Consider the following 54589-nt stretch of genomic DNA (forward strand, 5'->3'; position numbering starts at 1 on the left):
GCTACGAGCGCAAGCCGGAACACTTCCTCGCCTTCACCGCCATCGCCGCGACCCTCATATGTCACCGCCGACTCACCAAATGAAATGGCGTCTTATGGCGGGTCCGAGGGCGGCCTGACGATCGGTCCGGTGGAGCCCCGCCGTGTCCCGGGCCACGGTGAGCTGACGCTCGGTCCGTGGCCTCGGGGACCGGAAGGTGTCAGCTTGTCGTGACGGTCGGCTCGGCGGCCGGCTTGGGCTCCGGCTGGGCGGGGGCCGCGGCCGGCTCCGCCGCCATCTGCACCGACGTCGGCTCCACGGGCGCCGCCGCGGCCGACTCGTCGGTCTTCATGGCCTTCGCCTCGCTCTTGAGGATGCGCATCGACTTGCCCAGGGCCCGGGCGGTGTCGGGCAGCTTCCGGGAACCGAAGAGCACGATGAAGACGATCGCGACGACCAGCAGGTGCCAGGGTTCGAGTCCGTTGCGGAGCATGACCGCCCCCTCCCTTTCTCACATATGTCCGTACCGACGGAGGGTGCTGCATGCGCCCCGGCCGGGCAGCGACGATTGCTACATTGCGCAACTGTACAACCCGGAGTGCGAAACGCACCCGGGACCCGGCCCGCAATCGCTACCGCCGGTCGTGGCGGGCCCGCACCGCCCGCAGCGCCAGGGCGTACAGCCCGAGGACGGCGGCGAGCAGCAGGTGGTAGGCGGGCGGCAGCCCGGTCATGCCCAGGGCCGCGCCGAGCGGTCCTGGCGGCAGCAGCAGGCCGACGGCGGCGAGCGCGGCGGCGGCGCGGCCGACGGGCCCGGTGCGGGTGCCGCCGCGCAGCACGAACATCACGAGGGCCTGGGTGAGCAGGTTCTCGGTGAACCAGGCGGAGTGGAAGACGGCCTGGTCGTCGAGGGCGTCGGGGCCGCGCAGGGCGAGCGCGAGGACACCGAAGGTGGCGAGGTCGGCGACCGCGTTGAGCACGCCGAAGCCGGTGATGAACCGCAGGAAGGCACGCGGTCGCAGCACGGTCGGGCGGCGCAGTGCCGCGCCCCCGGGACGGTCGTGGGCGAAGGCGAGCTGGGCGGCGTCGAAGCAGAGGTTCTGGGCGAGCACCTGGACCGGGAGCATCGGCAGGAAGGGGAGAAGCAGGCCGGCGGCGAGCATCGCGATGACGTTGCCGAGGTTGGAGGAGAGCGTGACCCGCAGATAGGAGGCGATGTTGGCGCTGCTGTGCCGGCCCGTGGTGACGGCGTGCCCGATCGCGCCGAGGTCCTTGTCGGCGAGCACCACGTCGGCCGTCTCGCGGGCGAGGTCCACGGCGCTGCGGGGCGCGACGCCGACGTCGGCGGCGCGCAGGGCGGGGACGTCGTTGACGCCGTCGCCGAGGAACCCGACGGTGTGCCCGGCGGCGCGCAGCCCGGCGACGATCCGGGCCTTGTCCTCGGGGGTGCAGCGGGCGACGACGTCGGCGTCGAGGTCGAGGGGGTCGCCGGCCACGGTGACCCGGTCCGCGGCCAGGCCGAGGTCCCGGCAGGCGCGGACCGCGGTCGACGGGTGGTCGCCGGTGAGGACGCGGACGCTGACACCGAGGCCGGCGAGGGTGCGCAGGGCCTCGGCGGCGCCGGGGGCGAGGGCGTCGCGGAAGGTGACAAGACCGCGGAAGGCGAGGCCGTGCTCGTCGGTGGCCGCGTAGGGGCGGGTGCGGGACGGGCGGGGCGCGGTGGCGACGCCGAGGACGCGCAGCCCGGCTCCGGCCTCGCGGGCGGCGAGGGCGAGGAGGCGCTCGCGTTCGGCGGGTTCCAGGTCGCAGCGGTCCAGTACGTCCTCGGCGGCGCCCCTGGTGACGAGGACATGGGTGCCCAGGGTGCCGGCGACGACGGCGGTGGCGGTGCGCCGCCCGGGGTCGAAGGGGACGGCGCCGACGCCGTCGTACTCCTCCCCGACCGGCCCGGCGGCGGTGAGCAGGGCCTCGTCGAGGGCGTCGGGGGCGGGCAGTTCGGCGAGCTGCAGGGTCCACCAGGCGCCGACGGCAGCCCAGCGCAGCACCTCCGGGTCGTCCTCGCCTTCGGGTCCGAGGGCGCGGGCCACGACGGGCCGGTCCTGGGTGAGGGTGCCGGTCTTGTCGAGGCAGAGCACGTCGACCGCGCCCAGGTCGTGCAGCGCGGGCAGCCGCCGTACGACGACCTGGTGGGCGCGGGCGAGGAGCGCGGCGCCGCGGGCCAGGCAGGTGGTGACGATCACCGGGAGCATCTCGGGGGTGAGCCCGACGGCGACCGCGACCGCGAAGGGCAGCGTCTCCAGCCCACGGCCGCGCAGGGCGGCGTTGGCCATGAGGACCAGCGGCGGGGTCAGCAGCATGAACCGGATGAGCACCCAGGAGATCCCGTGCACGGACCGGTCGAAGGCGCTCGCCTCCCGCCGCCCGCCCGCCACGCCCTGTGCGGCGGCGAACCGGGTCCGCTCCCCCGTCTCCACCACGACCGCCGTGGCGCTGCCCGAGGCGACCCCGCTGCCCTGGAAACAGAGGTACGGCTCCTGGAAGGGTCCCGCGTCGGCGGCACCGGCCGCACCGTCCGCGTCGGCGACGGCGACGGCGGGTGCGTCGACGGCCGCCTTGGCGACGGGCGCCGACTCCCCGGTGAGCACGGCCTGGTGGACGGTGAGCCCGCGGGCGCGCAGCAGTCGTACGTCGGCGGGAACCAGGTCTCCCGGGCCGAGCCGGACGACGTCGCCCGGCACCAGTTCGGTGACCGGCACCTCCCGCGCCCGGGGCTCCGCGTCGGGCCCGGCGCGGCGCAGCACGGTGGCGGTGCCGGCGACGAGTTCGCGCAGGGCGGCCAGGGAGCGGTCGGCGCGGTGTTCACCCGCGGCGCGCAGTCCGCAGCTGACCGCGACCAGCGCGAGGATCACGACGGCGGTGCCCCAGGAGGCGACGAGGGCGGAGACCAGGCCGAGGGTGAGGAGGACGGCGGTGAAGGGGTCGCGCAGGGCCCGGGCGCAGCGCAGCGGCCAGGAGGCGGTGTGCGGCAGGGGCGGGGCGTTCTCGCCGAGGTCGGCGAGCCGGGCCGCGGCCTCGGCCTCGGTCAGCCCGCGCGGCCCGGAGTCCAGTCGGCGCAGCACCTGCAGCGAGGTGGCGGCCTCGCCGTCAGAGACCATGGAGCCGTCGGGGGGCCGGGAGCTCGGCGCCGGTGGTACGGGCGGTGAGGCGGCCGACGAGCAGGCGGACCACGTCCACGACGTCGGGGTCGTCGACCAGGTACACCTGGCGGCGGCCCTCCCGGCGGGAGCGGACCAGGCCCGCGAGCTTCAGCTTGGTGAGGTGCTGGCTGACGGCGGGCAGCGCGCCGCCGACCCGTTCGGCGAGGCCGGTGACGTCGCTCTCGCCCTGGGCCAGCGCCCAGACGATGTGCAGCCGGGCGGGCGAGGCGAGCAGCCCGAAGGCCGCGGCGGCCTCCGTGAGCACGTCCGCGGTGGGGTCCTCGTAGCCGCTGCCGGGCACCGTCGCCACCGTCGTGGTCCTCCTGTCCACCGCGTCCTGTTCACCGGGTCCTGTCCGCCGGGTCCTGTCCGCCGGGTCGAAGCGGCCCTTCGTGGGCCGGAGGGACAGTTTAGGACGCGGGAACTTATCGGCCGCCACGCAAGTTTCTACGGTGTTGTAGAAGTAATTTTTTGGCAAGCAGGCTCTTACCGACCGAGGAGTGAGTGCGCATGGCCCTGTGGGACCGCATCAAGGATTCCGCGACGCAGATGCAGACCCAGCTGGTGGCGAAGAAGAACGACCTGAAGAGCGGTGCGTTCCGCGACGCGAGCATGGCGATGTGCGCGCTCGTCGCCGCCGCCGACGGCACCATCGACCCGGCCGAGCGCCAGCGGGTCGCCCAGCTCATCGCCACCAACGAGGTGTTGCAGAACTTCCCGGCGGACGACCTGCGCCGCCGCTTCGAGGAGAACCTGAACAAGCTGACCACCGACTTCGCCTTCGGCAAGGTGAGCGTGCTCCAGGAGGTCGCCAAGGCGAAGAAGAAGCCGGCCGAGGCGCGTGCGGTCATCCAGATCGGCATCGTGATCGGCGGCGCGGACGGCGACTTCGACAAGACCGAGCAGGCCGTGGTCCGCGAGGCGTGCTACACCCTGGACCTGCCGCCGCACGAGTTCGACCTCTGACCGGCACGGTCGGGACGAGAACGAGGACGAGAACGGAGACGGCAGGACGGAGACGGCAGGACGGGGGCGGCCTCACATCCGCCGACTCGTGGCCCAGCACAGTGCGGTGAGGACCATGGCCGCGGCGCAGGCCGCCGCGGCCGAGCCCTCCAGGTAGGTGCTGCCCAGGACCGCCACGCCCAGGGTCGCCCCCAGTTGCTGTACGGCGTTCAGCGCACCCGCCGCCGAGCCGACCTCCTGGGGGCGCAGGGGCCGCAGGGCCAGCGTGAAGAAGGCGGGGGTGAACAGGCCCGCGCCCACGCCGACCAGGGCCAGTGCGGGCAGGAGCAGCCGGGGGTAGTGGGTGCCGGCGGCCGTGGTGGCGTACCCCGCCGCGGCGACCGCCAGGCCCGTGGCCACGAGGGCCAGGCCGTAGGGCATCATGCGGCGCCGGGCACCGCGGCGGCCGGACAGCCAGGACGACACCGCGAGCCCGGCCGACCACGGCGTGAGGCTCAGGCCGGCCGCCAGTACGCCCTGGCCCGCCTCCAGTTGGAGCTGGAGGACGACCACGGTCAGCAGCCCGTTGGTCACCGCGAAGAACGCCGTGGAGGCGGCGAGGGCGGGCGGGAAGCCGCGGTGGGTGAAGAGGGTCGGCTCCAGGAGGGGCGCGGTCGTGCGGCGCTGGTGCCGTGCGAAGGCGGCCAGGGCCGGCAGGCCGAGCGCGAGCAACGCCCAGTCGAGCGGCGGGAGTTCGGTGAGGTCGGTGCCGATCAGAGGGTAGACCAGCAGGCCCGTGCCGGCCGCCGCGAGTGCGGTGCCGGGCCAGTCGAGGGCGGGGCGGTGCGGGGCGCGGTTCTCCGGGAGCCTCGGGGACAGGGCGAGGACGGCCAGGCCCACGGGCACGTTCACCAGGAAAGCGGCCCGCCACGAGAGGCCGAACAGGTCGGCGTGGGTGAGGACACCGCCGAGGACCGGACCGCAGACGGCCGCGAGGCCCATCACCGGCCCGATGCTGCCCATGGCCCGGGACAGCTCGTCGCCCTCGAACATCGCCTTGATCAGCCCGATGGTCTGCGGAATGACCACGGCCGCCGCCGCGCCCTGCACCGCGCGGAACGCGATCAGCAGGCCTGCCGTCGGCGCGAGCGCGCAGGCGACGGAGGCCAGGGTGAAGAAGGTGACGCCGAGGACGAAGAGCCGGCGGCGGCCCGCGAGGTCGCCGAGCCGTCCGCCGGTGATCAGCAGCACGGCGAACGGCAGGGTGTACGCCGTGCTGAACCATTGGACGTCGGAGACGGAGCCGCCGAGGCCGGCGTGCACGGCGGGGGCGGCGACCTGGACGATCGTCGCGTCCAGGAGGTTCATCGCCTCGGCGAGGAGCAGGGCGACGAGGGCGGGCCGGCGCCAGGGGTAGGGGGACGGGGTGGCGGGGGCGTTCGTGGCTGCGGTCATGGGCGCAGCGTGCGGGGCGCCGCGACGGGGCCGACGGTTTCGGCCGCAAGGTCGCCGCTTTCTTCCGCCGGACCCCCTGTCCGTGACGGAATCACACGCGTTCGGCCCTGACCACGGGAGGTGCCGACGCCCGTGTGGCGGGCTGTTCCTTCCTGTCGGCGACGGGCTCCTTCTCGGCGGCGACGGGCTCCTTCCCGGCGGCGACAGGCTCCTTCTCGGTGGCCACGGCGGTGGCGGAGAGGAGGGTCGCGGTGGCGAGGCCGCCCCAGAGGGCGGCCGGGCCGCGGGCGGCGAGAGCGGTGATGACCGCCGGGGAGACCGCGAGGCCGAAGCCCGTGGAGAGCTGGAAGCGGGCGAGCGCGCGTCCCAGGAGACGGGCCGGGGCGAGGGCGGTGACGAGCGCGGTGGCGCTGCCTGCGTAGACGATCTCGCCGAGGGTGCAGACCACGGAGACCGCGGCGACGGCCGGGACGCTCCAGCCGTGTCCCGGTGCGTCGGCCGCGAGGAAGCCGAGGTAGGACGCGGCGAGGAGCACGCCGGAGAGAGCCAGCACGGTCCGCCGCGCGAAGCGGGCCAGCAGGACGGTGACCGGGACCTGGAGGGCGACCACCAGCACGGTGTTGGCCACGAAGACGGCCGCCGACCACACCGGGGACGCGTGCAGCTGGGTCACCAGGACCAGGGGGAGCGCGACTTCGGGGACGTTGAGGCAGAAGACGTAGATCACGTTGGCGGCCAGCAGCGCGCGCATCCGGGGTGCGGGGGCGTCGGCCCCGTCCGCGGCCGGGGCGGCGGACGGACGCGTGGACAGGTGGACCGACCAGGCCAGGGCCGCCGCGGCGAGATAGGCGAGCCCGGTACCGGCTGCCAGCGCCCGCAGCGCGGTGGTGCCGCCGGCCAGGCAGGCGGTGGCGAGCAGCGCGCCCGCGCCCAGGCCCGCGTTGCGCAGGGCGCGGCCCGCCGCGAGGGCGGCGTCGCGTTCGCGGCCGTGGGCGACCGTGGCCACGAGGGCCGCATGGGCGGCCGGCCAGGCCTGGTTGCCGATGCCGAGGAAGAGGGCCGCCGCCGCGAACGGCCCGGCGTGCCCTGCCGGGGTGGCCAGCAGCAGCGCCACGCCCACCACCCGTACCAGCATCGACGCCGCCACGACCGTGCTGCGTGCGCCCCGGTCCAGCCAGCGGCCCACCGCGGGCATGCACGCCAGGCCCATGACGACGCCGGCCGTCATGGCGATGCCGGTGGCCGGCGCGGACAGCCCCAGCACCGTGACCCCGTAGAGCAGCAGAAAGGGCCGCAGCAGGCCGGTGCCGAGCGCGTCCACGGTCAGGGCGACGGCATAGCGGGGGCCTCCGGAGGCACGGACGAGGGCGCGCGGCTGGATCCTGGTGGTGGTTGTCATGGCGTCCACGGTGCGTTCGGCCGCCGGACCGGCCGCGCCGGTTGACGAACACCGTCAACCGGCGCGGTCGTCGGCCGCCCGGCCCGCGATGATGAGGGGATGACGCTGAGGATCGACATCGGCGGCCCGCCGGCCGGGCGACTGCGGTTCGCCGCCTCGCCGTTGGCCGAACTGACCGCGATGCTGCACGTGCTGGCCGAGCCCGGGCACCACCCGCAGCTCGCCGGCTGGGCCGGGGACGTCTGGGCCGGGCTACGGCCGGAGCTGGCCGAGCGGCTCAGGGAGGCGGAGTTCCTCTGGCGTTCCTCACGGGCCGACTTCCTGGTCCCCGCCCGTCCCCGGCCCACGCTCGCCGAGGAGTTGGACGAGGTGGACCGGATCGACGACGAGAGCTACGTGACCGCCGCGCTCGTCACCACGTGCGGCAGCAACCGGGTGCACTTCCGGGCGCCGTCGCCGCTCGCCGACCGGGCGGCGCGCGAGCGGGCCCTGGAGCTGGCCCAGGCCCGCGGCGCGCTCCAGGAGGCCTTCGCGGAACGGCTGCTCGCGGACCCGGCCGCCGTACGGGCACGGGTGCGCGACACGCTCGAACAGTGCGCCGAGGCGTTCTTCGACGCCGCCTGGACGGGCGTCGCCGTGCAACTCGCCACCGACCTGCGCCTGAAGAACGACCTGCTCAAGCGCCAGGGCGTCGGCGCGGCACTCGCGTCGGTCTCCGGCGCCGTGACCCTGGCCCCGGACGGCGACCGCATCGTCGTGGACAAGCTCCAGGACGCCGCGATCGCCGCGCACGGCACCGGGGTCACCCTCCTCCCGAGCGTCTTCGGCCGCCCGCACCTGGTGGCGGTCTACGCACCCGGGTGGCAGCCGGTGCTCCAGTACCCCGTGGCGGAGGCGAGTCCACCGGAGCCGGTGTCGCTGGAGACGGTCACGCTACGGCTGGAGGCACTCGCGCACCCGGTACGGCTGCGGCTGCTGCGCACCCTGGCCCGCGGCCCGCACACCACCGGTGAGCTGGCCCACGCCTGGGAACTGACGCCCCCCGAGGTCTCCCGCCACCTCGCCGTCCTGCGCCGCGCGGGCCTGCTCACGACGCGGCGGCACGGTCGTTACGTCCGTTACACCCTGAGCGTGCCCGATCTGACCGCGCTGGGCGCCGACCTGCTGGCGGCCGTACTGCGCTGAGCGGCCCCGGCCCGACACGCGCCTGCCTCGGGGCCGGCCGCTCAGAGGTCGGCCAGGAGGGGCAGCAGCTCCATCGCCGCCGTCACGTCCCCGGTGAGCGCGCGGTCCTCCGTGTCACCGGGCAGCGCCTCCGCGGCCATCCGGAAGGCGGGGACGGTGGGCGTCACCGGCGCCAGCCGCAACGCGCGTACCGCCGCCACCAGTTCGCAGGCCAGGACCACCGGGTAGGCCTCCGCGGCCCGTTCCGCCTGCTTCGCCGCCTGCCCCGCGAAGCTCGCCGCCTCCTCCAGGCCGTGGGCGAGGACGGTGTGCCCGGCCGATGCCGGGGCCGCGCTGGAACGGAGTTCGGCCAGCGCCGAGTTGGCGGTGTACTCCAGGATCATCGTGCCGGAGCTGCTCGCCGGGCCCGCGGTCAGGAAGGCGGGCAGGCCGGTGAGGTCGGCGCGGCTGAGGGCCTGGAGGCGGGCCGCGGAGAGCTGGGCGGTCCCCAGGAGGGCGAGGCAGAGGCCGTCCAGGGCCAGGCCGAGCGGGGCCGCGAAGAAGCCGCCGTGGTGGTAGACGTTGCCGTCGGGGGCCAGGACCGGGTTCTCCGTGGGGCAGTTGATCTCCGTCTCGATGACGTGGCGGAGCCGGTCGGCGGCTTCCAGGGCCGCGCCGTGGGCCTGCGGGAAGGCGCGGAAGCCGTAGGGGTCCTGGATGCGGCGGCCGGTGGTGACCGGGTGGTCGGGGATCTCCAGGAGGCGTCGTACCTCCGCCGCCGCCCTGGCCGGACCGGGGTACGGGCGCAGGGCGTGCACCCCGGGGGCGTAGGGCTCCGGGGAGCCGGAGACGGCGGCCAGGGAGAGGGCGGCCACCGCGTGGGTGGCCCGGAGCAGCACGTCCAGGTCGTGGCAGGCCAGGGCGGCCCGGCCCAGGGCGAGGGCGCTGCTGCTCAGGAGGGCCAGCGAGTCGCCGGGGCGGAGGGTGACCGGGGCGGGCAGTTCGGCGTCGGGGGACGCCGTGAGCCAGGGGCGCTCGCCGATCAGGGTGAGTCCGGTCTGGGCCAGGGCGGTGAGGTCGCCGGTGCCCACACCGCCGTACTCGTTGATCGCGGGGTGCACGCCGAGCCGGAGGGCCTCGGCCAGTGCCGTGACGAACGAGGGGTGGATGCCGGAGCCGGCGGCCAGCAGCTGGTTGGCCCGGACGGCGAGCAACGCGCGGGCCTGCCGGGCCGGCAGCAGCGGACCGGCGCCGCCGGCGTGGCTGCGCAGCAGGCGCAGGCTGTGGCCGGCCGCGTCGGACGGGGCGACGGTGACGGAGCGGTGGGCGCCCACGCCGGTGCCGCGGCCGTACCAGCGCCCCGACGCGGCGAGCCGGTCCGCGGTCTCGTGGGCCCGGCGGACCCGGTCGAGCGCCCCGGGCGGCACGACGGGGCCGGCAACGGCGTCGGCGAGCCGGACGAGTCCGGTCAGGCCGAGGCCGTTGCCGTCGAGCACGACACGGTCCGAGGAAGGTCCGGGGAGGATCCGCGGCGGGTCGGGCACCGGTCGGCTGCTGGGGATCAGCTGCTGAGACCGACCTTCTTCAGCCAGGCCTGGGCGACGTCCAGCGGGTCCTTGTTGTCCGACTGCACCTGGGTGTCCAGGTCCAGCAGGGTCGCCGTGTCCAGCTTGGCGGAGACGGCGTTGAGGGCGTCGGTGGCCGTCTGGTTCAGGGCGCTCTTGTATACGAGGGGCTGGACGTTCTCGAAGCCGAAGAGGTTCTCCGAGTCCTGGAGGACGACGAACTTCTCCTTGGTGATGGTCGGGTCCGTGCTGAAGATGTCGCCGGCCTGCACCGCGTTCTTCTTCAGGGCGGCTGCGGTGAGCGGGCCGCCCGCGTCGAGCGCCTTGAAGGACTTGAACTCCAGGCCGTAGACGTCCTTCAGGCCGACCAGGCCCTGCTGGCGGGTCTGGAACTCCGGCGAGGCGCCGATGACCAGGTCCTTGGCGATGTTCTTGAGGTCGGCTATGGACGACTTCTCGGTGAGGTTGTACTTGGCGGCGGTGGTCGCGTTGAGCGTCACCGTGTCCTTGTCCTGGGCGTCCGCCGGGTCGAGCAGCGTCAGCTTGGAGTCGAGCTTCGCCTCGATGGCCGAGGTGGTCTCCTCGACGGTCTTCGGGGTCGCCTTCGGGTCGAGGTAGGCGAGCAGGGCGCCGTTGTACTCGGGCAGGACCGAGATCGAACCGTTCTTGAGCAGACCGTAGGTCGTCTCACGGCTGCCGATGTTCGACTTGTAAGTGACCTTGACGCCCTTGGCCTTGAGTGCTTCGCCGTAGATGTCCGCGATCAGGATGCTCTCGGCGAAGTTGTTGGAGCCGACGACAACGGTGTCCCCGCTCGCCTTGCTGTCCGACAGCGGGTCGGACTTGCTGTCGTCGGACGAGGAACAGCCCGCCAGCAGGGCCGTCGTCGCGGCGAGCGCGACGGCCGCCACGCCTCGGTATGTCCGGATTGACCTGCTGGGAAGGGTGTTGGAAGTCACGGTTGCCGTTCCGGGAGCTGTGGGAAGGGTGGGGGTGTTGCGAACCACGCGGGAGGTGTTGCGCGCCACGGGGCTGTTGCGAACCACTCCGGACGATCCAATCCAGCCGGTTCTCTGTCAGTCAAGTGTCTCCGGGTCACCGATTGGCTTCAATCCGTGGCCAGTTGTGGACGGAGAGCGGTCTCTTTGTAACGGATTCTTGATAAAGCACAAGCGGAATGGGGCTTCAAGAACGCTGTAGTCTCACGGCAGTTGATATCGGTCACAGCGGTGCACGGGGCCCGCTACTCGGTGTCGTTCCGCAGCAGCTCGGGGTGAAGACGCCCCCCAGACCAGACACCCTCATGAAGGAGGCCCGGTGTCCACGAACCAGGTGGACGCGCCCGTCCGGCCCGCCCGGACGCGGGGCGGGATACGGGGTTTCGCCGACCGTTGGCCCTTCCGGCGCAAGCTCAACCTGCTGGTCGGTGTACCGCTCGCCGTGATCGCCGTACTGCTCGCCTACGTCTTCACCGACCTGGTGCAGCAGTCCAACAGCGCGACGGACGCGGCGCAGACGGTCCGGGACAGCGCGCAGGTGGCACGTCTCGTGGACAACGTCGAGGCGGAGCACCAGCAGGCGATCCTGCTCTCCGCACGGTACGAGTCCGGCGACGCCAGGCCCTCGGCCGCCGCCTACCGCAAGGCCCAGGACGCGGTGGACTCCCAGGTCACGAAGGTCCGTGACGCCTTCGGCGGCCGGCTGCCGGACACCGAGGTCGCCGCCCTGCGGCAGATCGAGGGCCTGTCCAGCCTGCGGGACTCCGTCGAGGAGGCCTACCTGCCGGCCGACAACATCGACCCGGCGTACACCAACGCGTCCAACGACCTGATCGACGGCCTCGGTCTGGACCGCGACACGGACCTCGCCGCCACCTTCACCGGCAACCTGCTGGACTCGCTGCTGCGCGCGGACGCCGCCCACGGCGCCTTCGAGACCAACGTGCTCGCGGCGACCACCGGCGACACCAACGCCCTGATCGAGTTCACCAACGCGGTCGGCGCCTACGACCTCTACCAGCACCAGGCCGACCGGTTCACCCGGTTCGCCACCGAGGGACAGGCCCGGCAGCTGGCCGACGTCGAGCACACCAAGGCGCAGAGCACCATCGCCGAGTCCTTCGCCGAGCTGCAGATCGACCCGACCAAGCTGCAGTCCGGCAACCAGGACCAGATCCGGACGGCCGTCAAGGACGCGCTCAACGACTACCCGGCCTACCTCCAGCAGGCCGCCGCCCGTCTGACCATCACCACCTCGCTCATCGGCCAGATCGCCGACCGCGCCGACACCGCCGCCGACTCGGCCAAGTGGCGCGCGATCTACCTGCTGAACGCCTCGCTGCTCGGCTTCGTCCTCTGGATCACCCTCGCGGCGCTGGTCCGCCGCTCGGTGATCCGCCCGGTGCAGGCCCTGACCGGGGTCGCGCACGAGGTCGCCGAGGTGGCGGGCCGGGAACTCGCCCGGGTCGCCGACGACGACGCCGAGGACTCCGGGCCGCCCAGGCTGCGGGACATGCCGGTCACCGCCCGCGACGAGATCGGCGACCTGGCCGAGGCGTTCAACCAGGTGCAGACCACGGCCGCGGCGCTGCTCGAACGCCAGGTGCTCAGCCGCCGCAACACCGCCGAGATGTTCGGCAACGTCGGCCGCCGCGTCAGCAACCTGACCACCCGCCAGCTCGCCTTCATCGACGCGGTCGAGCGGGCCGAGACCGACCCGGCCCTCCTCGAACGCCTCTACTCCATCGACCACATCGCCGTCCGCCTGCGCCGCAACGCCGACAGCCTGATGCTGCTGGCCGGCATCCGCGAGACCGTGCTGGCCGCGGGCCCGACCCCGGTGTCCAACGTGGTCCGGGCCGCGCTCGGCCAGATCGAGGGCTACCAGCGGGTACGGCTGTACGCCGGCACGGACTCCATGATCGAGCCGGACATCATCGGCGACCTCACGCTGATGGTGGCCGAGATCCTGGAGAACGCGGTGTCGTTCTCGCCGGCGGGCAGCCCCGTCGAGGTGACCGTCCGCTCCAGCGACCAGGGCGCGCACATCGTCGTCACCGACCACGGCCTCGGCATGAGTGCCGAGCGGCTGGCCGAGGAGAACCAGCGGCTGATCCGCCGTGAGCGCCTCGACCTGGTGCCGACCAAGGTGCTCGGCCTCTTCGTGGTGGGCGCGCTGGCCCGGCGCTGGGAGATCGACGTCGAGCTGACCCGCACCCCGGGCGGCGGTGTCACCGCCGAAGTGACGCTGCCCTCCCGTCTGTTGCTGACGATGAGCGCGGTGGCGGACACCTCCGGCGCCCCGCTCGCCGAGGAGCCATCGGCCCCGGTACGGTCGGCGTCGCATTCGACGGCGACGCCGACCGCGACGCCGATCGCGACGCCGGCGCCGGTACCGACCGCACCGTCGGCCTCGGTGCCGGCCACCGAGCCGACCGGCCCGACCGCCGCCGTCACGGCGCCGGCCGCCGTCGAACCGGAGAGCCAGCTCCCCCGCCGGCTGCCGCGTCGCGAGGCGACCGCCGAGCCCGCCGCGCCGCAGCCCCCGCTGATCCCGGCCGCGCGCTCCGGCGAACCTCCGGCCGACACAGGCGCCGACGCGGACTCCGGCGACGGGACCCGCCCCTTGCGCCGCCGGGTACGCGGGGCCACCCTGCGTACCACCGTCGGCGCCGCCCAGAGCCTCGCCCAGGCACCCCGCACCCGTGACGCCGAGGCCGAACGGGACGCGCTGGACGAGTTCGAGGCGGCGGTGGAGCGCGCCCGGCGCGAGAGCGACACCGGAAGCCACGAGCGGCCCCGGCCGCACATCGACCCCACGCACCCCCCGCAGGACCAGAACCACCTTCCGGAAGGAGCCGAGCAGTGAGCACGTCGACAGGTGACACCCCTACGGGCGGCATCACGCCGACCGACCTGCAGGCGGCCGCAGCCGACTTCACCTGGCTGCTGAACCGCTTCGCGACCGAGACCGCAGGCGTGGTCGATGCGATCGCCGTGTCCTCCGACGGTCTGTTGATCGCCGTCTCGGAGCTGCGTGAGCGCGCCCACTCCGAGCGGCTGGCCGCGATCGTCTCCGGCATCACCAGCCTGGCCGCCGGTGCGTCCGGCAACTACGGCCTGGGCGGCCTCAACAAGGTCATCATCGACCTGGAGGGCGGCCATGTGATCGTCTCCGCGATCGGCAACGGCGCCGTGCTCGGCGTGGTCGCCGACAACGAGGCCAAGCTCGGCAACATCGCCTACGAGATGACGCTGTTCGCCAACCGGGCCGGGGCGGCGCTCAGTCCGCAACTCGTCCTGGAGCTGAAGAACAGCGTCGGCGTCCCACAGACGCGCTGACCGGTACCGCCGGTCGGCACAGCCGAGAAGGCCGAGAGAGGAAGACACAGCCATGGCGGACCCGCCCCCGGGCCCGGACCCGGTCGGCCCCGCCCCCGCCGTACGGCCGTTCCTGGTCACCGCCGGCCGGGTGGCGGACAGCGCCTCCGGACCGGCGATGCCCGTCGAGACCCAGGTGGTGGCCACCGTCGCCGGACTCGCCGTGCTGGAGCGGCTCTCCTTCGAGCAGCACGACATCGTCGCCGCGTGCCGGATTCCGCAGTCGCTCGCGGAACTGGCGGCCCGACTGCGGCTGCACCTGAACGTGGTCCGGGTACTGGCCGAAGACCTGCGCGAGGCGGGGCAGTTGACCGTGCACGTGCCCGACTTCGAGGCCACCCACGACTCGTCCGTCCTGCGCAGGGTTATCGATGGCCTGCGGGCCATCCCCGACTCCCGAGGGGTACTCCGTGACACCGACTGACTCGCTGACCCGGGGCACCGGGCGTACGGCCGTCCGGCCGCCGCTGCCGGTGAAGATGGTCATCGCGGGCGGTTTCGGCGTGGGCAAGACCACCGCCGTCGGCTCGATCTCGGAGATCGAGCCACTGACCACCGAGGCGTCGATCACCGAGGTCGCGGCGGGCGTGGACGACCTCTCGCTCACCCCGCGCAAGACGACCACCACCGTGGCGATGGACTTCGGCTGCATCACCATCGACCCGACGCTGAAGCTCTACCTGTTCGGCACGCCCGGGCAGGAACGGTTCGGTTTCATGTGGGACGACATCGTCGAAGGGGCGCTCGGCGGGCTCGTCATCGTTGACACGCGTCGCCTCGACGACTGCTACGCCGCGGTCGACTACTTCGAGCACAAGGGGATCCCGTTCGCCGTCGCGATCAACGCGTTCGACGGCCGCGTCGAGCACACGCTGGACGAGGTGCGGTGGGCGCTGGACGTCGCCGAGGGGACGCCGCTGGTCGTCTTCGACGCGCGGGAGCGGGGTTCGGTGCGGGATGCGCTGCTCGTCGTGCTGGAACTGGCGCTGGCGCGGACTGCTGGCTAGGTGCGGTGGTGGGGAACTGCGGACCGGTTGTGGCCGGTCGCGCAGTTCCCCGCGCCCCTGAGTCAGTTGCTCCGCCGTACGCCGGGAGAGACCGTCAGTCTCTGGACCGCCCAGAAGATGCCGAGCGTGGCCAGGGCCATCGCCGCCACCAGGGTGGCGCCGCCGACGACCTTCTCGTAGTTCTTCTGGTAGAGGCCGTCGATGATGTAGCGGCCGAGGCCGCCCAGGCTGACGTACGCCGCGATGGTCGCCGTCGAGACGATCTGGATGGCCGCCGAGCGCAGGCCGCTGAGGATCAGCGGGAGGGCCACCGGAAGTTCCACCTGGAAGAGGACGCGTGCCTCCGGCATGCCCATGCCCCGTGCCGCGTCCACCGGGGACGGGTCGACCGAGCGCATCGCCTCGTACGTCGTGACCAGGATCGGCGGTACGGCGAGGATCACCAGCGGGATCATCACCGGCAGCATGCCGAAGCCGAGCCAGATGAACATCAGGACCAGCAGGCCGAAGCTGGGCAGCGCCCGGCCGGCCGTGGCGATCAGGGCGAGGGTGTTGCCGCCGCGCCCGTAGTGGCCGGTGATCAGCCCGATGGGCAGGCCGATGACCGCCGCGTAGGCGAGGGCCTCCAGGGAGTACTGGATGTGCTCCCAGAGGCGGGTGGGGATGCCGTCGTAGCCGTGCCAGTGGGAACTGTCGCTGAAGAAGGCGTGGATGAAGTTGAGGACGTTCACCGGGTGCTCTCCTTCGGCATCCAGGGCGTCAGCACACGGCGTACGAGGACGAGGGCTGCGTCGGCCAGGATGGCCAGCACGGCGGTGGTCAGGACCGAGTTCACCGCCAGTTCGGGGCGGTGGTAGATGTTCGCGTCGTTGAGCAGGTTGCCGAGCGCGCCCTGGTTGCCGATCAGCATGCCGACGCTGACCAGGGAGATGCTGGAGACGGTGGCCACCCTGAGGCCCGCGATGATCGCGGGCACGGCGATCGGCAACTGGACCTGGAAGTAACGGCGTACGGGGCCGAGGCCCATCGCGGTCGCGGCGGCCAGGGTCTCGGCCGGGACCGAGCGGACGCCGTCCACGATGGCCGGGACCAGGACCACCAGGCTGTACACCGCGAGCGGGATCATCACCGTCGTCTCGGTCTGGCCCGTGTAGTCGATGAGGACCACGAAGAAGGCCAGCGAGGGGATGGCGTACAGGATCGTGGTGACGCCCAGCACCGGCGGGTACAGCCAGCGGAAGCGCACGCAGAGCTGGGCGATGGGCAGGGACACCAGCAGACCGGCCAGCACCGGGATGAGGGCCTCGCGCAGGTGGAGGCCGATCAGTCCGAAGTAGGTGTTCTGGAGGTCGCTGGGAATGTCGAAGAAGCCGCTCATCCCCCGACCTTCGCGTCGTCGCGGCCCTCGGCGTGCGCGGTACGGATCGCGGCGCCGATGACCTGCTGGGAGACGACGCCGACCGCGCGTCCCTCGCCGTCCACGGCCACGGCCCAGCCGGTCGGCGAGAGCACGGAACCGTCGAGGGCGGCGCGCAGCGAGTCCCGGCCGGGGACGAAGGGCCGCCCGTACGGGACCAGTTGCTCCGGGCGGATCGACCCGGCGGTGAGGGCCCGCGGCTCGCTCCAGCCGAGCGGCCTGCCGTCCAGGTCCGTCACGAGGAGGTAGGGCGCGTCGGCCGTGCCGCGGGCGCCGAGCCGGGTGGCGTCGGCGTCGATCGCGACGATCGGCGCGGTCTGCAACTCCAGGGCCGCGGACGGGAAGAAGGAGAGGCGCCGGATGCCCCGGTCGGCGCCGAGGAAGTCCTCGACGAACGCGTCCGCGGGGTCGGTGAGCAGTTCGGCGGGCGGGGCGTACTGGGCGAGGTGGCCGCCGGTACGCATCACGGCGACCATCGTGCCGAGCTTGATCGCCTCGTCGATGTCATGGGTGACGAAGACGATCGTCTTGCCCAACTCGTCCTGGATGCGCAGGAGTTCGTCCTGGAGCCCCTTGCGGACCACCGGGTCGACGGCGGAGAACGGCTCGTCCATCAACAGCACCGGCGGGTCGGCGGCGAGCGCCCGGGCCACGCCGACGCGCTGCTGCTGGCCGCCGGAGAGCTGGTACGGGTACCGCTTGGCGAGCGCCGAGTCGAGACCCACCCGCTCCATCAGCTCGGCCGCCCGGGCCCGCGCCTTCTGCTTGGTCCAGCCGAGCAGCCGGGGCACGGTGGCGATGTTGTCGATGATGGTGCGGTGCTGGAAGAGACCGGCGTTCTGGATGACGTAACCCATCGACCGGCGCAGCGTGTTGACCGGCTGTGCGTGGATGTCGGCGCCGTCCAGGAGGATGCGGCCCTCACTGGGCTCCACCATCCGGTTGATCATCCGCAGGGTCGTCGTCTTGCCGCAGCCCGAGGGGCCGACGAAGACGGTGATCGAGCGGTCCGGTATCTCCAGGGAGAGCCGGTCGACGGCGACCGTACCGTCCGGGTACCGCTTGGTGACTGAATCTATCCGTATCAAAACGCCGAATACCCTTCGGGTTTGGCAGAGAGTGCCCAGTTATCGACCACGGTCGCCGTGGCGCAGGCTGTTGCGGACTGAGTTTAAACCGGAAGTGTTTCAGCGCTTTGGCGAGTGACTGATCCTCTTCAGTTTGTGACCTGACCGTCGCCCGCTGTGCGGTACCTGTGAGTTCGCTGATTCTCATTCCCCGCTCAGTGAAGCCTCAGGACCGCCCCAGACAGCGCCCCGATCGTCATGGTCATGAACGAAACGAACGCGGGAGGCGTCCGGCGCCGGTCGGTCGAGATCGTGGTGCCGGTCTACAACGAGGCACACGTCCTCGCCGGCAGCATCGGCCGTCTCCACGCATACCTCGAAGACTCCTTCCCGTTCCCGTTCCGCATCACGATCGCGGACAACGCGAGCACGGACGCCACCTGGACGGTGGCGACCGACCTGACCCTGCGCCTGCCGCACGTCCACGCGCGGCGCCTTGAGGAGAAGGGCCGGGGCCGCGCCCTGAACCACGTGTGGAGCCGGTCCACGGCCGACGTCGTCGCCTACATGGACGTCGACCTCTCCACCGGGCTCGACGGCTTCCTGCCCCTGGTCGCGCCCCTCCTCTCCGGCCACAGCGACCTCGCCTTCGGCAGCCGGCTGCACCGGCAGTCGGCGGTGGTCCGCGGCCCCAAGCGGGAGTTCATCTCGCGCTCCTACAACCTGCTCCTCAAGGCAGGCCTCGGCGCCCGCTTCTCGGACGCGCAGTGCGGCTTCAAGGCCGTCCGCACCGACGTGTTCCGCGCCCTCGCCCCGCACATCGAGGACACCGCCTGGTTCTTCGACACCGAACTCCTCGTGCTCGCCCAGCGCAACGGGCTCCGTGTCCACGAGGTCCCGGTCGACTGGGTCGACGACCCCGACAGCCGGGTCGACATCGTCCGCACCGCCGTCGACGACCTGAAGGGCATGGCCCGCATGCTCCGGGCCACCGTCACCGGCCGCACCCGCGTCCCCGCCGTACCCCGCCGCACCACCGTCCCCCAGAACGTCACGGCCCTGCCCGCCGGGGCAGCCACCGCCGTCGAGCCCATGGAGTACGCGTCATGACGACCCTCGCCCCGCCGCCCAACCCGGTCCAGGACGGCCGGCACCGGGCCGCCGCCCCGCCGGTCTCCCGCGCCAGAAGGCTGTTCCTCGGCGCCCCCGAGGACCCGCGCTGGGCCCGCCCGGCCCTGTGGGCGATCCTGCTCCTGGCCACCGCCCTGTACGCCTGGAACCTGTCCTCCCTCACCGGCAACACCTTCTACGACGCGGCGGTCTACTCCGGCACCAAGAGCTGGAAGGCGTTCTTCTTCGGCGCCCTGGACTCCGGCAGCTTCATCACCGTCGACAAACCTCCCTTCGCCCTCTGGGTGATGGGCCTGTCCGCCCGCGCCTTCGGGTACGGCACCTGGCAGTTGATGCTGCCGATGGTGGCGGTCGGGGTCGGCTCGGTCGGCCTGCTGTACCGCCTGGTCAAGCGGGACTTCGGAGTCGTGGCCGGCACGGTCGCCGCCCTCGTCCTGACCCTCACGCCGATCACCGTCGCCATCAACCGCGACACCAACCCGGACCCGATTCTGGTCTTCCTGATGCTGCTCGGCGCCGCCGCCCTGCTGAAGGCCGTGCGCACGGGCAGGTTGATGCCGCTGGTCTGGTCGGCCGTCGCCATCGGCTTCGCGTTCAACACCAAGATGATGCAGGCGTACGTCGTGCTGCCCGCGTTCTTCGTGGTCTATCTGTGGGCCGCCGACCTGTCGTTGGGCAGGCGCGTCCGCAACCTCGCCGTCGCCACGGCCGCGTTGGTCGTGAGCAGCGCCTGGTGGATGATGATCGTCGACCTGATCCCGGCCTCCTCCCGGCCCTACATCGGCGGCTCCACCGACAACACGGTCTGGGACCTGGTCATCGGCTACAACGGCTTCGGCCGGATCTTCGGGGCGAGCTCCTCGGTGGGCTCGGCCGGCAACGGCGCCAGCTTCGGCGGCAGTTCGGGTCTGTACCGGATGTTCAACGACATCATGGGCGGCCAGATCTCCTGGCTGATCCCGTTCGCCGCCATCGCCCTCGTCGGCGGCCTGGTACTGCGCGGCCGGGCGCCGCGCACCGACGCCAGGCGCGCGGCCCTCATGCTGTGGGGCGGCTGGTTCGTCCTGCACTTCCTGACCTTCTCCCTCGCCGAGGGCACCTTCCACCCCTACTACGTCACCGCCATGGCGCCGGGCATCGCCGCCCTGGCCGGCGCGGGCGGGGTCATGCTGTACAAGGCCTTCCGCGAAGGCTCGGCAGCCGCGTGGGGCTGGGTGCTTCCGGCGGCCGTCGCCGCCGGCGCGGTCTGGGCGGTCGTCCTGCTCCAGCGGGTCTCCGGCTCCGGCACGGTGTACACGGTCGCCGAGCTGGTGGCCGCGCTGGGCGGTGCGCTCGCGGTGACCGGGCTGCTGGTCGGGCGGTTCATGAAGCGTCAGAAGCTGATCGGCTTCGCGGCACTGGCGGCGATCGTCGCCCTGCTGGCCGGACCGGCCGCGTACTCCGTCTCGGCGGCCACGACGGCGAGCACCAACGGCACCAACCCGACGGCCGGGCCCAGCACCGGCGGTGGCATGGGCGGGATGGGCGGCGGCGGTGGCCAGCGCCCGAGCGGCAGCGCACCGAGCGGCACCAAGAGCGGCACCGCACCGACCGGCAGCGGAAGCTCCGGAAGCTCCGGCGGACAGTCCATGGGGCAGCCGCCGACCGGGACGGGAAGCACCGGCACGGGAAGCACCGGCACCGAGTCCGGCTCCAGCTCCAGCTCCAGCTCCAGCTCCAGCAGCGAGTCGCAGTCCGGCCGTACCGCCGGAGGCATGGGCGGCGGCCAGGTCAGCTCCGCGATGATCACGTACCTGAAGAAGCACCAGGACGACGCCACCTGGCTGGTCGCGGTGGCCACCGACCAGACGGCCTCCTCGATCATCCTGGAGTCCGGTCAGCCCGTCATCTCCATGGGCGGCTGGTCCGGCAGCGACAACGCGATGACCCTCGCCAAGCTCAAGAGCCTGGTGAAGTCCGGCAAGCTGCACTACATCGTCGTCAGCAGCGACGGCGGCCAGGGCACCAACACCGAGATCGCGACCTGGGTGAAGAAGCACGGCTCGGCCGTGAGCGCCTACAGCGGCCTGTACCGCCTGGACGCCTCCGACGTCAGCTGATCCGCACCCCGAAAGAGAAGGCGGGCCGCCCGGAGCGGCCCGCCTTCTCGTGTCGTGCCCGGTGTCACGCGGCGACCGGCAGCCCCGGCGTCCGCAGTACCGCCCGGTCCGTGTCCACCACGAACACCTCGCAGCCCGGGCGGCCCGCCGCCCACGCGGCGCCGTCCGTGCCCATCGCGAAGGCGGCCGTCGCCGCGGAGTCGGCCTCCGTCAGCGTGGGGGCCACCACGGTGACGCTGAGCAGGCCGGTGGCCGGACGGCCCGTGCGGCCGTCGACGATGTGGTCGCCGCGCTCGTAACGCCCGGAGGTGGCCACCGCCCCGTCCGTGATCTCCAGGACCAGGCAGAGCTGGTCGGCGTGTTCGGGGTGGCGTACCCCCACCCGCCAGGGCCCGCCGGCCGCGACCACGTCTCCCCCGGCGTTCAGGCAGAACCGCCGCGCCCCGGCCGCCGACAGCAGCTCCGCCGCCCGCTGCACCGACCAGCCCTTGACCACCGCGCACGGGTCGAGACCCCGCCCCGGCAGCCGTACGTCGAACGCGCCGCCGGTCGCCAGCCGGTACTCCTCGCACAGCGCGAGCACCTCGGCGAGGTCCGGGCTCACCTCGGCCGTGGAGAGTTCGCCCCGGTCGAGCCGGGAGACCTCGCTGTCCGCCCTGAAAGGGCTGAACCGCGCGTCGACCTCCCGCAGCCAGGCGAAGACGGCGTCCGCGGCCTCCGCGAAGTCGCCCTCGTCGTCCACCCGCAGCGAGACCGGGAAGCCCATGACGTGTTCGACTCGGTGCACGGTCAGCCCTTCGCATCGATCGCGGCCTGGAGAGACTCCCTGTAGCCGTCGCTGGTGATCGTCGCGCCGGAGACCGTGTCGATGTCCGCGCTCTGCGCCTTCAACGTCTCCGAGATCAGCACCGGCACCGCGGCCGTCGTCTGCGGGTGGTTCGGCTGCTGGAGCATCTTCACCGCGGAGATCTTCTCCCCGGCGAAGGTCACCTGGACCTGCACCGGCCCCTTCTCGGTGTCGACCGTCGAACCGGCGACCACCTTCGAGGCGGCCGAAGCCGAGGCGGACGAGGCAGAGCCGGACGAGGCGGAGGCGGACGGCGAGGGCGACGCGGAGGACGACGCGGTGTTGTCGTCGATCGCCGCCTGGAGGGACTTCTTGTACGCGTCGCTGGTGATCGTCGCGCCGGAGACCGTGTCGATGTCCGCGCTCTGCGCCTTCAACGTCTCCGAGATCAGCACCGGCACCGCGGCCGTCGTCTGCGGGTGGTTCGGCTGCTGGAGCATCTTCACGGCGGTGATCTTGTCGCCGTCGAAGGTCACCTGGACCTGGACCGGGCCCTTGTCGGTGTCGATGGTCGTGCCCTTGACGACCGTGCCCGAGGCGGAGGTGGCCGAGGAGCTCGGTGCGGTCTCGGCGGCGGAGGAGGCGGTGGACGTCGTACCGCCGATGGACGGTTCGTAGCGCCAGACGGGGATCAGGCCCGCGATGCTCAGCGCGACGACAGGTATGGCTCGCTTCACGGTGTCTCTCTCATCCCGCCAGGCTGAAACGCTCGAAGTGGATCTGCGGCTTGGGCACGCCCAGGTCTCCCAGGGTGCGCAGGACCGCGTTCATCATCGGGGGCGGCCCGCACAGGAAGACGTCCCGGTCGGCGATGTCCGGCACCAGGCGGACCAGCTCGCGCGGGGCCAGCTTGTCCGGGACCGGCGGGCCGGTGACCAGGTGCAGCTCGGCGCCCTTGGCGACGGCGAGGTCGCGCAGCTCGTCGTAGAGGACGGCGTCGCGGTCGCTGCCGACGCGGTAGATGACGATCGCGTGGCCTTCGATGTCCTCGAGGAGTGCGCGGACGGGGGTGACGCCGACGCCGCCCGCGATGAGCAGGGACTCGGGCTTCTGCCGGTGCAGGGTGGTGAAGGCGCCGTAGGGGCCCTCGGCGAAGACGCGGGTGCCCGCCTTGAGGTGGCGCAGGCCGGCGCTGCCGTCACCGGCCGCCTTGGCGGTCAGGCGCAGGGTGCGGCCGTCGGGGGCGGCGGAGAGGGAGAAGGGGTTCGCCTGCCACCAGCGGTCCTTGGTGAGGAACCGCCAGAGGAAGAACTGGCCGGCCTGGGCGCCCAGCTTGTCGAGGTCGCGGCCGGTGACGTACACCGAGACGACGTTGTCCGACTCGGGGACGACGGCGGAGACCCGGAACTGGTGGCGGTAGTTGCGCCACAGCGGCAGGATCAGGCGGCCCAGGGCCACCGCGCCGAGGGACACGCCCCACACCGCGTACCAGTACGCGGTGGCGGCGGACGACGCCGTGAAGGTCGTACCGACCGCGACCTGGTGGCTGAAGGCGAGCACCACGGCCACGTACGTGTACAGGTGGATGAAGTGCCAGGTCTCGTAGGCGAGCCTGCGGCGGGCGTAGCGGGCCGAGACGGCGCCGACCACGATGATGATGCCCAGCGCGACCACGGCCCGCAGGACGCCCTCCGTCGTCTCCGCGAGGTCGACGATCTCGCCGACCGGGCCGACGCCCGTGCCGTCGGCGTAGCCGAAGCCGATGAAGACGGCGTGCGCGAGCAGCGTCCAGAGCAGGGCAAAGCCGGTCCAGCGGTGCCAGGAGGTCAGCCGGTCCATGCCGATCCGGCGGTCCAGCCAGGGCAGCCGGGCCACCAGCACCAGCTGGAAGGCCATGACGAGGGCGCCGTAGAGGCCGAAGAAGCGGCCGATGACGATCAGGGCGTTGGAGGCGAATCCCGCCTGGGCGAAGAAGTAGGCGACCACGGCCGCGTTCACGGCGAGCACGGCGTACAGGCCCGTGCGGGCCACCACCCTGGGGCGTGTCGCCGTGGGGGGCGCAGGGGGTGATTGGACGGTCGTCACGGGTCGGCAGCTCCTTGATCGGGTCCTGGGAGTCGAGCTTCACCCGTGACTGCTGTCGTTTTCCTGTCGGTCGACTTTCAACTGCTTATCGATGTCTTTTCTGTGTGAGACGGGGTCTGGCGCATCCGGCCCGGTGGCGCAGTATGAGCGGGTGGAAAAAGTACGACTCCTCGTCGTGGACGACGACCCGCCGATCGCCGACCTGGTCGCGACGGTCGCGCGGTACGAGGGCTGGGACGCGGTCACCGCGTATTCCGGTGAGGACGCGCTGGTCCGGGCGGCCGACTTCCGGCCGGACATCGTCGTGCTCGACCTGATGCTCCCGGACCTCGACGGCTTCGGTGTGCTGGACCGGCTGCGGCACTCCGGGACGATGGTGCCGGTGGTGTTCCTCACGGCCCGCGACGGGGTCGCCGACCGGGTCGCGGGGCTGACCCGGGGCGGGGACGACTACCTCGTCAAGCCGTTCGCGGTGGAGGAGCTGATGGCCCGGCTGCGGACCGTGCTGCGGCGCAGCGCGGGCCCCGGCTTCCAGCGCTCGGTGCTCCGGATCGCCGACCTGACGATGGACGAGGACACCCGTGAGGTCCGCCGCGGCGACCGGCTGATCTCCCTCACCCCGACCGAGTTCGAGGTGCTGCGCTACCTGATGCGCAAGTCGCCGACCGTGCTCACCAAGGCGCAGATCCTCGACCACGTCTGGGAGTACGGCTTCGGCGGCCGTTCGAACGTGGTGGAGCTGGTGGTCAGCCGGCTGCGCCGCAAGATGGACGAGGCCGGCGGGGAGCCGCTGATCCACACCGTGCGGGGCTTCGGGTACGTCATCCGGCAGCAGGCGGCGGAGTGACGGGCCGGCTGCTGCGCTCGTACCGGAGCATGCGCCTGGGCACCCGCCTCGCGCTGGGGCTGGGGGCGCTGGCCCTGGTGGTGTTCGCGGTCGTCGGCACCGCTCTGACCACCTATATGCGGGACTATCTCTCGGCCCAGCTCGACGACCAGCTCGGGCTGGCCCAGACCGCCCAGTCCAAGAGCATCGCGCAGAACGGCACCCTCCAGGGCAAGAAGTACTACCACTGGTACTACGCCGTGTACGACGTCTCGGACGGCACCCCGGTGCTGCGCAAGCCCGAGGAGAGCAGCGACCTGCCCGCGGACATCGCCCCGCTCACCTCGGTGGCGAAGGCGCAGATCGCCGCGGGCACGGAGGTGCTGCGCACCAAGGACCTGACCGGCCAGGGCGAGTACCGGCTGCGCGGCTGCGAGGTGGAGCCGGGGGTGGTGCTGGTCAGCGGCGCGCCGACGGACACCATCGACGAGACGGTACGGCAGCTGGTCACGGTCCAGGTGGTGGCGTTCGGGCTGGCCCTGCTGGCGCTGGTGGTGTTCGGCCGCCGGCTGCTGCGCAACGGCCTGGAGCCGCTGAGCGACATGGCGCACACCGCGCACGGCATCGCCTCGCACAACCTGACGGAGTCGGCGGCCCGGCTGCCGCTGCGCGCGGCCAAGCAGGGCGGCGGCCCCGAGGTGGAGGAGCTGCGCACCGCGTTCAACACCATGCTGGAGCACATCGACCACTCCCTCGCCGTCCGTGCCGAGGCCGAGCAGCGGCTGCGCCGCTTCGTCGCGGACGCCTCGCACGAGCTGCGCACCCCGCTGATGTCGGTACGCGGCTACGCCGACCTCTTCCAGTACGCCGCCGCCAACGAGCCCGAGGAACGCGACCGGCACCTGGCCCGGCTGCGCGCGGAGGCCGCCCGGATGGGCATCCTCCTCGACGACCTGCTGCTCCTCGCCCGGCTCGACGCGGCCGAGGTGGAGGCGCCGCTGCGGCTGGAGCAGGCCGACCTCGCGGAGCTGGTCCGGGAGGCCGCCGACGCCTTCCGCGCCGCCCACGCCGACCATCCCCTGACCGTGACCGCGGGCCCGGACCCGGTGCCGGTCCGGCTCGATCCGGTCCGGATCCGCCAGGTGCTGGACAACCTCCTCACCAACGCGGCCGTCCACACGCCCACCGGCACCCCGGTCTCGGTCACGGTCGCCGTCACCTCCGGCTCGGCGTCGGTGAGCGTCGCCGACCACGGCCCCGGCATCCCGGCCGGTGACCGTGCCCGGGTCTTCGACCGCTTCTACCGCGTCGACAAGGCCCGCAGCCGGGACCGCGGCGGCAGCGGGCTCGGCCTGTCGGTGGCACGGGCACTGGTGGAGGCGCACGGCGGGACCATCGGGCTGGGCGACGGCCCCACCGGCACCACGGTGTTCACCCTGACACTGCCGAGCTGAGCCTTGGCAGCGCCCCCGAAGGGCCGGGGGAACTGCGCGGCCGGCCACGACGGCGCCGCACCCGACGGCAGCCCTCCCCGCGGGGCGCTCAGCCCTCCGTCTCCTCCACGGAGCTGAACCCGCCCTGCCGGGGGTGGGGACGCGCCGCCAGTACCGCGACGTCGTCCTCGGCGTGCCGGGCGTCGAGGCGGGTGAGGATGGACTCCAGCAGGCCGTCGACGTCGACGGCGGGGGTGAAGTGCAGTTCGGCGAGGCGGTGCAGGGAGCGGTCGATGTCCTCGCCCCGGCGTTCCACCAGCCCGTCCGTGAAGAGGACCAGCGCCTCGTCGGGTTCGATCCGGTGGGTGGCCGACTCGTAGCCGCCGAAGCCGGTGCCCAGCGGCGGGCCGACGGGGACCTTGAGGAGTGCGGTGCGGCCTCCTTTGGTGATCAGCGCGGGCGGCAGGTGACCGGCGCTGGCCAGGGTGACCTGCCCGCGGCTGGGGTCGACGCGGACCAGCAGGCAGGTGGCGGGTCTCCGGTCCGCCTCGGTGGCGGCGATGTCGTCCAGCTGGCGCAGCACCCGGTGCGGCGGCAGCTCGGAGGAGGCGATGTAGCGCAGGGAGGACCGGTAGGCGTTCATGTCGACGGCGGCCTCCAGGCCGTGGCCCATCACGTCGCCGACGACGAGCAGCGTGCGCCCGAAGTGCAGCCGTACGGTCTCGCACCAGTCGCCGCCGACCAGGACCCGCCCGCCGGCCGGGAGGTAGCGGATCGACACGTCCAGGTTCGGGTGCGGCCGGCCCGGCTCGGAGAGCAGGGCGCGTTGCAGGTCGGCGGCGGTGCGGTTGACCCGGTCGTACTCGCGGGCGTGCCGGATGTGGGAGGCGGCGCGTTCGGCGAGGAGGGCGAGCAGTTCGGCCTCCGCACGGGCGAACGCCGTTCCCTCGCGGGCGCAGACCAGGACGCCGTACTGGTCGGAGCCGCTGGTCAGGGGCGCGCACAGGGCCGGGCGGAGGTGGTTGCCGAGAGGGCGGGCCAGCCACGGGTCCGTCCAGCCGTCGGCCGCGGGGGTGCCCGCGTCCCGGGCGACCGCGGTGGCCCAGCGGGCGTCGGGCAGCAGGTCGGCGTCGCCCGCGATCGCCTCGTAGCCGGAGACGACGTCGCCGGCCCGTCGCATCACGGCCGCGCAGCCGCCGGCCACCTGTACCGCCGCCCGGGTCAGTTCCGTGCAGGTGGTGGACTCGTCCAGGCTGGTGCCGATACCGGACGCGGCCGAGCGCAACGCCCTGAACGGCGCGGCGAGCCCGTCCGGTCCGCCCGGGCCTTCGGCGGACGCGGGTCCCCTGCGGCCCTGGAACCATCGTGCGACACCCGACACCCTCACAGAATCTCAAACTGTCCCGATCCGGGCACCAGCCGCCCGCAGGCGCGCGGAACCCGGCTGCGGCACGGGCCCGCTCGGGGCACTGCTCGCCTCCGGCGTCGTCCCCGACCGGCTGGGCCGCGAGGCGGTCCTGCCGACCGCCCCGGGACCGGCCCCGGCCGCCTGCGCCGAGCGGCTCACCGAGGCCAACACGGCGCTCACCGTGGGCGGTTACGTCCCGACGGGCCCGCCGGGACGTGTCGGCCGGCTGTCTCGGCGACGCCGTCGGACCGACCGACGGCACCACCGCGCCGGCATCCGGGCCCGTCCGCTGACGGGCCCGGCCGGACTCAGCTCTCGTCGGCGGCCAGCCGCAGCGAGATCGAGTTGATGCAGTACCGCTGGTCGGTCGGGGTCGCATACCCCTCGCCCTCGAACACGTGCCCGAGGTGCGAGCCGCAGCGCGCGCAGCGCACCTCGGTACGCACCATCCCGTGCGTGCGGTCCTCGATCAGCTCGACCGCGTCGGTGTCCTTCGGGTCGTAGAAGCTCGGCCACCCGCAGTGGGACTCGAACTTCGTGCCGGAGGTGAACAGCTCGGCACCGCAGGCGCGACAGGAGTACACGCCCTTGGTCTTGGTGTCGGTGTACTCACCCCTGAAGGCCGGCTCGGTCGCCGCCTGACGCAGCACGGCGTACTCGGCCGGCGACAGCTCCGCCCGCCACTGCTCGTCCGGCTTCTCGACGTCGTACGACATGACTCTCAGCCCCTCACTTCGCCAGGCGTTCCAGGATCCTCGGGCCCAGGTCGGTCACATCGCCCGCGCCCATGGTGAGAACCAGATCACCGGGCTTCGTCATTCCCGCGACCACGGCGGGGACCTCGTCCTTGTCGTGCACGGCGGTGACGTCGGCGCCCGCGGCCCGCGCCGCCTCGATGATCAGCTCGCTGGTGACCCCGGGGATCGGGTCCTCACGGGCCGGGTAGATGTCGAGGACGACCGAGGCGTCCGCGAGGGCCAGCGCGTCGCCCATCTCCTTGCCCAGCTCCTGGGTGCGGGAGAAGAGGTGCGGCTGGAAGACGACCAGGATCCGGGCGTCCCCGGCGGCGCCGCGCATGGCCTCCAGGTCGGCGGTCATCTCGGTCGGGTGGTGGGCGTAGGAGTCGATCACCTGGACGCCCGCCGCCTCACCCTTGAGCTGGAGGCGCCGCTTCACCCCGGTGTAGGCGGCCAGGGCGGGGGCGAGTTCGGCGGCCGGGATCCCCAGGGCCACGCCCGCGGCCAGCGCGGCGACCGCGTTGTGCGCGTAGTGCCGGCCGGGCACGGACACCGTGAACGTCAGCTCGGTCCCGTCCAGCGCGACGGTGACCTCGCTCTTCAGGCCCTGCGGTACGACGGAGAGCACCCGGACGTCGGCGTCCTCGGCCTCGCCGTACGTCACCGTGTTCACCCGGCAGGCCACCCGCCGGGTCAGCTCGCGCGCCCCCTCGTGGTCGGCGTTGACCACCAGCGTGCCGCCGGGCACGATCCGGCCCGCGAAGGTCTCGAAGGACTCGTAGATCTCGTCCATCGAGGCGTAGTTGGCGTGGTGGTCCAGCTCCACGTTGAGGACGATGGCGACCTCGGGCGCGTACTTGTGGAAGCTGCGGTCCGATTCGTCCGCCTCGGCGACGAAGATCTCGCCCTCGCCGTGCAGGGCGTTGGAGCCGGGGGCGTCGAGGTCGCCGCCGATGGCGTACGAGGGCTCGCGGCCCAGCGCGGTCAGGGACACCGCGAGCATGGACGTGGTGGTGGTCTTGCCGTGCGTGCCGGCCACCGCGATCGGCCGCAGGCCGTCCATCAGGGCGGCGAGGGCGTCGGAGCGGTGCACCACCGGGATGCCCAGCTCGGCGGCGCGGGCCAGCTCGGGGTTGTCCTTCCGGATCGCCGAGGACACGACGACGCAGGTGGCGTCGTCGGCGAGGTGCCCGGTGGCGTGCCCGATGTGCACGGTCACGCCGAGCGCCCGCAGCGCCTCGGCGGTCTCCGACTCCTTGGCGTCGCTCCCGGCCACCGCGGCCCCGCGCTGGGCGAGGATCTTGGCGATCCCCGACATCCCGGCGCCGCCGATCCCGATGAAGTGCGGACGCTCCATGGCGGAAGGAAGCCCGGGTGCCATGTATTTCTCCCAGAGACGGTGACGTGCGAAAGCAGCCCTAGCCTATGTGCTGCACCACGAGTCGCTTCGCAAGGGACGCGAGGCGCACCCCCCTGGGGGCGCGGGGAACTGCGCGACGAGCCACGACGCACCCGCAGCCGGGAACGCACAGCACCGCCCCCCACCGCACCTACGCCTTGCTGTGCGAGAACAGCTTCAGCACCGGCACTCCCACCTTGTGCCGCGCCCGCGACGCCCAGTCCCGGTGGAAGAACTCCTCCACATAGTGGGGATCGGTCAGCACGATCACCTCGTCCGCGCCCACCTCTTCCACCAACTTCCGCAGCGCGTCCAGCGGGTGGTCCTCGACCATCCGCCCCTCCGCCGTGCTGCCGGCCGCCCGCAGGGCCGTCAGGGACACGTCCAGCGCCTGCTCCGCGGGCCCCTTCGCCGCGTCGCCCTCCGGCGTCTCCCGCTCGCGCGCGGCCTCGTCGAGTTCGCCGAGTGCGATGTCGTCGATGGCCCGCAGCAGGCGGTCCGCCTGGTCGCCGCGCGGCTGCAGCAGCACGTGGAAGGCGACCTGCTCGTCCCCGTGCAGGGTGGTGACGAACTCCACGTCGGCGGACGTCAGGGCCTTCTCGATCATCAGAACGCTTGTGAACACCTGGCGCCTCTTCTCCCTAGAGGGCCGCTCGACCCTCTGTCCTCCGTGGGGCCGGCACCCCTGCGGAAACCATCCTGCCCCGCGATCGCACGGGTACTGCCGGATTCAGTTTGCCCGCCGAAAGCTAAGCGGAACGGAATATTCCGCTGATTTCAGGACCGGCGGTAGCGGCCGAACAGGAATCCGGCCTCCTCCAGCAGGGACACTAGTTCGAAGCGTTGGGGTACCGCGACACCGGGCCCCCCGGCGATCCGTTGCGCGTCCCCCGCCGTGAGCATCGGGGAGACCGTCAGGCACAGCTCGTCGAGGACTCCGGCGGCGACGAACTGCCCGAGCAGCCGGGGTCCGCCCTCGGTGAGCAGCCGGGTGTGGCCGAGGCCGGCCAGGGCGCGGACCGCGCGGTCCGGGTCGACACCGGCGCCGTCGCCCGCGGTCACCACCCGGGCCCCGGCCTGCTCGGCGGCGGCGACCCGGCCGGGGGCCGCCGCCGCGCCGGTCAGGACCAGCGTGGGCACCAGGGGCGAGGTGAACAGCGGCAGCGAGAAGTCGAGATCCAGGCTCGCGCTGACGACGGCGACCGCGGCGACCCTCGTCTGCCCCGCCGCGGCCCGGGCGCCCGCGAACTCCGCCCGCTCGCGTACCGGCCGGTACTCCTCCTGCCGTACCGTTTCCGCACCCACGACGACGACATCGGCGAGCCCGCGCAGGGTACCGAAGATCCGCATGTCGGCCGCGCCGGAGATGGGCTGCGACCGCCCGTCGTGCTGGCCGGCCCCGTCGAGCGTGGACACCATGTTGGCCCGCAGCCACGGCTCCCGTCCGGCGGACCCGGGGTAGGCGTAGGCGAGCGCCAGCTCGGCGAGACTCCACTCCCCCGCCGCCCCCTCGCGCCCCTGTCCGGCCGCACCGCCGGAGGCCTGGGCTGTTGTTCGTTCGGTCACAGGGAACAGGCGTCGCATGTCGTGCAGTGTGGCACGGCAACTAGCATGGGTAACCGTGTCGTCTTCTCCCGCCGCATCCGAGGTCAGCCCCATAGCCGACGCGGGCCCGCTGTCGCTGTGCGCCCGTTCCCCGCACGTCCCCGCGGACCGGCTGGTCGCCGAGATGGTGCCGCCGCCCCGCTTCGACTCGGTCCGCTTCGCCACCTACCTCCCCGACCCGAACCAGCCGAGCCAGACCGAGGCCGTACGGGTCCTGGAAGGGTTCGCCGGCGGTCTCGGCGGGGCGCACGCGGTGGCCGGCGGCAGGCGGGGCCTCTTCGGCTTCGGGAAGGCGAAGGCGGCCAAGGCGCCGGCCGGGCCGCGCGGGGTCTACCTCGACGGCGGGTACGGCGTCGGCAAGACCCACCTGCTCGCCTCCCTCTGGCACGCCACCCCCGCCGAGCCCGCGCTGAAGGCGTTCGGCACCTTCGTGGAGCTGACCAACCTGGTCGGCGCCCTCGGCTTCCAGCAGACCGTGCAGACCCTCTCCGGCCACCGCCTGCTGTGCATCGACGAGTTCGAGCTGGACGACCCCGGCGACACGGTCCTGGTGTCGAGCCTGCTCGCGCGGCTGGTCGACGCCGGTGTCGCGCTCGCCGCCACCTCCAACACCCTGCCGGGCAAGCTCGGCGAGGGCCGGTTCGCCGCCGCCGACTTCCTGCGCGAGATCCAGGGCCTGTCGGCCCACTTCCGCGCCCTGCGCATCGACGGGGAGGACTACCGCCACCGCGGCCTGCCCGAGGCACCGGCGCCCTACTCCGACGAACAGGTGACGAAGGCGGCGTACGCCACTCCGGGCGCCTCGCTCGACGACTTCCCGCGCCTCCTGGAGCACCTGGCCAAGGTGCACCCCAGCCGGTACGGCGCGCTCACCGACGACCTGAGCGCCGTCTGCCTGACGGACGTGCGGCCGGTGCCCGACCAGTCGACTGCCCTGCGGCTTGTGGTCCTCGCGGACCGGCTCTACGACCGCGAGGTCCCGGTCCTGGCCTCCGGGCAGCCCTTCGACAGGCTGTTCAGCGAGGAGATGCTGAACGGCGGCTACCGGAAGAAGTACTTCCGCGCGATATCCCGGCTCACCGCCCTGGCCAGGGACGGCAAGGAGCTGGCGCCAACGGCCTGATCAGGCCACGCCACCGGCACTTTTCACGCTCTCTTCGGCTCGCAACACGGAGTTAACCCTGCAAACGACTTTGCAGGGTTAACGTGTTTCTTGACCAACCATTGACCTGTGCTTGGTGCACACGAGAGGCGTGAACTGCCGCGAGGGGGGCTCATGTTCCGAGGTACGACGGCCCGGACCGTGATCTCGCTCCTGGCCGCCGCCCTGCTCGCCGTCCAGTTCTTCGCTCCCGCAGCAACCTTCACAGCCGCGCATACACTCAGTCATGCCGAGGCCAAGGCCCAGCCCGGATTCAAACCCCCGGTGAAGGCCGTGCGCGACGGCTCGCACACACTCCGCGACCACGGACTGTGCGGCGAGCCGCCCGGCCCGCCACAGAGCGCGGACCGCCACCGCACCGCCACCACCGGCTGCGCCGACGACCGTCCGGCCACCGCCCGGCACACCGAGGCCATACGCGCCTCGGCGGCCCCCTCGGCCAAGCACCGACTCGCCTTCAGAGCATCCAGAGCCCACTCACCGGCCGCACTCCAGGTCTTCCGCTGCTGACGGACCCGTCCGGCCCCGGCTCAACACCCCCCCACAACCGTCGTGCAAGCCCGACGCGCCGCTGTAGCGCGCCAGGAGGAGTCCACACGCCATGCAGCCCCTCATCGACAACGCCCGTACGTTCGGACAGCGCCCTGAGGAGTTCGCCAGACTCGCCGAAGGCCAGTCGCCGCAGGTGCTCTTCATCACCTGCTCCGATTCCCGGGTCGTCCCGGCCCTGATCACCGGCGCCCGCCCGGGCGAGCTCTTCGAGCTGCGCACCGCGGGCAACATCGTCCCGCCCTACGCCTCGATCCACCCCACCAGCGAGGCGGCCACCGTCGAGTACGCCGTGGAGGTGCTCGGCGTCCGCGACATCGTCGTCTGCGGGCACTCGCACTGCGGTGCCGTCGGCGCGCTGGTGCGCGGCGACGACCTGACCGCCGTACCCGCCGTACGGGACTGGCTGGCCAGCGCCGAGCCGCGCCCGAGCGGGGCGGTCGAGGACCCGGCCGTAGCCGAGGGCGTGCAGAACCACGTGCTCGCCCAGCTGCTGCGGCTGCGCTCGTACCCCTGCATCGACAAGAAGCTGAGCGCGGGCGAACTGACCCTGCGCGGCTGGTACTACGAGGTCCACACCGGTGCCGTGCGCGAACACCGCGCCGCCACCGACACCTTCGAGGCCCTGTGAGCACCGCGATGACCAAGTTCCCGTACATACGTCAGGACTTCGCCGCCTCCCTCGTCGTCTTCCTGGTCGCGCTCCCGCTCTGCGTGGGCGTGGCCGTCGCCTCCGGCGTCCCGGCCGAACTGGGCCTGGTCACCGGCATCGTGGGCGGTCTCGTCACCGGGCTGCTGCGCGGCAGCAGCCTTCAGGTGTCGGGGCCGGCCGCCGGTCTGACCGTGCTCGTCTTCGAGGCGGTGCGGGAGTTCGGGCTGCCGCTGCTCGGCGTGATCGTGCTGGTCACCGGCCTCCTCCAGATCACCCTGGGCGTCCTGCGGCTGGGGCGCTGGTTCCGAGCCATCTCGGTCTCGGTCGTCGAGGGCATGCTGGCCGGCATCGGCCTGGTGCTGATCGCCGGTCAGCTGTACCCGGCGCTCGCCGCCAAGGCCCCCGAGTCCGGCCCCGGCAAGATAGCGGGGCTGCCCGGGGCGTTCCTGGACGCCCTGGGGGACGGCGGGGCGCTGGCCTCGCTCGCCCTCGGCGCGGGCACGGTCGCGGTCCTGGTGCTGTGGAAGCACGCCCCGGCGAAGGTGCGGACGGTCCCCGGACCGCTGGCCGCCGTCGGCCTCGCCACCCTGGCCGCCTTCGCCCTGGGCCTCCCGGTCGCCACCGTCGAGGTGCACGGACTGCTGGACTCGGTCCAGCCGCCGCCGCTGGGCGCCTTCGGCGAACTGGCGAGCGCCGGGGTGATCGGCACCATCGTCGCGTTCACCCTGATCGCGTCCGCCGAGTCGCTGTTCAGCGCGGCGGCCGTGGACCGGCTGCACAACGGTCCGCGCACCCGCTACAACCAGGAGCTGATCGCCCAGGGCGTGGGCAACGCGCTCTGCGGGGTGCTCGGCGCGCTGCCGATGACCGCGGTGATCGTGCGCAGCGCGGCCAACGTCCAGGCGGGCGCCCGCACCAAGGCGTCCCGGGTGCTGCACGGCGTCTGGCTGCTGCTGTTCGCGACCCTGCTGCCGGGAGTCCTGAGCTACCTACCGATCCCGGCGCTGGCCGGAATCCTGGTCTACTCGGGCGCCAAACTGATCCCGGTGCGCGCGCTGGCCGTGCTGTGGCGCGAACATCGGGGCGAGGCGGTCGTCCTCGTCGTCACGGCCGTCTCGATCGTGGCGGTGAGCATGTTCGAGGGCGTACTGATCGGGCTCGCCCTGTCGATCGTCAAGACCGCCTGGGAGGCCTCGCACCTCAAGCTGGAGGTCGTCGACAAGGGCGCGGGGCCGATCGACGCCTACCTGTCGGGCAACGCGACCTTCCTGCGGCTGCCGAAGATCCTCGACAGCCTGGAGGCGCTGCCCCAGGACCGCCCGATCCGGGTGGACCTCTCCGGGCTGCACCACCTCGATCACGCCTGCCGGACCGCGTTGGAGAGCTGGGCCCAGCGGCACAGCGACGCGGACACCGAGCCGGTGAAGGTCACGGCCGCCTGAACCGGCGGCCGTCCCGGGCCGGGGTGCCGACGCCCCTCGGCATCCCGGCCCGGACCTGGTACCAAGGACCGTGGCCCCGAGCGTCCCGCCGGGCATATCGTTGCAGCAACAGACATATCGGACCTCTTTACCTGGGGGTCGTGATGGTTCAGGAGCTGCTGGTCGCGGTTCTGGCGGCGCTGTTCGTCGGCGTGCTGTACGTGGCCGCCGGTGCGCGGGTCGTCAAGCAGTACGAGCAGGGTGTGCTGTTCCGGCTGGGGCGTGTCTCCGGTGACGTGCGGACGCCCGGCTTCAATCTGGTGATCCCGTTCGTGGACCGGTTGCACAAGGTCAACCTGCAGATCGTGACGCTGCCGGTCCCCGCCCAGGAGGGCATCACCCGCGACAACGTCACCGTGCGCGTGGACGCGGTCGTCTACTTCCGGGTGGTCGACGCGGTGAGCGCGCTGATCAAGGTCGAGGACTACAAGTTCGCCGTCTCGCAGATGGCCCAGACCTCGCTGCGGTCCATCATCGGCAAGAGCGACCTGGACGACCTGCTCTCCAACCGCGAGAAGCTCAACCAGGGCCTGGAGCTGATGATCGACAGCCCTGCCGTGGGCTGGGGCGTGCAGGTGGACCGGGTCGAGATCAAGGACGTGTCCCTGCCGGACACGATGAAACGCTCGATGGCCCGCCAGGCCGAGGCCGACCGGGAGCGCCGGGCCCGGATCATCAACGCCGACGCCGAACTCCAGGCCTCGAAGAAGCTCGCGGAGGCGGCGCAGCAGATGGCGGACACCCCGTCGGCCCTGCAACTGCGGCTGCTGCAGACGATCGTGGCGGTGGCCGCCGAGAAGAACTCCACGCTGGTCCTGCCGTTCCCGGTGGAGCTGCTGCGGTTCCTGGAGCGGGCCGGCGGACAGCCGGCGCCGAACGGCGACACCCCGGCCGGGATCGGCGAGAGCGCGGCCCGGACGGGACCGCCGCCCGGGTGACCCGGCGCCGTACCGTCCGCCGCGCCACACCGGAAAATAGGACATACCGACCTACGTTCGTACGGTGATCCGACTAGCACGCCGTCTTTCCGGTACGACCACCGTATGCGTCGCCCTGGGCGCCGCGCTCGCCGCCTGCGGCACCACCGAGGCCCCCCACGCCGGCCCCCCGGCGCCCCCCAAGGCCTCCTCCTCCGCCACCCCGCCGCCCACGCTCGCCCCGGGGCCGGGCGGCACGGCACCCGTCTTCACCAACGGTCCGCGCACCCTGGGCAAGACCGTCGCCCTGACCTTCGACGCCGACATGACCGCCGACCAGGGGCCGCGCGCGGCCAAGGGCGAGCACTTCGACAACCCGGCGCTGATCGCGACCCTGCGCAGGCTGAAGGTGCCGGCCACGATCTTCATGACCGGCCGCTGGGCCGACGAGTACCCGGCCCAGGCCCGCTCCCTGGGCCGCGACCCGCAGTTCGAGGTCGCCAACCACTCCTACAGCCACTACGCGTTCACCGGCGACTGCTACGGCCTGCCGACCGTCGCCGCCGCGAACATGAAGTCGGACGTGGAGCGCGCCTACGCCGCCCTGCTCCGCGCCGGGGTGCCGCACCCGATGCCGTACTTCCGCTTCCCCGGCGGCTGCTACGACCGGCAGGCGCTGCGCGCGGTCGGCGCGCTCGGGGTCACCGCGGTGCAGTGGGACGTGGTGAGCGGGGACGCGTTCGCGACGGACGCCGACGCGGTGACCAAACAGGTCCTGGACGGCGTGAAGCCCGGTTCCGTGGTCGTCATGCACTGCACCCGCAGCGCCGCCCCGACCACCGAGCAGGTGGTGCGGACCGTCGTTCCGGAACTGCGCAAGCGGGGCTTCCGGTTCGTGAAGGTCTCCGAACTGATCGGGGAGACGCCGGGTCACCGGTGACCGTCCTACGCTGGAGACATGAGCGACGAGCGGCACGAGGGCTACTGCACGATCACCGAGGGCGCGAAGCCGCCGACGGCGGACGGGCCGCCGTACGCCGAGTGCGTGCTCTGCCGGGAGCCGACGGAGTACCCGGAGTCGTACAAGGGCATCACGATGTGTCCGCGGTGCGAGTGGCAGGAGGCGCAGCGGAGCGCCTGTTCAGGGTGAGCGGCGGCCGTTGAGGGCGCAGGCCGTGGCGAAGGCCGCGGTGGCGAGCAGGGCCGCCGCGGCCGGCGGCAGCAGGGAGACCGGGATCCGGCCGGACTCCGAGCCGGTGACCAGGCCGCTGACCGCCGCGTGCGCCGGGGAGCCCGCCAGCACCGTCGAGAGCAGCGCGGCCAGCAGCATGGCGGGCACCGCCCGGCCCGGCGAGCGCAGCAGCGGGCGGTTGGTGAGCGCGCCGACGGCGGTGCCGAGCAGCGCGCAGGCGAGGGTGGCAAGGAGACCGGCGGCACCGGCCCGCAGGGGTGGTACGGGCACCTGGTGGTCGTTGGTGGCGTGCCGGCTGATCACCGTCACGACCAGGGTGGCCGCCGTGCCGAGCAGCGCGGCGGCGAAGAGGGCGGTGAGCAGGGCGGCCAGATGGGCCCTGGCCGGGCCGCGGGCCGCCGTGACACAGGCCCGGGCGGCCGGCGGTTCGCCCGTGACGCAGATCCGTACCAGCCAGGCGGCCACCGGCAGCAGCGCGGCGGCCGTGTAGCCGAGCGAGTCCAGCACCGGCTGACCGCTCTGCACGCCCACGCCCAGGAACACCGCGTACAGGATCACCGGAGGCAGCCAGCGCTGGGAGCGCAGGAGGAGAGCGGTCTGGTAGCGCAGGAGTGCGGTCATCGGCGGTCTTTCTCGTCCGGCGGGACGTCCGGGGGGCTCTCCGGGGGACTGACGGAGACCACGTGCCACGGCGGGCGGGCCGTGAGCAGGGCACGCAGGACCACGTCCGAGTGGGACGCGGGAACCGTAAGACGGTAGGTACCCGGGGTCGGTTCCTCGGCCGAGGCCGCCGTGCGGGTCGCGTCCGCGGGCAGCCGGCCGCCGGCCGGGCCCCGCACGGTGACGACGGCGAGCGGGCCGACGGGGGAAGTCTCCTGGGCGGTACGGGGTTTGAGGGTGCCGCCGACGACCTGGTGGATCGCGTCGGGCGCGCCCGCGAGCCGCCGGGGATCGTGGTCGACGAACAGCACGGCGCCCCCGGCGGCGGTGCGCTCGGCGACCGCCCGCTCCAGCTCCGCGCGGGCCTCGGCGTCCAGGCCGGTCCAGGCCTCGTCGAGGACGAGGAGTTCGGGGTCGGCGAGCAGCGCCTGGGCGACCGCGACCTTCTGGCTGGTGCCCTTGGAGAGCCGGGCCATGGGCGTGTCCGCGTAGGCCGCGGCGCCGAACCGCTCCAGCCAGTCCGCTGCGCGGGCCGCGGCCGACCTGCGGGAGAGGCCGTGGACGGTGCCGAGATGGGTGAGGTAGCCGGAGGGGGTGAAGGGGAGGGCCGAGGGGAAGCGCTCGGGGACGTACGCGGTGCGGGGGCGGCCGGTGACGCGGCCCTCGGTGGGGGTGTCTATGCCGGCGACGATGCGGAGGAGGGTGGACTTGCCGGTGCCGTTGGCTCCTTCCACGCGGGTGAGGGAGCCGGGGGTGAGGGTGAGGTCGACGCCTCTTAACACCCAGGGGCCGCGTATGCCGTAGCGGCGGCCTACGCGGGCCAGTTCAAGATCACGCTGCATGAGGGTATTTTCATCCGGGATCGGGGTGGTGGGTTGCAGTGGTGTGCGGTCCGCGGGTGCGTGGGGGCCGTTCGCGCAGTTCCCCGCGCCCCTTATAGGTTGGCCGACGTGAGCGAAGTTCCCACGCGCCCCGGCGACAGTCCCTTCCAGTCGGAGCCCACGAAGCGTGACGAGGCACCTCAATTCGTGTTGCCGCTCGTCGTACGAATCGAGAAGTCGGCTCCGCCCGCGCGCACCGACGCGCTCGAAACGGCTGCTCGGGCCGTGCTGACGATGCTCGGTGACCCGCGGGCGCTCGGCGACGGTGAGTGGGCGCAGGCCGTTCGGGACTGGGAGGACGCGCGGATCCGGAAGGTCGTGCGGCGGGCGCGGGGGGCCGAGTGGCGGCGGGCCGGGGAGCTGCCCGGGATCACCCTCACGGGGAAGTCGGCCGAGGTACGGGTGTTTCCGCCGGTTCCCCTGGACGGGTGGCCCAAGGAGCTGGCCAAGCTACAGGTGTCCGGGACCGAGCTGGACGACCCCGAACCGCCCACGGACGCCGACCGGTCCGCGCCCGTGCTGTGGCTGAACCCGGAGCTGGAGATGTCGGCCGGCAAGACGATGGCGCAGGCCGGGCACGGGGCCCAACTGGCCTGGTGGGCGCTGTCGGAGCAGGACCGGGAGGCGTGGCGCGACGCCGGGTTCCCGCTCGCCGTGCGGACCGCGGACCCGGCCGAGTGGCGCGAACTGACGGAGAGCGGGCTGCCGTTGGTGCGGGACGCCGGGTTCACCGAGATCGCGCCGGGCAGTTGCACGGTGGTCGCGGATCATCCCTCACTTCGCTGACCTGCTGTTTTTTAACTCCCCTGGCAAACTTTGCCGTTTGTTTGAACACCGCCGCCGTCACACCCGTACGTCCAGGCACTGAACCAGCGACACGGGGAGGCTTCCCTTGCGGCGTTTGAACGGAACGGCCCTCATTCTGGCGACCCTCGCCGGTACCGCCGGCGCGCTCGTCTACCCCGTGTGGTCGTACGCCGACCGCTCCGGCACCGGGCAGGCCAACGTTGCGGCGGGGACCGTGATGACCGAGTGGGGCCCGTTGACGGCCTCCGACCGCGACCTGATCGTGCGGGTCCGGCTGGCCGGGCTGTGGGAGCTGCCGGCCGGGCAGCAGGCGATCGAGCGGGCGCCGAGCGCCGCGATCAAGGAGGCCGGCGACCATCTGATCGTCGGCCACACCGACCTGGACCGGCGGGTGCGGATCGTCGCGGCACAACTGGGCGTCGACCTGCCCAACGTGCCCAACGAGCAGCAGCAGGGCTGGCTCCAGGAGATGTCGGCGGCGACCGGCGAGGAGTACGAGTACAAGTTCGTGAACCTGCTGCGGGCCGCGCACGGCAAGATCTTCCCGGCGATCGGGACGGTACGGAACACCACCCGCAACAGCCTGGTACGGCAGCTGGCCTCCGACACCAACCAGACCGTGCTCGACCACATCACGATCCTGGAGAAGACCGGCAAGGTCGACTTCGAGGCGATCGCCAACGAGATCGCCAACTCGACCACGGCCAGTCCGACCGGCCCCGCGGTGCCGGCACCTGGGGTGGTGGTGCCCTCCGCGCCTGCGGCGCAGGCCAGCGGCAACGTGAGCACCACGTCCAAGCCGTCCCCCGGCGAACCGGGCACGGTGAACACCGGGCGCCCCGACCCGGAGGACTCGCAGGGCGGCGTGCTCAGCCAGTAGCCGAAGAGCTCCCCGGAGCGCGGTCCCGAACCTCAAATGTTGCTCTGAAGCGGCAGGCAACACGGTTCGTGGGCGCGCTCCGGGGCCATACCCCCGTCATTCGGAACAGGCAGTCGGAACCGGCAGCCGGAGCAGGAGGGGGGAGGGCCATGGCCTTTCAGCGGCTGGGGACGGGCATCGGCTGGCGGCCGGAGATCGCGGACGCCGTGGAGCGCATGCCGGGCATCGACTGGGTCGAGGTCGTGGCCGAGAACACCTGTCCGGGCCACCTCCCCGACTCGCTGCGGCGGCTGCGCGAGCGCGGGGTGACGGTCGTACCGCACGGCGTCTCGCTGGGCCTCGGCGGCGCGGACCGCCCCGACGAGGACCGGCTCGCCGCGCTCGCCGAGCGGGCGACGGAGCTGGGGGCGCCGCTGGTCACCGAGCACATCGCGTTCGTCCGCGCGGGCGGCCCGCGCACCGCCTCGCCCGTCCTGGAGGCCGGCCACCTGCTCCCCGTCCCCCGCACCCGGGACGCCCTCGACGTGCTCTGCGAGAACGTCCGCATCGCCCAGGCCGCGCTGCCGGTACCGCTCGCGGTCGAGAACATCGCCGCGCTCGTCTCGTGGCCGGGCGAGGAGATGACGGAGGGGCAGTTCCTGTACGACCTCGTGGACCGTACCGGGGTGCGGCTGCTGATCGACGTGGCGAACCTGCACACCAACCACGTCAACCGGGGCGAGGACCCGGCCGAGGCGCTCGCCGAACTCCCCGTGGAGGCGATCGCGTACGTCCACGTCGCGGGCGGCTTCGAGCGGGACGGCGTCTGGCACGACAGCCACGCCCACCCGGTGCCCCCGGCGGTCCTGGACATCCTCACCGGCCTCGCGTCCCGCACCGCGCCGCCGGGCGTGCTGCTGGAACGCGACGAGAACTTCCCGGAACCGGCCGAGCTGGAGCGGGAGCTGGCCGCGGTCCGGACGGCGGTCGCGGCCGGGGGTGCGGTGGCCGGCGGCCCCTGGGAGCCCGCGCCGGCGGCTCCCGCCGCCGAGGTCCCCGACGCCACCCGGCAGCGGGTCGGTCTCGCACAGACCGCGGTGCTGTCGTCGCTGGTCGCGGGGACACCGGTGCCGGAGGGGTTCGACCGGGTGCGGATGGGGGTGCAGGCGCGGGCGCTGGCTTCGAAGCGGGCGGACGTGGTGGCGAAGCTCGCACCGGAGCTGCCGGAGATTCTGGGCGCGGGGTACCGGGCGGCGTTCCTGGTGTACGCGCTGGAACGGCCGATGACGGGGGGCTACCGGCGGGACGCCCTGGAGTTCGCCGGGTACTTGCTTCGCGCGGGACAGCCGGGGGACGGAGCCTCTCGTCGGCGACTGGAGGAGTGGTGGCTGGAACGGGCGGGGCGAACCCCTCGACGATCGCTGGCGCGGAGGGTGCTGCAGCGGCGGGGCTAGCGGCGGGGGGGGTGGGGACACTCACCGGCGCTTGCCAGGTGCCGCCGCGCCCACCCGTGCCGCCCCAGCGGCACGACTGCCCGCACTTGAGTCTTTTGAGTCTTTAGGGACGCGGGGAACTGCGCGGGCAACCCCCACCGGCCCGCGGTCGAAGGGCTGTCTCCGGCGTGTCGGTAATATGCCAATCCCGCACGGCGAAGCCTCACCGTGCGGTGCAGGAGGCATCATGCGCGCGCGATCCAGACCCCCCGTCCAGGGACGAGGCATGTTCAGCGGTACCGGGCTGATCATCGTCTGCCTGGCGGCGACCCTCGCCGCCCTGGTGTTCCCGATCTGGTCGTACGCCGACCGGTCGGACCCCACCGGCTCGGTGAACGTGCTCAGCGCCCAGACCGTGTCGACGGCGTACGGCCCGCTGTCCGCGCAGGACCGGGACTTCATCGTGAAGGTCCGCCTCGCCGGGCTGTGGGAGCTGCCGGCCGGGGAGATGGCGGAGCAGAAGGGCACCACGGCGGCCGTCCGGACGGCGGGGCAGCACCTCGTCGACGGGCACGCCTCCCTCGACGCGCACGTCCGCACCGTCGCCACCCAGCTCGGCGTGCCGATCCCGAACAGCCCGAACACCCAGCAGCAGCAGTGGCTCGCCACGCTGAACGCCGCGCAGGGGCAGGACTTCGACCGCGAGTTCGCGAACATCGTGCGGCTGGCGCACGGCCGGGTCTTCTCCGTGGTCGCCCAGATCCGCGCCGCGACCCAGAACACCCTGGTCCGCGATCTCGCCGACGACGCCAACACCACCGTCCTGGACCACATCAAGGTCCTGGAGGCGACCGGCTACGTCGACTTCGGCACGCTGGCGCAGCAGTTGACCACCACGCCCTCCCCCGTCGCCGCACCGCCCGTCGTCGCCCCGGCGGACGCGACCCCGGTCGCAGCGGCGCCGACACCGACCCCGGCCCCGTCCCCGACGTACACGCTGCCGCCCGCCACCACCAGCCCGGAGACGGCCGCCGGCAACCCCTGACCTGCACGGGAAGCGGAACGTCACATACCGACAACACTCGGTCCGGAATGTGAACAGGCCATGGCGGTGGCCAGGACCCTGGCATAGAAACATGTCATGTTCTGGGTCCTTCTCCTGCTCCTGGCCTGGGCCGTCGCCGGCACCGCCTGCACCCGGTTGTGCCTGGCCGCCGTACGGACGGCGGCCGTCGGCGCGGACGCGGGCCACGGACACGATCTGACGCTGTACGAGGCCGCGTTCCTGTCCGGCGGGCCCGCGCGGGTCGCCGACCTGACGCTGGTGTCCATGGCCCGGCAACGGCGGCTGCTGCTCGCCCACACCGGCTGGGCGACCGTCGTGGACCCGCGCGGGCGGGACGACATGGAGCGGTCGGTGATCGGGGCCATCGGGCCCGAGGGCCAGTCGCGGATAGCGCCGGTGCGCTCGGCGGCGGCCGACACGGACGCCGTGCGCAGTCTCGGCGAGGGGCTGGTACGGGCCGGGCTCGCGGTGCCCGACGCGGCGGCGCGGACGACGGTCGCCTCCGGTGTCCGGCAGGTCCGGGCCGCCGCGCTGGCGATCCTCGGGCTCGGCGTCGCCGCGCTCACGCTGCCCGCGCCGACCGAGATGCCGCGCGACCTGGTCGCCGTCTGGTTCGCACTGCCCCTCACCCTGACGCTGAGCTGTCTGGCCATCGCCCGGGTCGAGGCGCACCCGTACGCGCGCTGGGCCTCCCCGGCCGGCCAGCGGCTCCTCGGCTCGCTGCACCGGCGGGCGAACCGCGCGGCCGACGACCAGTCGCTGCTGGCCTCGGTCGCCGTCCGGGGCATCCGCGCGATCGGCGAGCCGGAGCTGCGTGCGGCCTTCGCACACCGGGACCAGCTGCCGAGGGAGTGAGCGGGGGCGCATAGGGGGCAATGCGCCGACACCCGCCCGATGGTGCTTGCCTTCGCCGACAACCGGTCGAAATATCCCTTTTATTGCTGCCGTGCAGTCGCTGCGGTGCCCTTGCCGCCACGCCACCGCAGCCGTTGCTCCGAAGGGATACGCCATGAGAGCCCCCGCCCTGTACTCGGCCGCCGGGTCACTGATCCTGACCACCCTGGCCGCCGCCCCGGCCGGGAGCGCCCCCCGCGTCCCGGACACGGCGGCGGCCGAACTGCACGGCACCGCGGTCGCCGCCGCGCGGGCGCGTGCCGCGGGCATCGACTTCGGCCGGTGCGCCGCCGACCTGGAGGCGCCGGACACCCTCCGGTGCGGCACGGTGAGCGTCCCGCTGGACTACGCGCACCCGGACGGCAAGCAGATCAGACTGACCGTCAGCCGGGTGGCGGCCACCCACAAGGACCCGCACAACAGCAAGCGCAAGGTGCCCCGGCAGGGTGTCCTGGTCTACAACCCGGGCGGGCCCGGCGCCTCCGGCATGCTCTTCCCGATGGTCGGCGTACTGCCCGAGTGGAAGCGCCTCGCCGCCGCCTACGACCTGGTCGGCTACGCCCCGCGCGGCGTCGACCGCTCCGCCCCGCTGTCCTGCGTCGACCCCAGGCACTTCTACAAGGCGCCGTCGCAGTCGCCGGCGCACCCCTCCGAGGAGTACAAGAAGGCCCGGATCAAGGAGGCGAAGGCGTACGCGCAAGGCTGCCTGAAGCGCTCCGGGAGCAAGCTGCGCCACTACACCTCGCTCAACAACGCCCGTGACCTGGACGTGCTGCGCGCGGCCCTCGGCGAAAACCGGCTGACCTTCATGGGCGCCTCGTACGGCACCTACTTCGGCGCGCTGTACGCGACCCTCTTCCCCTCGCACGTACGGCGGATGGTGCTGGACTCCGCGGTGAACCCGGACCCGGCGCAGGTCTGGTACCGGAACAACCTGGAGCAGTCCGCCGCGTTCGAGAGCCGCTGGGCGGACTTCCGGGAGTGGATCGCCAGGAACGACGCCGTGTACAAACTGGGCGACACCGCCGCGAAGGTGCAGGCGAGTTACGACAAGGCGGCCAAGCGCCTGGCGAAGAAGGCGGCCGGCGGGAAGGTCGGGCCGGGGCAGTTGCAGGGCGCGTTCCTGTCGGCCGGGTACTACGACGACTTCTGGCCGAGCCGGGCGGAGGCACTGTCCAAGTTCCTGAAGGGGGACGCCAAGCCGCTGGTCCGGCTGGCGGCACCGGCGGCGGAGACGGCCGCCGAGGCGGAGAACGGCAACGCGGTCTACACGGCCGTCGAGTGCAACGACACGTCCTGGCCGACGAAGTGGCAGACCTGGAACCGGGACAACACCCGGCTCGCGCGCGTGGCGCCCTTCGAGACCTGGGACAACGCCTTCATGAACCTGCCCTGCGCCTACTGGCCGGTGCCCCGGCAGCAGGCGCTGGACGTGCGGACCGGCCCCGGTGAGCTGCCGCCGACGCTCATCCTCCAGGCCGAGCGGGACGCGGCCACGCCGTACGCGGGCGCGCTGGAGATGAACCGGCGGCTGTCCGACTCGGTACTGGTGACCGAGCGGGACGCGGGCACGCACGGCATCGGCGGCGGCCCCAACAAGTGCGTGAACGGCTACCTGGAGGCCTACCTGCTGGAGGGCCGGCTCCCGAACCGGCGCGCCTCGTGCGCCGGGCACGCGGAGCCGAAGGCGACGGCACCGGCCGACCATGCCCGGGGGAAGACCGTGCGGGAATCCCTGAAGGGCAAGACCGGCCGGCACTGACGGACGTCAGGCGAGGCCCGCGACCAGCTCCGCGATGTCCTTGCGGCGGCCCGTGTAGAACGGGACCTCCTCGCGGACGTGCCGGCGGGCCTCGGAACCGCGCAGGTGGCGCATGAGGTCGACGATGCGGTACAGCTCGTCGGCCTCGAAGGCCAGCACCCACTCGTAGTCGCCGAGCGAGAACGAGGCGACCGTGTTGGCCCGCACGTCCGGGTAGCCGCGGGCCATCTTGCCGTGGTCGGCGAGCATCCGGCGGCGGTCCTCGTCGGGCAGCAGGTACCACTCGTACGACCGCACGAACGGGTACACGCTGACGTAGTCGCGCGGGGTCTCGTCGGCGAGGAACGCCGGGATGTGCGAGCGGTTGAACTCGGCGGGGCGGTGCAGCGCCATGTTCGACCACACCGGCGTGAGCGCGCGGCCCAGCTTCGTGCGGCGGAAGAGGTTGTACGCCTCCTGGAGCTGGTCGCTGGTCTCCGCGTGCCACCAGATCATCAGGTCGGCGTCGGCGCGGAGCCCGGAGACGTCGTAGGTGCCGCGGACGGTCACGTCCTTGGCGGCGAGCTGGTCGAACAGCTCCTGGACCTCGGCGGCATAGCCCGTGCGGTCCTCGGGCAGCACGTCCTTCAGCTGGAAGACCGACCACAGGGTGTAGCGGATGACCTCGTTGAGGTCCTTGGCCAGCTTGCCCTTGTTCGGGATCCTGCCGGACTCGGTGGTGGGGGCGTCGTCACTCATGGTCCCTATTCTCCCGCTCCGCCGTGCAGGCTCTGCACCGGGTTGGCCGTCAGCTCCTCCACCCCGGCGAGGTCGCCCGCCAGCTGGTCCACCGCCGCGTACGCGCTCGCGACGCAGGCGGGGATGCCGACGCCGTCGTACTGCGCGCCGCACACCGCGAGGCCCGGGAGTCCGGCGACGTGCGCGCGGACGCGGGCCACGCGCGCGTGGTGGCCGACCGGGTACTGGGGCAGGCCGTCGGTCCAGCGGGTGACGCGGGTCTCCAGCGGCGTGGCGTCCAGGCCGGTGGCCGCGCGCAGGTCGTGCCGGGACAGCTCCACGAGGTCGGTGTCGTCGCGGCCGAGGACCGCGGTCTCGCCGTACCGGCCGACGGAGGTGCGCAGGACGACGACGTCGGGGTCCTCGTCGGCGATCCAGCCCCACTTCTGGGAGGCGAAGGTGGCGGCCTTGATGGTGCGGCCGTCGACGGGCGGGACGAGGAAGCCGCTGCCGGCGGGCAGGCCGAGCCCGGTGCGTCGGTAGGCGAGGCTGATCAGGGCCATCGAGGCGTACTCGACGGCGGCCAGTTCGGCCGCGGCTGCGGGTGCCTCGGCGCGCAGCAGGCCGGCGGCGGCGGGCGCCGGTACGGCGACGACCACGGCGTCGGCGTGCAGCACCCGGTCGGCCGTGGCGATCCGCCAGCCCAGGGGTTCCCTGCGCAGTCCGGTCACGGGCGTGCCGGTGAGGATCTCGCCGCCGCGGGCCCGGACCGACTCGGCCACCGCGAGCGGCAGGGTGCCGACGCCGCCCTCGATGCCCATGAAGACCGGTCCGGTCTGCTGGTTGGCCGTCGCCTTGGCCTGGATCTCGCGGACGGCCTCCGTCAGCGAGTCGTGGGTCCGCGCGGCCTGGTAGAGCTGCGGGACCGCGGAGCGCATCGAGATGCGGTACGCGTCGCCCGCGTAGACCCCGCCGAGCAGGGGCTCGACCAGCCGGTCGACGACCTCCCGGCCCAGCCGGGCGGCCACGTACGCGCCCACCGCCACGTCGTCGCCGACCTCGGTGCGGGGCAGGTCGGCGTCGCGCCCGATCCGGGCGAGGCCCTCCTCGGACAGCACGCCGGACAGCGCGGCGGCGGTGCCGGGGACGCCCATGACATGGCCCTTGGGCATGGGGCGCAGCGCGTCCCGGGTCCAGATCGAGGCGGTGGCGGTGGCGGGGGCCTGCAACCGCTCGCCGAGCCCCGCCTCGCGGGCGAGGGCGACCGCCTCGGGCCTGCGGGCCAGCATCGACTCGGCGCCCAGGTCGACCCGGACGCCCGCGATCTCGCCGGGCAGCAGCTTGCCGCCGACTCGCTCCGAGGCCTCCAGCACGGTCACGCGCGCGCCCCGGTCCAGCAGCCGGTGCGCCGCGGCCAGCCCCGCGATCCCTGCTCCGACGACGACGACCCGGCCCGTGCTTGTACCCGTTGCGCTCATGACCTCACTCTCTCAGACCGCGCTGACACTCCCGCCCCGGCCCGGTGACCCGTACGCGTCCGGACCGTGACCGCACCGGAACCGTCGGCCCCCGAACGTCCCGCCCCGCCCCGGCGTCGAAGTCGCGTCAGTTGTCACCGTCCCCGGGGGGAACCATGCGCCGTCCCGCACGACCCGCACGACCCGTACGCACCGCCCTCGCCGGCCTGCTGCTCGCCGCCGCCCTCGTCCTCACCGGATGCAGCGCGGACGGCGGTTCCGACGGCGACTCCGCGAGCGCGGCCAAGGCCGACGTCAACAGCGCCGCCACGGAGGCGGCGGGCTCGGCGGGCGCCAAGGACAGCGGCAGCGGGACCGGCAGGACCGCGCCCGCCCTCACCGCCAGCCGGATCATCCGCACCGCCTCCCTGACCGTGCAGGTCAAGGACGTGCCCAAGGCGCTCGACGCGGCCCGCACCACGGCCGAAAACGCCGGCGGCTACGTCGGCGACGAGACCACCACCCGGGACTCCGGGGGCCGCGAACGCACCCGCGTGGTCCTCCGGGTCCCCGCCGAGAAGTACGACGAGGTGCTCGCCGGCCTCCAGGGCTCGGGCAAGCTGATCGACCGCACGGCGAAGGCGCAGGACGTCACCGACCAGGTGGTCGACGTGGACAGCCGGGTCAGGTCGCAGCGGGCCAGCGTGGCCCGGATCCGCGAGCTGATGGACCGGGCGGCCAAGCTCGGTGACGTGGTCACCCTGGAAGGGGAGTTGAGCAGCCGGGAGGCCGACCTGGAGTCGCTGCTGGCCCAGCAGGCGTCCCTGAAGGACCGTACGAGCATGGCCACGATCACGCTGTCGCTCACCCCGACACCGGTGCGGAAGGCAGCCGCGAAGGACGACTCGCCGGGGTTCGTGGACGCCCTTGCGGGCGGCTGGCACGTCTTCGTCACCATGCTGCGCTGGATCGCCCTGGCGCTGGGCGCGGCCCTGCCGTTCGCCGCCCTGGCGGCCGTCCTGGCGCTGCTGTGGTGGCGGCTCGCCCGCCGGCGCCGTACCCCCGCGCGGCCCGGCAGCGAGACCTGAGCGAGCCCGAAATCCCCGCGCCCCGTAGCGTGTTCGCATGAGCATGAGCGGTGGACGGGAACGACTGGTCGTGATCGGCGGTGACGCCGCGGGCATGTCCGCGGCGTCCCAGGCGCGCCGGCTGCGGGGACCGGACGAGTTGGAGATCGTGGCCTTCGAACGCGGCCACTTCACCTCCTACTCGGCGTGCGGGATCCCGTACTGGGTCGGCGGCGAGGTCGAGGAGCGGGACCATCTGATCGCCCGCTCCCCCGAGGAGCACCGCGCCCGCGCGATCGACCTGCGGATGCGCACCGAGGTCACGGAGATCGACGTGGCCGGGAAGCGGGTACGCGCGCGTGACGTCGATTCCGGCGCCGAGTCCTGGACGCCGTACGACAAGCTCGTCATCGGCACCGGTGCCCGCCCGATCCGCCCCGACATGCCGGGCGCGGACGCGCCGGGCGTGCACGGCGTGCAGACCCTGGACGACGGCCAGGCCCTCCTCGACACGCTGGCACGCACGCGTGGCCGCCGGGCCGTGGTGGTCGGCGCCGGCTACATCGGCGTCGAGATGGCCGAGGCACTGATCAACCGGGGCTACGAGGTGACGGTCGTCAACCGCGGCAGCGAGCCGATGTCCACGCTCGACCCGGACATGGGACGCCTGGTGCACGAGGCCATGGCGGGCCTCGGCATCACCATGGTCGACGACACCGAGGTCACCAAGGTGCTCACCGGCCAGGACGGCAGGGTGCGCGCGGTGGCCACGGAGGACGCCGAGTACCCGGCGGACGTGGTGATCCTGGGCATCGGCGTCCGCCCGGAGACGGGCCTCGCCGAGGCCGCCGGCCTGCCCGTCGGCGGGCACGGCGGCCTCCTCACCGACCTCGCGATGCGGGTGCGCGGGCACGAGGACATCTGGGCGGGCGGCGACTGCGTGGAGGTCCTGAACCTGGTCTCGGGCCAGGAGCAGTACATCCCGCTGGGCACCCACGCCAACAAGCACGGCCAGGTCATCGGCACCAACGTGGGCGGCGGCTACGCCACGTTCCCGGGTGTCGTCGGCACCGCGGTCAGCAAGGTGTGCGACCTGGAGATCGCCCGCACCGGCCTGCGCGAGAAGGACGCGCTCCGGGTGGGCCTCCAGTTCGAGACGGTCACCATCGAGTCCACGAGCCGCGCCGGGTACTACCCCGGCGCCACCCCCATGACGGTCAAGATGCTCGCGGAACGCCGCACGGGCCGCCTCCTCGGCGTCCAGATCGTCGGCCGGGAGGGCGCGGGCAAACGCGTCGACATCGCGGCGGTCGCCCTCACGGCCAACATGACGGTGGAACAGATGACAGCCCTGGACCTGGGCTACGCCCCACCGTTCTCACCGGTGTGGGACCCGGTACTCGTGGCCGCGCGCAAGGCAACGGCCAAGGTACGCAGCGGGACTTTCTGAGAAGCGCCCAGGCCGCCTACCAAGGGGCGCGGGGAACTGCGCGACCAGCCCCCACGCACCCGCACCCCCACAACGGCGATCAAGCCGTCCCACTGATCCGCGGCAGCGAAGTGACCCCCGCCCCACCGGGCGCAGCCGCGGCAGCAGGCTGCTCGGTCCCCGGCCGCGCATGCGCAGCAACCGGCCGCGTCGACCGCAGCCGGTTGCTCACCGCCTCGTCCAGCGTCACCGGCCGCTGCATCTGCGCGGCCAGCCGCCCGGCCTCCTGACCGAGCCGCGCCACGTCCTCCCAGGGCAGCCGCACGACCAGGGAGATCTCGGCCTCACCGTCGGGCAGGGCCTGCATGGGAGGGAATCCCGGAGAAGTAACCCGCTCGTTCATCGCCTGTTCCTCACGTCGCCTGAACCTCACGTCGGTCGCAAGGACATACGCACGCGCGCGTGACGACGTTCACCGGGGCGCCCCGCGCATCGAGCGCCCCCTCCCTGGGCACTAGTCAGCTGTGGTCATCCCCGTTCATGACGTGAACCCGGTGCGTCGCACGCCGTACGTGACGTACGCGCTGATCGCCGCGAACGTGCTCGTCTTCCTCTTCACGCCCGGCATAGCCGGCTCCGTGGCCGGCGGCAGCGACCTGTCGCAGCTGTGTCATCTCCAGGCCTTCATGGACCACTACGCGGTGGTCCCCAAGGAGCTGATCCACCATCAGATGCCGCAGCTGGTCCCGACCGGCCAGGTGGGCGTCGGCCGGAACGGCCCCGGGTGCGTGATCGGCCCGCCCGGCTACGCCAAGTCGCCGGCGCTGTCGGTCTTCACGGCGATGTTCCTGCACGGCAGCTGGCTGCACCTGCTGGGCAACATGCTTTTCCTGCTGATCTTCGGCAACAACGTCGAGGACCGGATGGGCCACATCCGTTTCATCCTCTTCTACGTCTTCTGCGGGTACGCGGCCGGCTACGGCTTCGCGCTCCTCAACGCCTCGTCGGGCGACCCGCTGATCGGCGCGTCCGGCGCGATCGCCGGCGTCCTCGGCGCGTATCTCGTCCTCTACCCGACGGCCAGGGTCTGGGTGCTCGTCCCGTTCCTGGTCTTCCTGCCGCTGCGGCTGCCGGCCTGGCTGGTGCTGGGCTTCTGGTTCGTGCTCCAGGCCGTGTACTCGTCCGGCGAGGGCGTCTCGGACGCCGGGACCGTGGCGTACGCGGCGCACATCGTCGGCTTCCTGGTGGGCATGGTGCTCGCCTGGCCGCTCAAGCCGGGCACGCCTCCGCCGCCGGAACCGCGCGGCCTGCTGTTCGGCAGGCGGGCCCGGCCCCGGCACGGCTGGTAGCGGACCGGGTCAGCGCACGCTCTCGGTGTGGACGAACTCGGTGAGGCGGGTCAGCGCGTCCGGGTCGGTGGACGGCATCACGCCGTGGCCCAGGTTGAAGACGTGCCCTTCGAGACCGGCCGCCGCGTCGAGCACCTCGCGCGCCTTGGTCTCCACCGCGTCCTTGCCGGCGAACAGGACGGCCGGGTCGAGGTTGCCCTGGAGCGCCTTGCCGGGGCCGACGCGGCGGGCGGCCTCGTCGAGCGGGACCCGGTAGTCGACGCCGACGACGTCCGCGCCGGCCTCGCCCATGAGCTTCAGCAGTTCACCGGTGCCGACGCCGAAGTGGATACGCGGGACGCCGTATCCGGCGACGGCGTCGAAGACCTTCGCGGAGGCGGGCAGCACCGAGCGCCGGTAGTCGGCGGGGGCGAGCGCGCCGGCCCAGGAGTCGAAGAGCTGGACGGCGGAGGCACCGGCCTCGATCTGCACCTTGAGGAAGGCGGCCGTGATGTCGGCGAGGCGGTCGAGCAGGTCGGCCCAGAGCTCCGGGTCGCCGTACATGATCGCCTTGGCGTTCTCGTACGTGCGTGAGGGGCCGCCCTCGACGAGGTAGCTCGCGAGGGTGAAGGGGGCGCCGGCGAAGCCGATCAGCGGGGTCGGGCCGAGCTCGGCGGTGAGCAGGCCGACGGCCTCGGTGACGTAGGAGACGTCCTCGGGGGTGAGGTCGCGGAGCTGGGCGAGGTCGGCGCGGGTGCGGATCGGGTGCGCGACGACCGGGCCGACGCCGGGCTTGATGTCCAGGTCGATGCCGATGGCCTTGAGCGGGACGACGATGTCGCTGTAGTAGACCGCCGCGTCCACGCCGTGCCGGCGCACGGGCTGGAGGGTGATCTCGGCGACCAGCTCGGGCCGCGTGCACGACTCCAGCATCGGGATGCCCTCGCGCACCTTGTGGTACTCGGGCAGCGAACGGCCGGCCTGGCGCATGAACCACACGGGGGTGTGCGGCACGGGTTCACGCCTGCACGCCTTGAGGAAGGCACTGTCGTACGTCGCTGTCGGCTGCTGGCCCGCGGGGCTTCCGTTCGCACTCACGACGGCAAGTCTCGCACGCCCCGGAAGCCGGCATCGCGGCGCCCTTACATGGCCCTTAGGTGGTGTCTCTCCCTGCGCGAAGGCGTCGTTCCCCTTACTCTTCCCCGCATGGCTGCGGCTCAGGGACGACTGTCGGACGGCGCTGGCGGGATGGGCGAGGGGAAGGACACCGAGGAGGACGAAGGACATACCGGGAGTACGGCGCCACCGGTACCGCCGGCCTTCCGGGCCGCGGTCGACGCGCTGCGCGGTGCCCGGCTGCGGCCCCAGGTCGAGGTGGAGCCGACGCCCGCCCCGCAGCGTCTCGCCCCGTTCGCGTACGCCGTGGAGGCCGCGGTCGTCGACGGCGAGCAGGATCTCGCCGACGGGCGTCTCGTGCTGCTGCACGACCCGGCCGGGCACGAGGCCTGGCACGGCACGTTCCGGCTGGTCACCCTGGTACGCGCGGAGCTGGAGCCGGAGATGGCGGCCGATCCGCTGCTGCCGGACGTCTGCTGGGCGTGGCTGACCGGGGCCCTCCAGGCGCGCGGCCTGTCGTACGGCGAGCCGAGCGGGACCGTGACGCGCGCCAGTTCGCACTACTTCGGCGGGCTGTCCGCGCGCCCCGCCGCCTCGCAGATCGAGATCCGGGCCTCCTGGACACCCCGGGAGGGCCGTGCCGGCGTGCCGGACACCGCCGCCCATCTCGCCTCGTGGTGCGACCTGCTGGCGCAGGTGGCGGGCCTGCCGCCGGCTTCACCGGGCGACGCCTCGGTGGTCACCCTGCCGCAGCGCCGCGACCCGCAGGCGCGCTGAACCCGCACCGTCGCGGATCGGGGACCCGTCCACCCGGGTCCCGTCGGCTCACCCTGTCCACCCGAGTCCCGTCGACTCACCCTTCATTGACCATCCCTTTGTCGATACGGCCACTTTCTGTCCCGTACAGCAACGGCCCGAACCGATTCGATCTTCGGATGATCGATCGCGTGTCCGAATTGCACGTATTGTTACTCACCAGATCGTGATCATTCTCTAAAGGCGGACGGGTTTGGTGCCGAAGACGACTGTGACCTTGAAAGCACGGTTCGTCCCGGCTTCTTCCCCACAAGCCGGCCCCGTCCCCCACCCAGGAGGCCTGGTGTCCGTTCTCCTAGAGCAGCCCGCAAGCCTGGTCGCCTACCGCCCGAACAAGCCCACCGCCATGGTGGTCGTGGCCGACCCGCGCGTCCGCTCCACCGTCACCCGCCACCTGTGGGCGCTCGGCGTGCGCGATGTCATCGAGGCCTCGTCCATCGCGGAGGCTCGTCCCCGCATCGGCAACCCCCGCGACATCTGCGTCGCCGACGTCCACCTCCCCGACGGCTCCGGCCTGACCCTCCTGTCCGAGACCCGCGCGGCGGGCTGGCCCAACGGCCTGGCCCTGTCGGCCGCCGACGACATCGGCGCCGTGCGCAACGCCCTGGCCGGCGGGGTCAAGGGCTACGTCGTCACCGGCACCCGCACCAACATCGGGCTCCCCACCCGACCCGGTGCCGCTCCCATCGGCGCCGCCGCCCGCATGCACCGCCGCCCCCCGGGTGCCCCGAGCCACCCGGGCGGCTACCGCGAGCTCTCCGGCCGTGAGGTCGAGGTGCTCCGGCTGGTCGCGGAGGGCCAGTCGAACAAGGCGATCGGCGTCTCCATGGGACTGTCCGCCCTCACCGTCAAGAGCCACCTCGCCCGCATCGCCCGCAAGCTCGGCACGGGCGACCGCGCCGGGATGGTCGCCGTGGCCCTGCGCACCGGCATCATCCACTGACCGGCCCACACCTGCGGCCCACACCTGCGGCCGGCATCCGCCGACACCGACCGAACACCGACCGACCGATCACCGACGGCCCGTCACTGATGGCCGACCACTGATGGCCGATCACCGATCCCGGATCTCGGGGATCACCGACCGGCCCCACCGGTCGCCCGTCACCGACCGGTCGTACGTTCACCGACCTGACCGGACGGCCGCTGGTCCGGCGTCACGTCGTAACCCGCTGTCCCCCGTTCGTGGACCTGATCTTTCACCGGCCTGACTGGTTTACGACCCTCCGGCGCCCGTCGACGGAACGTTCCGTCGACGGG

At 72.8% G+C, this 54589-nt stretch carries 52 protein-coding genes; 28 read left to right on the forward strand and 24 right to left on the reverse strand.

The features are described 5' to 3' along the window. Positions 1 to 199: 199 nt before the first annotated feature. The 3 genes from tatA to AB0D74_RS46950 form a co-directional block, all read right to left on the reverse strand. Positions 200 to 472, reverse strand: coding sequence for a Sec-independent protein translocase subunit TatA (gene tatA / locus AB0D74_RS46940; protein ID WP_362601491.1), 273 nt, complete (start codon positions 470 to 472; stop codon positions 200 to 202). Between the two features lie 139 nt (positions 473 to 611). Beyond that, a complete protein-coding gene (gene mgtA / locus AB0D74_RS46945; protein ID WP_362601494.1) occupies positions 612 to 3134 on the reverse strand; it encodes a magnesium-translocating P-type ATPase in 2523 nt (840 codons plus the stop codon). Further along, positions 3124 to 3486, reverse strand: coding sequence for a metalloregulator ArsR/SmtB family transcription factor (locus AB0D74_RS46950; protein WP_362601497.1), 363 nt, complete (start codon positions 3484 to 3486; stop codon positions 3124 to 3126). The genes mgtA and AB0D74_RS46950 overlap by 11 nt, the downstream gene beginning before the upstream one ends. Positions 3487 to 3686: 200 nt before the next feature. Between AB0D74_RS46950 and AB0D74_RS46955 the strand changes: the two genes are divergently transcribed. Beyond that, entirely contained in the window at positions 3687 to 4142 is a 456-nt protein-coding gene (locus AB0D74_RS46955) for a TerB family tellurite resistance protein (RefSeq protein ID WP_132890095.1), read from the forward strand. A 72-nt stretch (positions 4143 to 4214) separates the two neighbouring features. On the opposite strand, the gene AB0D74_RS46960 is transcribed toward AB0D74_RS46955, so the two are convergent. Both AB0D74_RS46960 and AB0D74_RS46965 read right to left on the reverse strand, forming a co-directional pair. Then, complete coding sequence (locus tag AB0D74_RS46960) at positions 4215 to 5576, reverse strand: MFS transporter (RefSeq protein ID WP_362601501.1); 1362 nt, start codon at positions 5574 to 5576, stop codon at positions 4215 to 4217. 91 nt (positions 5577 to 5667) lie between these two features. After that, on the reverse strand, positions 5668 to 6975 hold the full coding sequence (locus AB0D74_RS46965) for an MFS transporter (protein WP_362601504.1): 1308 nt from the start codon (positions 6973 to 6975) through the stop codon (positions 5668 to 5670). Between the two features lie 99 nt (positions 6976 to 7074). Here AB0D74_RS46965 and AB0D74_RS46970 point away from each other — a divergent pair, with 99 nt between their 5' ends. Beyond that, the gene (locus AB0D74_RS46970; RefSeq protein ID WP_362601507.1) at positions 7075 to 8160 is read left to right on the forward strand and encodes a helix-turn-helix domain-containing protein; all 1086 of its coding nucleotides are present in this window, start codon (positions 7075 to 7077) and stop codon (positions 8158 to 8160) included. 41 nt (positions 8161 to 8201) lie between these two features. Here the strand turns inward: AB0D74_RS46970 and AB0D74_RS46975 are convergent, their stop codons facing one another. Then, positions 8202 to 9683: an aromatic amino acid lyase gene (locus AB0D74_RS46975; protein WP_362601512.1), complete on the reverse strand. Its 1482-nt coding sequence runs from the start codon at positions 9681 to 9683 to the stop codon at positions 8202 to 8204. Between the two features lie 17 nt (positions 9684 to 9700). Next, positions 9701 to 10663: an ABC transporter substrate-binding protein gene (locus AB0D74_RS46980; protein WP_362601515.1), complete on the reverse strand. Its 963-nt coding sequence runs from the start codon at positions 10661 to 10663 to the stop codon at positions 9701 to 9703. Between the two features lie 358 nt (positions 10664 to 11021). Between AB0D74_RS46980 and AB0D74_RS46985 the strand changes: the two genes are divergently transcribed. From AB0D74_RS46985 to AB0D74_RS47000, 4 genes are read left to right on the forward strand one after another with little or no spacing between them, the layout of a single operon-like run. Further along, positions 11022 to 13571: an ATP-binding protein gene (locus tag AB0D74_RS46985; RefSeq protein WP_362601518.1), complete on the forward strand. Its 2550-nt coding sequence runs from the start codon at positions 11022 to 11024 to the stop codon at positions 13569 to 13571. Continuing rightward, complete coding sequence (locus AB0D74_RS46990) at positions 13568 to 14044, forward strand: roadblock/LC7 domain-containing protein (RefSeq protein ID WP_046732636.1); 477 nt, start codon at positions 13568 to 13570, stop codon at positions 14042 to 14044. The genes AB0D74_RS46985 and AB0D74_RS46990 overlap by 4 nt, the downstream gene beginning before the upstream one ends. A 52-nt stretch (positions 14045 to 14096) precedes the next feature. Next, positions 14097 to 14507, forward strand: coding sequence for a DUF742 domain-containing protein (locus AB0D74_RS46995; protein ID WP_362601522.1), 411 nt, complete (start codon positions 14097 to 14099; stop codon positions 14505 to 14507). Next, positions 14494 to 15090, forward strand: coding sequence for an ATP/GTP-binding protein (locus tag AB0D74_RS47000; protein WP_362601525.1), 597 nt, complete (start codon positions 14494 to 14496; stop codon positions 15088 to 15090). Before AB0D74_RS46995 ends, AB0D74_RS47000 begins: the two co-directional genes overlap by 14 nt. 62 nt (positions 15091 to 15152) lie before the next feature. Here AB0D74_RS47000 and AB0D74_RS47005 read toward each other — a convergent pair whose 3' ends face one another. From AB0D74_RS47005 to AB0D74_RS47015, 3 genes are read right to left on the reverse strand one after another with little or no spacing between them, the layout of a single operon-like run. After that, on the reverse strand, positions 15153 to 15821 hold the full coding sequence (locus tag AB0D74_RS47005) for an ABC transporter permease (protein ID WP_362601528.1): 669 nt from the start codon (positions 15819 to 15821) through the stop codon (positions 15153 to 15155). Beyond that, positions 15818 to 16468, reverse strand: coding sequence for an ABC transporter permease subunit (locus tag AB0D74_RS47010; RefSeq protein ID WP_362601531.1), 651 nt, complete (start codon positions 16466 to 16468; stop codon positions 15818 to 15820). The genes AB0D74_RS47005 and AB0D74_RS47010 overlap by 4 nt, the downstream gene beginning before the upstream one ends. Next, positions 16465 to 17595 carry an ABC transporter ATP-binding protein gene (locus AB0D74_RS47015; protein WP_362601534.1) on the reverse strand — a complete coding sequence of 377 codons (1131 nt, stop codon included), beginning with the start codon at positions 17593 to 17595 and terminating at the stop codon, positions 16465 to 16467. Before AB0D74_RS47015 ends, AB0D74_RS47010 begins: the two co-directional genes overlap by 4 nt. A gap of 243 nt (positions 17596 to 17838) precedes the next feature. Here AB0D74_RS47015 and AB0D74_RS47020 point away from each other — a divergent pair, with 243 nt between their 5' ends. Both AB0D74_RS47020 and AB0D74_RS47025 read left to right on the forward strand, forming a co-directional pair. Then, positions 17839 to 18684, forward strand: a complete 846-nt coding sequence (locus AB0D74_RS47020; protein ID WP_362601537.1) for a dolichyl-phosphate beta-glucosyltransferase — start codon at positions 17839 to 17841, stop codon at positions 18682 to 18684. Then, positions 18681 to 20804, forward strand: coding sequence for a glycosyltransferase family 39 protein (locus tag AB0D74_RS47025; RefSeq protein ID WP_362601540.1), 2124 nt, complete (start codon positions 18681 to 18683; stop codon positions 20802 to 20804). The genes AB0D74_RS47020 and AB0D74_RS47025 overlap by 4 nt, the downstream gene beginning before the upstream one ends. A 64-nt stretch (positions 20805 to 20868) precedes the next feature. Here AB0D74_RS47025 and AB0D74_RS47030 read toward each other — a convergent pair whose 3' ends face one another. From AB0D74_RS47030 to AB0D74_RS47040, 3 genes are read right to left on the reverse strand one after another with little or no spacing between them, the layout of a single operon-like run. Continuing rightward, the gene (locus AB0D74_RS47030; RefSeq protein ID WP_362601543.1) at positions 20869 to 21591 is read right to left on the reverse strand and encodes an FAD:protein FMN transferase; all 723 of its coding nucleotides are present in this window, start codon (positions 21589 to 21591) and stop codon (positions 20869 to 20871) included. Positions 21592 to 21593: 2 nt separating this feature from the next. Further along, a complete protein-coding gene (locus tag AB0D74_RS47035; protein ID WP_362601546.1) occupies positions 21594 to 22328 on the reverse strand; it encodes an FMN-binding protein in 735 nt (244 codons plus the stop codon). 10 nt (positions 22329 to 22338) lie between these two features. Then, positions 22339 to 23676: a ferredoxin reductase family protein gene (locus tag AB0D74_RS47040; protein ID WP_362601549.1), complete on the reverse strand. Its 1338-nt coding sequence runs from the start codon at positions 23674 to 23676 to the stop codon at positions 22339 to 22341. A 151-nt stretch (positions 23677 to 23827) separates the two neighbouring features. Between AB0D74_RS47040 and AB0D74_RS47045 the strand changes: the two genes are divergently transcribed. After that, positions 23828 to 24523: a response regulator transcription factor gene (locus AB0D74_RS47045; protein ID WP_362601551.1), complete on the forward strand. Its 696-nt coding sequence runs from the start codon at positions 23828 to 23830 to the stop codon at positions 24521 to 24523. Continuing rightward, positions 24520 to 25956, forward strand: coding sequence for a HAMP domain-containing sensor histidine kinase (locus AB0D74_RS47050; RefSeq protein ID WP_362601555.1), 1437 nt, complete (start codon positions 24520 to 24522; stop codon positions 25954 to 25956). The genes AB0D74_RS47045 and AB0D74_RS47050 overlap by 4 nt, the downstream gene beginning before the upstream one ends. An 88-nt stretch (positions 25957 to 26044) precedes the next feature. Here AB0D74_RS47050 and AB0D74_RS47055 read toward each other — a convergent pair whose 3' ends face one another. The 5 genes from AB0D74_RS47055 to AB0D74_RS47075 all read right to left on the reverse strand — a co-directional run bounded on the left by AB0D74_RS47055 (position 26045) and on the right by AB0D74_RS47075 (position 31063). Further along, positions 26045 to 27316 (reverse strand): PP2C family protein-serine/threonine phosphatase, encoded by a 1272-nt coding sequence (locus tag AB0D74_RS47055; RefSeq protein WP_362601558.1) that lies wholly within the window; start codon positions 27314 to 27316, stop codon positions 26045 to 26047. Positions 27317 to 27651: 335 nt separating this feature from the next. Then, the gene (gene msrB, locus AB0D74_RS47060) at positions 27652 to 28059 is read right to left on the reverse strand and encodes a peptide-methionine (R)-S-oxide reductase MsrB (protein ID WP_351712266.1); all 408 of its coding nucleotides are present in this window, start codon (positions 28057 to 28059) and stop codon (positions 27652 to 27654) included. A 13-nt stretch (positions 28060 to 28072) separates the two neighbouring features. Next, the gene (murC, locus tag AB0D74_RS47065; protein WP_362601561.1) at positions 28073 to 29461 is read right to left on the reverse strand and encodes a UDP-N-acetylmuramate--L-alanine ligase; all 1389 of its coding nucleotides are present in this window, start codon (positions 29459 to 29461) and stop codon (positions 28073 to 28075) included. A gap of 169 nt (positions 29462 to 29630) precedes the next feature. Beyond that, complete coding sequence (locus tag AB0D74_RS47070) at positions 29631 to 30104, reverse strand: indole-3-glycerol phosphate synthase (RefSeq protein WP_089104693.1); 474 nt, start codon at positions 30102 to 30104, stop codon at positions 29631 to 29633. A gap of 152 nt (positions 30105 to 30256) precedes the next feature. After that, a complete protein-coding gene (locus AB0D74_RS47075; protein ID WP_362601564.1) occupies positions 30257 to 31063 on the reverse strand; it encodes a pyrimidine reductase family protein in 807 nt (268 codons plus the stop codon). A gap of 37 nt (positions 31064 to 31100) precedes the next feature. On the opposite strand from AB0D74_RS47075, the gene zapE reads away from it, so the two are divergent. The 7 genes from zapE to AB0D74_RS47110 all read left to right on the forward strand — a co-directional run bounded on the left by zapE (position 31101) and on the right by AB0D74_RS47110 (position 36995). Further along, entirely contained in the window at positions 31101 to 32207 is a 1107-nt protein-coding gene (gene zapE / locus AB0D74_RS47080) for a cell division protein ZapE (RefSeq protein ID WP_362601569.1), read from the forward strand. Positions 32208 to 32360: 153 nt separating this feature from the next. After that, positions 32361 to 32756: a hypothetical protein gene (locus AB0D74_RS47085; protein WP_362601572.1), complete on the forward strand. Its 396-nt coding sequence runs from the start codon at positions 32361 to 32363 to the stop codon at positions 32754 to 32756. 91 nt (positions 32757 to 32847) lie between these two features. Next, positions 32848 to 33426, forward strand: coding sequence for a carbonic anhydrase (locus AB0D74_RS47090; RefSeq protein WP_362601575.1), 579 nt, complete (start codon positions 32848 to 32850; stop codon positions 33424 to 33426). Between the two features lie 8 nt (positions 33427 to 33434). Next, positions 33435 to 34889: a SulP family inorganic anion transporter gene (locus tag AB0D74_RS47095; protein WP_362601578.1), complete on the forward strand. Its 1455-nt coding sequence runs from the start codon at positions 33435 to 33437 to the stop codon at positions 34887 to 34889. 143 nt (positions 34890 to 35032) lie between these two features. Beyond that, positions 35033 to 35866 (forward strand): slipin family protein, encoded by an 834-nt coding sequence (locus AB0D74_RS47100; RefSeq protein ID WP_362601635.1) that lies wholly within the window; start codon positions 35033 to 35035, stop codon positions 35864 to 35866. A 64-nt stretch (positions 35867 to 35930) separates the two neighbouring features. After that, a complete protein-coding gene (locus tag AB0D74_RS47105; protein ID WP_362601581.1) occupies positions 35931 to 36785 on the forward strand; it encodes a polysaccharide deacetylase family protein in 855 nt (284 codons plus the stop codon). Positions 36786 to 36803: 18 nt separating this feature from the next. Then, complete coding sequence (locus AB0D74_RS47110) at positions 36804 to 36995, forward strand: hypothetical protein (protein ID WP_362601584.1); 192 nt, start codon at positions 36804 to 36806, stop codon at positions 36993 to 36995. On the opposite strand, the gene AB0D74_RS47115 is transcribed toward AB0D74_RS47110, so the two are convergent. Both AB0D74_RS47115 and AB0D74_RS47120 read right to left on the reverse strand, forming a co-directional pair. Then, positions 36987 to 37658 carry an ABC transporter gene (locus AB0D74_RS47115; protein ID WP_362601587.1) on the reverse strand — a complete coding sequence of 224 codons (672 nt, stop codon included), beginning with the start codon at positions 37656 to 37658 and terminating at the stop codon, positions 36987 to 36989. The two genes, AB0D74_RS47110 and AB0D74_RS47115, sit on opposite strands and share 9 nt — an antisense overlap. Beyond that, positions 37655 to 38539 (reverse strand): ATP-binding cassette domain-containing protein, encoded by an 885-nt coding sequence (locus tag AB0D74_RS47120; RefSeq protein WP_362601590.1) that lies wholly within the window; start codon positions 38537 to 38539, stop codon positions 37655 to 37657. The genes AB0D74_RS47115 and AB0D74_RS47120 overlap by 4 nt, the downstream gene beginning before the upstream one ends. 108 nt (positions 38540 to 38647) lie before the next feature. Between AB0D74_RS47120 and AB0D74_RS47125 the strand changes: the two genes are divergently transcribed. The 6 genes from AB0D74_RS47125 (at position 38648) to AB0D74_RS47150 (ending at position 45399) form a co-directional block, all read left to right on the forward strand. Then, positions 38648 to 39364 carry an aminoacyl-tRNA hydrolase gene (locus AB0D74_RS47125; protein WP_362601593.1) on the forward strand — a complete coding sequence of 239 codons (717 nt, stop codon included), beginning with the start codon at positions 38648 to 38650 and terminating at the stop codon, positions 39362 to 39364. Between the two features lie 106 nt (positions 39365 to 39470). Then, the gene (locus tag AB0D74_RS47130) at positions 39471 to 40265 is read left to right on the forward strand and encodes a DUF4142 domain-containing protein (protein WP_362601595.1); all 795 of its coding nucleotides are present in this window, start codon (positions 39471 to 39473) and stop codon (positions 40263 to 40265) included. Between the two features lie 149 nt (positions 40266 to 40414). Further along, positions 40415 to 41698, forward strand: coding sequence for a DUF692 domain-containing protein (locus tag AB0D74_RS47135; RefSeq protein WP_362601598.1), 1284 nt, complete (start codon positions 40415 to 40417; stop codon positions 41696 to 41698). Positions 41699 to 41924: 226 nt separating this feature from the next. Continuing rightward, the gene (locus tag AB0D74_RS47140) at positions 41925 to 42722 is read left to right on the forward strand and encodes a DUF4142 domain-containing protein (RefSeq protein WP_362601601.1); all 798 of its coding nucleotides are present in this window, start codon (positions 41925 to 41927) and stop codon (positions 42720 to 42722) included. Positions 42723 to 42818: 96 nt separating this feature from the next. Continuing rightward, the gene (locus AB0D74_RS47145; protein ID WP_362601604.1) at positions 42819 to 43598 is read left to right on the forward strand and encodes a TIGR04222 domain-containing membrane protein; all 780 of its coding nucleotides are present in this window, start codon (positions 42819 to 42821) and stop codon (positions 43596 to 43598) included. A 154-nt stretch (positions 43599 to 43752) separates the two neighbouring features. Next, entirely contained in the window at positions 43753 to 45399 is a 1647-nt protein-coding gene (locus AB0D74_RS47150) for an alpha/beta hydrolase (RefSeq protein ID WP_362601607.1), read from the forward strand. Positions 45400 to 45405: 6 nt separating this feature from the next. Here AB0D74_RS47150 and hemQ read toward each other — a convergent pair whose 3' ends face one another. Continuing rightward, positions 45406 to 46137, reverse strand: coding sequence for a hydrogen peroxide-dependent heme synthase (gene hemQ / locus AB0D74_RS47155; protein WP_362601610.1), 732 nt, complete (start codon positions 46135 to 46137; stop codon positions 45406 to 45408). Positions 46138 to 46142: 5 nt separating this feature from the next. Beyond that, entirely contained in the window at positions 46143 to 47594 is a 1452-nt protein-coding gene (gene hemG, locus AB0D74_RS47160; RefSeq protein WP_362601614.1) for a protoporphyrinogen oxidase, read from the reverse strand. 155 nt (positions 47595 to 47749) lie between these two features. Between hemG and AB0D74_RS47165 the strand changes: the two genes are divergently transcribed. Further along, positions 47750 to 48661, forward strand: coding sequence for a DUF4349 domain-containing protein (locus AB0D74_RS47165; RefSeq protein WP_362601617.1), 912 nt, complete (start codon positions 47750 to 47752; stop codon positions 48659 to 48661). 37 nt (positions 48662 to 48698) lie between these two features. Next, positions 48699 to 50090, forward strand: coding sequence for an FAD-dependent oxidoreductase (locus AB0D74_RS47170; protein ID WP_362601620.1), 1392 nt, complete (start codon positions 48699 to 48701; stop codon positions 50088 to 50090). Between the two features lie 79 nt (positions 50091 to 50169). Here AB0D74_RS47170 and AB0D74_RS47175 read toward each other — a convergent pair whose 3' ends face one another. Beyond that, positions 50170 to 50472 (reverse strand): hypothetical protein, encoded by a 303-nt coding sequence (locus tag AB0D74_RS47175; RefSeq protein WP_362601623.1) that lies wholly within the window; start codon positions 50470 to 50472, stop codon positions 50170 to 50172. 121 nt (positions 50473 to 50593) lie between these two features. On the opposite strand from AB0D74_RS47175, the gene AB0D74_RS47180 reads away from it, so the two are divergent. After that, positions 50594 to 51418 (forward strand): rhomboid family intramembrane serine protease, encoded by an 825-nt coding sequence (locus AB0D74_RS47180; RefSeq protein WP_362601625.1) that lies wholly within the window; start codon positions 50594 to 50596, stop codon positions 51416 to 51418. A 9-nt stretch (positions 51419 to 51427) separates the two neighbouring features. On the opposite strand, the gene hemE is transcribed toward AB0D74_RS47180, so the two are convergent. Beyond that, complete coding sequence (gene hemE, locus AB0D74_RS47185) at positions 51428 to 52495, reverse strand: uroporphyrinogen decarboxylase (protein ID WP_362601628.1); 1068 nt, start codon at positions 52493 to 52495, stop codon at positions 51428 to 51430. 108 nt (positions 52496 to 52603) lie between these two features. Here hemE and AB0D74_RS47190 point away from each other — a divergent pair, with 108 nt between their 5' ends. Together AB0D74_RS47190 and AB0D74_RS47195 are read left to right on the forward strand one after the other, a co-directional pair. After that, positions 52604 to 53290 (forward strand): DUF3000 domain-containing protein, encoded by a 687-nt coding sequence (locus AB0D74_RS47190; RefSeq protein WP_362601631.1) that lies wholly within the window; start codon positions 52604 to 52606, stop codon positions 53288 to 53290. Between the two features lie 322 nt (positions 53291 to 53612). Continuing rightward, positions 53613 to 54272, forward strand: coding sequence for a response regulator transcription factor (locus AB0D74_RS47195; RefSeq protein ID WP_181808392.1), 660 nt, complete (start codon positions 53613 to 53615; stop codon positions 54270 to 54272). The last annotated feature ends 317 nt before the right edge of the window (positions 54273 to 54589 follow it).

It is taken from the genome of Streptomyces sp. NPDC048278 (assembly GCF_040652195.1).
Classification (GTDB): Bacteria; Actinomycetota; Actinomycetes; order Streptomycetales; family Streptomycetaceae; genus Streptomyces.

Bases quoted from the DNA above. Each gene is read 5' to 3' on its own strand.
- AB0D74_RS47120 (WP_362601590.1), bottom strand. From the start codon at position 38,539: ATGCAGCGTGATCTTGAACTGGCCCGCGTAGGCCGCCGCTACGGCATA.
- AB0D74_RS47150 (WP_362601607.1), top strand. From the start codon at position 43,753: ATGAGAGCCCCCGCCCTGTACTCGGCCGCCGGGTCACTGATCCTGACC.
- AB0D74_RS47075 (WP_362601564.1), bottom strand. From the start codon at position 31,063: ATGCGACGCCTGTTCCCTGTGACCGAACGAACAACAGCCCAGGCCTCC.
- AB0D74_RS47175 (WP_362601623.1), bottom strand. From the start codon at position 50,472: ATGAACGAGCGGGTTACTTCTCCGGGATTCCCTCCCATGCAGGCCCTG.
- AB0D74_RS46995 (WP_362601522.1), top strand. From the start codon at position 14,097: ATGGCGGACCCGCCCCCGGGCCCGGACCCGGTCGGCCCCGCCCCCGCC.
- AB0D74_RS47170 (WP_362601620.1), top strand. From the start codon at position 48,699: ATGAGCATGAGCGGTGGACGGGAACGACTGGTCGTGATCGGCGGTGAC.
- mgtA (WP_362601494.1), bottom strand. From the start codon at position 3,134: ATGGTCTCTGACGGCGAGGCCGCCACCTCGCTGCAGGTGCTGCGCCGA.
- AB0D74_RS47190 (WP_362601631.1), top strand. From the start codon at position 52,604: ATGGCTGCGGCTCAGGGACGACTGTCGGACGGCGCTGGCGGGATGGGC.
- AB0D74_RS47145 (WP_362601604.1), top strand. From the start codon at position 42,819: ATGTTCTGGGTCCTTCTCCTGCTCCTGGCCTGGGCCGTCGCCGGCACC.
- AB0D74_RS47135 (WP_362601598.1), top strand. From the start codon at position 40,415: ATGGCCTTTCAGCGGCTGGGGACGGGCATCGGCTGGCGGCCGGAGATC.
- AB0D74_RS46970 (WP_362601507.1), top strand. From the start codon at position 7,075: ATGACGCTGAGGATCGACATCGGCGGCCCGCCGGCCGGGCGACTGCGG.
- AB0D74_RS47090 (WP_362601575.1), top strand. From the start codon at position 32,848: ATGCAGCCCCTCATCGACAACGCCCGTACGTTCGGACAGCGCCCTGAG.
- tatA (WP_362601491.1), bottom strand. From the start codon at position 472: ATGCTCCGCAACGGACTCGAACCCTGGCACCTGCTGGTCGTCGCGATC.
- AB0D74_RS46960 (WP_362601501.1), bottom strand. From the start codon at position 5,576: ATGACCGCAGCCACGAACGCCCCCGCCACCCCGTCCCCCTACCCCTGG.
- AB0D74_RS46955 (WP_132890095.1), top strand. From the start codon at position 3,687: ATGGCCCTGTGGGACCGCATCAAGGATTCCGCGACGCAGATGCAGACC.
- AB0D74_RS47115 (WP_362601587.1), bottom strand. From the start codon at position 37,658: ATGACCGCACTCCTGCGCTACCAGACCGCTCTCCTCCTGCGCTCCCAG.
- AB0D74_RS47095 (WP_362601578.1), top strand. From the start codon at position 33,435: ATGACCAAGTTCCCGTACATACGTCAGGACTTCGCCGCCTCCCTCGTC.
- AB0D74_RS47020 (WP_362601537.1), top strand. From the start codon at position 17,839: ATGAACGAAACGAACGCGGGAGGCGTCCGGCGCCGGTCGGTCGAGATC.
- murC (WP_362601561.1), bottom strand. From the start codon at position 29,461: ATGGCACCCGGGCTTCCTTCCGCCATGGAGCGTCCGCACTTCATCGGG.
- AB0D74_RS46965 (WP_362601504.1), bottom strand. From the start codon at position 6,975: ATGACAACCACCACCAGGATCCAGCCGCGCGCCCTCGTCCGTGCCTCC.
- AB0D74_RS47110 (WP_362601584.1), top strand. From the start codon at position 36,804: ATGAGCGACGAGCGGCACGAGGGCTACTGCACGATCACCGAGGGCGCG.
- AB0D74_RS47140 (WP_362601601.1), top strand. From the start codon at position 41,925: ATGCGCGCGCGATCCAGACCCCCCGTCCAGGGACGAGGCATGTTCAGC.
- AB0D74_RS47085 (WP_362601572.1), top strand. From the start codon at position 32,361: ATGTTCCGAGGTACGACGGCCCGGACCGTGATCTCGCTCCTGGCCGCC.
- hemG (WP_362601614.1), bottom strand. From the start codon at position 47,594: ATGAGCGCAACGGGTACAAGCACGGGCCGGGTCGTCGTCGTCGGAGCA.
- AB0D74_RS47165 (WP_362601617.1), top strand. From the start codon at position 47,750: ATGCGCCGTCCCGCACGACCCGCACGACCCGTACGCACCGCCCTCGCC.
- hemQ (WP_362601610.1), bottom strand. From the start codon at position 46,137: ATGAGTGACGACGCCCCCACCACCGAGTCCGGCAGGATCCCGAACAAG.
- AB0D74_RS47100 (WP_362601635.1), top strand. From the start codon at position 35,033: ATGGTTCAGGAGCTGCTGGTCGCGGTTCTGGCGGCGCTGTTCGTCGGC.
- AB0D74_RS47010 (WP_362601531.1), bottom strand. From the start codon at position 16,468: ATGAGCGGCTTCTTCGACATTCCCAGCGACCTCCAGAACACCTACTTC.
- AB0D74_RS47025 (WP_362601540.1), top strand. From the start codon at position 18,681: ATGACGACCCTCGCCCCGCCGCCCAACCCGGTCCAGGACGGCCGGCAC.
- msrB (WP_351712266.1), bottom strand. From the start codon at position 28,059: ATGTCGTACGACGTCGAGAAGCCGGACGAGCAGTGGCGGGCGGAGCTG.